Here is a 56,241-nt window from a genome sequence, read left to right on the forward strand (position 1 = left end):
GGCCAGCTCTGGCATGGTGATGTCCGGCCGGCGTTCGACCTCGCCGATCAGGAAGGCCTCAAAGGTTGCCAACTTGCCACTGCCGCGCGGTCGCCCCTGACGCGCCGGGGCCGCGGACCCAGCACGACTCTGGCGCTGCATCAGCTTGATCGCAAAGCTCTCGCTCACTCCGAAATGCTCTGCCGTCGAACGACGCGAATGGCCGCTTGCAATACGAGCCACCACCCGCTCGCGAAGATCCATCGAATAGCATCGGCCCATGATCCACCTCCTCAAACAGTGAATCATGCTTCAGCCAATCCGCAAACCTCCGATTCTCATTTCAGGTCCGATGCTCTAGAAAACCGGAACGACGTTAACCTTTGCCGGCTTTCGAACGCGCCGGTTTTCGAGGGGGGAACGATGACGCGAAGGCTTTTCGATCTGTGCGGGCGAGACCGCAATTTGCGTTTCAGCCCGTATTGCTGGCGGGCGAAGATGGCGCTCGCCCATAAGGGCCTTGAGTTCGAGACCGTGCCGACGCCGTTTCTCGGCGTCGCGGCGATCGAGCCCGATGTCGTACGCACGGTGCCCGTGCTCGACGACCATGGCATCAGGGTGCGCGATTCCTTCGACATCGCAGTCCATCTGGAACATGCCTATCCCGACCGGGCGCCGCTTTTTGCCGCCGCGGACGGGATTGCGGCCGCGCGTTTCATGGAAAGCGCCACGTTCGCCACGCTGCATCCGCCGATCATGCGTATGATCGTGAAGGATATCCACGACCAGCTCGACGATGCCGATCAAGAGTATTTCCGCGAGAGCCGGGAAAGCCGTCTCGGCCTGCCTCTCGAAGAAGCGCAACAGGATGTCGGGCTCGTCAGTCCCGAACTCGACAAGGCGCTGGCGCCGCTCCGCCGCACGCTGGAATTCCATCCCTGGCTTGCCGGCGACGAGCCGGGATTCGTCGATTACATCCCCTTTGGAACACTGATGTGGCTTGCCGTCATCCATGGCGGGCTGCCGATCGATCCCGACGATGCCGTTGCCGACTGGTTCGGCCGCTGTCTCGACCTCCATAACGGCCTGGCGCGCGGCGCACGCTTCGCCGCCTGAGGCAACGCGCGGTCTTGCGGGACGCTCGCCAAGGGCGTTGCATCTCCTGACACGAGGTCGAGCCCCCGCCGCGCGGGGGCGGGGAGGATGAGATGACCGCACCGTTGCAAGTCCCGCCGGGCTATCGCGCCCATGATCCGGAAAGCCTTCGCGGCTATCTCGCCGAGATTTCCGCCGTGCGCGACCGGCTCGGCGGCGATCCCGCCGCCTGGACGATCGAGGAGTTCGGGGATGGCAATCTCAATCTCGTCTTCAAGGTGCGCGGGCCGGAGATGGGTGTCGCGGTCAAGCAGGCGCTTCCCTATCTCCGCCTCGTCGGCGAGGGCTGGCCGCTGCCGCTCGAACGCGCGCATTTCGAACATATGGCTCTCAGCCACGAGGCGCGGCATGCGCCGGGCCTCGTGCCGGAGATCTACCATTACGACGAGACGCTGGCACTCATCGCCATGGAGCTTCTGGAGCCGCATATCATCATGCGGCACGGCATGATCGCCGGCACGGTCTATCCGAGGTTTGCCGACGACCTCTCTACCTTCGCCGCCAATACGCTCTTCTTCACCTCCGACCTCGCGCTCAAGGCCGCAGAGAAGAAGGCGATGGTCGGCGCCTTTGCCGGCAACACCGAGCTCTGCAAGATCACCGAGGACCTCATTTTCACCGAGCCCTATATGGTGGCAGAGCGCAACCGCTGGACGGCGCCATATCTCGATCCGCTCGCTGCCGCGATCCGCGAGGACGGCGACCTCAAGGTCGCGATCTCCCGCCTCAAGGTGAAGTTCATGTGCGATGCGGAGGCGATGCTGCACGGCGATCTCCACACCGGTTCCGTCATGCTGACGCCGGAGGAGACGCGCGTCATCGACCCGGAATTCGCCTTCATGGGGCCGATGGGCTTCGATACCGGCGCGGTGATCGCGAACCTTCTGATCGCCTATTTTTCGCAGGTGGGCTACGAGAGCGCGCCGGGCGGACGCGACGCCTATCGCGCCTGGGTGCTTCGGGCGACCGCCGATTTCTGGAACGGTTTTCGTGCCAAGTTCAAAAAGCTCTGGGAGGAGAACGGTACGGGCGACGCCTATCCTGCGCCGCTCTTCGCCTCGGAGGTGGGCCAGAAGCGGCTTGCGGCAGAGCGCGAAGCCTATCTCGACCGGCTTTTTGCCGACACGCTCGGCTTTGCCGCCGCCAAGATGATCCGCCGCATTCTGGGCCTCGCCCACAACATCGATCTGGAAAAGATTGCGGACGAAAAGGTGCGCGCAACCGCTGAGGCTCGCTGCCTGCGGCTCGCCCGCGACATGATGGTGAACACGGGCGCCTACACTTCGATCGAGGCGGTCTGCGGTCAGGCTGAGCGGCTCAACGGCTGGGAGCCGAAACTCGGGGGATAGGGGAAGAAAGCTGGGAAATCTTTGACTATCCCTGCAAATGTTCCTCGTCGGGCGCCAGGAGCGGCTTTTCGAGAAGGATGACTCGCGACCGAACGTTTTGGCCTAAGTAGGGCTTCACCTCGCCTGTCGGCTCAAAGCCCATTTTCCGCCAGAAGCCCATGACGGGGTTGGCCTCAACCACTGCCAGGCGGATGGTCCGTGCTCGAAGTGTCTGGCGCGCGAGCCGTTCCGCTTCTGTGTAGAGCTGCCGGCCGATGCCTTTACCGTGAAGTCTCTCTTTCACGGCAAGGAGGCCTATGAAGGCGATGCTCGGAGCGGGGTACCCCTCGACGATATCCAGCAGGCCGATGGGCAGGTCGTCTCGATACGCGACGAATGCGTGTTTGTGTCGAGCATCGCGGCCGGGTGGCAGTTCCGTGGCAAAGTCGTAGGCTGCTTCGGGTCTCCGGGGACAGCCGTCGACGTGCATCGAGTAGGTGCCAAGTTCATCAAACACGGCCTCCGCGTCCCCCATGTTGTCGGGATGAACCCGGTGCAGATGCAGAGCCGATCCTGCCATAGCTTTTCCTTGAGCCTTCGATCATTTTTGCGGCTGCGCGGACCATGCGCTCGGTTCCACATCAACGATCTTGCGGCTCTCGCCGTTTAATAGCGTCGCTGAGCCTCAATGCCTTTCGCGATGCCAACAGTGAACCCGGTATCGCCGCTCAAGCCGCCACCCGCACCCTTTCGGGGAACGCTGCGGCGATCGCCTCGGCTGTCGGCTCGATGACGCCGCGCTCGGTCACGAGGCCGGTGATCTTTGCCACCTCCTCGCCGGAGCGCTGTTCGATGGGGATCTCCTTCGCCCCGTCATGGACGCTGAAATCGATCGTGGGAGAGGGCAGGCCGACATAAAACGGCACGGAATTGTCGCGCGCGGCGAGCGCCTTCAAATAGGTGCCGATCTTGTTGCAGACGTCGCCGGAAGCCGTGGTGCGGTCTGTGCCGACGATCACCATGTCAACGATGCCATGCTGCATGAGATGGCCGCCGGTGTTGTCTGCAATCACCGTATGCGGCACGCCGTGATGGCCGAGCTCCCAGGCGGTCAGCGAGGCGCGCAGCCTGACGCTGGCGCGCGACATGATGGTGAACACCGCCGCCTATCCGACCATCGAGGTCGTGAAGGCGCAGGCACAGCGGCTGAATGCGTGGGAGCCGAAGCTCAGGGTAGGTGGACCGCAGGCTGTCTGGAATCGGGTGGATCGATCAGAGAAACAGTCTCTAGCTGGGCACTCCTCAACTGCTTTGCGGGAGTGCCACGATGGATCTTCTTTCAAACAAGGTTGCTGTCATCACCGGGGCCAGTTCCGGTATCGGCAGGGCCGCAGCCAGGCTCTTCGCCAGCGAGGGCGCGCGAGTCGTCGTCTGTGCGCGGCGAAGCGGGCCGCTCGATGAGCTCGCCGCAGAAATCCGGTCGGAAGGGGGCGAAGTCGCTGTCGTCGCAGGCGATGTAGCGCATGAGAGGACGCACCGGGCCTGTATCGAAGTTGCCGAGAAAACGTTCGGTGCGGTCCACGTCGCATTCAACAACGCGGGCGTGGTGGGAGAAATGCGGCCTCTTTCGGAGTTGACGCGCGATGAATGGGAACACGTCCTCCACACCAACCTCACCGCGGCGTTTCTCGGTGCGAAGGTGCAGGTGCCGGCGCTGTTGAGGCATGGCGGCGGATCGCTGGTGTTTACCGGCAGCTTTGTCGGCAACAGCGTCGGCTTGCCCGGCATGGCTGCGTACGGCGCCGCAAAGGCCGGGCTGCTGGGTCTGGTGAAAGGCCTAACCGCCGACTATGGCGCACAAGGCATCCGGGCCAACGCTCTTCTGCCGGGCGGCACGGAGACCGCCATGGCCGGCGATGCCGCGCAGCGTGATTGGGCCGCCAGCCTTCATGCTATGAAGCGGATTGCCCATCCGGACGAGATCGCGCGCGCCGCACTATTTCTGGCAAGCGACCAGTCCAGTTTCGTCACAGGTTCGGCTCTTTGGGCCGATGGCGGCAATTCAGCCGTCAAGTTGTAGCGAGCGCCGACCGCTGCTTGTGGACGATTGGACTTTTTACGCCGCTGCCTGAACGCGCTCGGGAAACGCCGCCGCGATCGCCTCGCGGTTCGCGGCAAGAACCCCGCGCTCGGTCACGAGCCCCGTTACCAGCCGGGCGGGTGTCACGTCGAAGGCGTAGTTCGCCACAGGGGATTTCTCGGGGACGATGGTCACCGTCTCGATGTCTCCCGAAGCGGTGCGGCCGGTGATTTTTGCCACCTCCTCGCCGGAGCGCTGTTCGATGGGGATCTCCTTCACCCCGTCATGGACGCGGAAATCGATCGTGGGCGAGGGCAGGCCGACATAAAATGGCACGGAATTGTCGCGCGCGGCGAGCGCCTTCAAATAGGTGCCGATCTTGTTGCAGACGTCGCCGGAAGCTGTGGTGCGGTCTGTGCCGACGATCACCATGTCGACCATGCCATGCTGCATGAGATGACCGCCGGTGTTGTCTGCGATCACCGTATGCGGCACGCCGTGATGGCCTAGCTCCCAGGCGGTCAGCGAGGCGCCCTGGTTGCGCGGCCGCGTCTCGTCTACCCAGACATGGACCGGAATGCCCGCCTCATGCGCCATATAGATCGGCGCTGTCGCCGGGCCCCAATCGACGGTCGCCAGCCAGCCCGCATTGCAATGGGTGAGGATGTTGACCGTCTCGCCCGGCCGCTTGCCGGCGCAGATCGCCTCGATGATCGGAAGCCCCGCACGGCCGATGCCACGGTTGATCTCCACGTCCTCGTCGGCGATCTCGGCCGCCCGCTCGTAGGCGCGTGCCGGACGCTCGGTCGGCGACAGAGGCGACAATGCCTGCATCATCTCGTCGAGCGCCCAGCGGAGATTGATGGCCGTCGGGCGGGTGGCGTGAAGATGGTCGTAGGCGGCGGACAGGGCTTCGTTGGAGGGATCGCTGCGGGCCGCGAGCGCCATGCCGTAGGCGGCCGTGGCCCCGATCAGGGGGGCTCCGCGCACCAGCATGTCCTTGATGGCGATTGCGGCGTCCTCCATCGTCTCAAGGCGCGCGATCTCGAAACGATGCGGCAGCTTCGTCTGGTCGATGATCTCGACGGTCTCGCCGTCATCATTCAGCCAGATGGTGCGATAGGGCCTGCCATCGACCTGCATCTTGTCCTCCTGCAGTATGCACCGAACATGGTCGGAGCGCCGTGTCGGCCTGTCAATGAGACGCAAAGGCAGGGCGCATTCCTGCGCGCCGCATGGCGGAACGTGCCGCTTCGTGATAGCGCCGAGACAGGAGGAACTGCCATGAGCAAGAGAGAGAAGGCGCTGAGGAAGGCGATCATTGCCGCCTGTCGCGAGATGAATGCCAGCGGCCTCAATCAGGGGACGGCGGGCAATATCTCGGCGCGGTACAAGGACCGGCTTCTGATCACGCCGAGCGGCATTCCCTATGACGAGCTGGAGCCGGAGATGATCGCGGCCCTGCCGCTCAACGGCGAATACGGCGCCTATGAGGGGCCAAACAAGCCATCGAGCGAATGGCGCTTCCATCTCGACATCGCGAAGGCGCGGCCGGAGATCGGCGCCACCGTGCACACGCATGCGCCCTATGCGACGACGCTCGCGATCGCGCGGCGGGAGATCCCCGCCTGCCATTACATGGTGACGGCATTCGGCGGGGCGGAGATCCGCTGTGCCCCCTATCGCAAATTCGGCTCCAAGGAATTGTCCGAGGTCGCGCTTGAAGCCCTTCAGGGCCGAAAAGGCTGCCTCCTCGCCAATCACGGCATGATCGCCATCGGCGCCGATCTGGAGCGGGCGATGTGGCTTGCCGTCGAGCTCGAAGCGCTCGCCCGGCACTACTATCAGGCGCTTCTGATCGGCGGCCCTGTGCTTCTCTCGGAAGAAGAGATCGTCGAAGCCGGCGAGCTCATGTCCGGCTACGGACTTGCCGTGGAGCCGGCGCGCGACGCCTGAGACGCCGCGCGTATTTCACTCAAGGAGCAAGGCCCGGGGGCACCAGCCCGGGGGAGGTGCCAGGGGAGGCGGGGAGGCTCAGGACGCCTCCGCCTCCTTTGCCGAGGCCGCTTCCCGCTCGGCCTCTCTGCGGGCCTCCTGGCTCATGAAGGCCGCGGCCATTAGTTCTTTCGTGTAGTCCTTCTGCGGGCGGGCGAAGACATCTTCCGTCAGCCCTTCTTCCACGACCTTGCCTTCCTTCATGACGATGACCGTGTCGGCCAGCGCCCGCACCACCGACAGATCGTGGCTGATGAAGAGATAGGAGAGGTTGTGCTCGCGCTGCAGTTTGCGCAACAGGTCGACGATCTCCTTCTGCACCGAGCGATCGAGCGCCGAGGTGGGCTCGTCGAGGACGAGCACTTTCGGCTTCAAGATCATGGCGCGGGCAATCGCGATCCTCTGCCGCTGACCGCCGGAGAATTCGTGCGGATAGCGGTTGCGCATCGCCGGATCGAGCTGCACCTCCTTGAGCGCCTCCACGGCACGGCGGTCGCGTTCCTTGCGGCTGAGCTCCGGCTCGTGGACGAGCAACCCTTCGGTGATGATCTGCCCGACCGTGAGGCGCGGGGAGAGCGAGCCGTAGGGGTCCTGGAAGACGATCTGCAATTGCCGGCGCAGAGGGCGATCGCGGCGAAGATCGGCGCCGGTCAGATCCTGACCCTCGAAGATGATCTCGCCGCGGCTTGAAATGAGGCGCAGCAGCGCGCGCCCGAGCGTCGACTTGCCGGAGCCCGATTCGCCGACGATGCCGATCGTCTGGCCCTGTCTCAGCGTCAAAGAGAGGTTGTCGACGGCTTTCAATTCGAAGGAATTCTTGCCGAAGAAGCCCTCTTTGATCTTGAAGGAGACGGAGACGCCGCGCCCCTGCAGCAGCACGGGGGCGGTATCGGGGACCGGCTCCTTGTGTCCCTCCGGCTCCGCGGCCAGGAGCATCTTCGTATAGGGGTGTTGCGGGCGCACGAAGATTTCGCTGACGGCGCCCTGTTCCACAACCTCGCCGGCGCGCATGACATAGACGCGGTCGGCGAAGCGGCGAACGATGCCGAGATCGTGGGTGATGAAGACGATCGCCATCCCGAGACGATTTTGGAGATCCTTCAGGAGCCTGAGGATTTCCGCCTGGATCGTCACGTCGAGAGCGGTCGTCGGTTCATCGGCGATGAGGATGTCGGGATCGTTGGCGAGCGCCATGGCGATCATGACGCGCTGGCGCTGGCCGCCGGACATCTCATGCGGATAGGCGTCGAGACGCCGCTCGGCATTGGGGATGCGCACGAGCTTCAGAAGTTCGAGCGCCTTTGCCCGCGCTGCCTTGGGGCTCAGCCCGCCGTGATGGATCATCGGTTCGGCGATCTGCCGGCCGATCCTATAGAGCGGGTCGAGCGAGGACATCGGCTCCTGGAAGATCATGGTGATCTTGTCGCCGCGGATGCGGTTGAGCTTGCGCGGGGAGAGGCGCAGAAGGTCCTCGCCGCGATAGAGCGCCTCGCCACTGGCCCGGCCATTGGAGGCCAAAAGGCCCATCAGCGACATCACGGTCTGGCTCTTGCCGGAACCGGATTCGCCGACGATGGCGACGGTTTCGCCGGAGGCGACATCGAAATTGACGCCGCGCACGGCATCGACCTGACCGTCGGCGAGCTTGAAGCTCACCTTGAGATCGCGCACGGACAGCACGTTTTCGGTGGTGCTCATGTCAGCGGTCCTTCGGATCGAGCGCGTCGCGCAGGCCATCGCCGATGAAGTTCAGCGAAAACAAGATGAGGGCGAGAGCGATGGAGGGATAAAGCAGGAGCCAGCTGGCCCCCTGCATGTTCTTGGCGCCTTCGGAAATGAGCACGCCGAGGCTCGTCAGGGGCTCCTGGACACCGAGACCGAGGAAGGAGAGGAAACTCTCCAGGAGGATCACCTTCGGTACCAGAAGCGTCATGTAGACGGCCACCGGACCCAGAACATTCGGAATGATGTGACGGCGCACGATCCCGGCATTGGAGACGCCCAGCGCCTCCGCCGCCTCGACGAATTCACGCCGCTTCAAGCTCAAGGTTTGGCCACGCACGATACGCGCCATGTCGAGCCATTCGATGGCTCCTACGGCGATGAACATCAGTACGAAATTGCGGCCGAAGAAGACCACGAGCAGAATGACGAAGAAGATGAACGGCAGAGAATAAAGCACGTCGACGAGGCGCATCATGACGTTGTCGACGCGCCCGCCCAGATAACCGGCGGTGGCGCCGTAGGCGACCCCGATCATCAGGGCGACGACCGTCGCCAGAAGTCCGATGGCGAGAGAGATGCGGATCGCCATGAAGATTCGCGCCAGGAGATCGCGCCCGTTGCCGTCGGTGCCGGCAATGAAATAAAGCCGCGCGACGTCGGCTTCGAGCACGGCGGAACGGCCATCGGCCGACGTCTCGGCGATCTTGGCGTTGGAGAAGAGATCAGAGCGGTCGACATAGCGCGTGATACGCGGATCGACCTCGTCGTCATCGGTGATTTCGGCGCGCACTTTGTCGCCTTCGACCTCGACGGAGGCGACGTCGACACGGGCGCGGGAGAGCGAGCGTTCCATTTCCGGCACGATGCGCTCTTCATGCGGGTAGGCCTCAAGGCTCGCCGGTACGCGCACATATTCCGAATAGACGCGGTCATAAGGATGCGGCCATACGAGAGGCCCGACGAGCGAGGCGACAGCCATGACGACGAGAATGAACAGGCTCGTCATGGCCGCCTTGTTGCGGCGGAGGCGCACCAGCGCGTCCTGCCACAGCGAGCGGCCGGAGATCGTCGGCTCGTCGAGTGTGATGGGTTCTTCAGTGATCGACATGTTCGGGCTCAATCGTAGCGGACGCGCGGATCGAGCCACGCATAGACAAGGTCGACGATCATGTTGAACACGACCACGAAGATGGAGACGACCACGACCGTGCCCATGACGAGCGTGTAGTCGCGGTTGAGCGCCGCCTGGACGAAATAGCGACCGACGCCCGGAATGCCGAAGATCGTTTCAACGACGATCGAGCCGGTCAGAAGCGCGGCTGCAGCAGGTCCAAGATAGGATACGACCGGCAGAATGGCCGCCCGCAGGGCATGCACCATGACGACGACGCGGGTCGGCAAGCCATAGGCACGCACCGTGCGCACATGATCCGAGCGCAAGGCCTCGATCATGGCGCCGCGGATGAGGCGTGCGACGATGGCGATCTGCGGCAGAGCGAGCGTGACGATCGGAAGGATCTTGTTGGGAAGGGCGCCGTTGCCCCAGCCGCCGGCGGGGAGCCAACCGAGCGACACGCCGAAAATCAAGGACAGCACCGGTGCGATGACGAAGGGCGGAATGGTGATGCCGAACGTGGCGACGCCGACGACGAGATAATCGATCGTGGAATTCTGCTTCAGCGCGGCGATCGAGCCCAAAACCGTGCCGATGATGAGGGCGAGCGTCAGCGCCGATGCGCCGAGCTGGATCGACACCGGCAGACCTGCGGCGAACAGATCGCCGACGGAGAAGTCACGGTAGACAAAGCTCGGACCGAGATCTCCATGCAGCAGGTTGCTCAGGTAAAGCAGATATTGTCGCCAGAGCGGCTCGTTGAGGTGATAGATGCGGTTCAAGTTTTCCATCACCTTGGCTTCCAGGGGGCGTTCCAGATTGAACGGTCCGCCCGGTGCCACGCGCATCAGGAAAAACGATATCGTAATGATCACAAAGAGCGTCGGAATGGCTGTCGCCAACCGGCGCAAAACATAGCTCAGCATCGCCGCTCCGTCGGTGGAAGGCGAAGCCTGCCCATCGGTTCAGGCAGCTTCTATGATTGCAGAAAAAAACCGGACGAGGCTCGAGGTTCCCGCACATCCGGTGCACGGGAACCTCTGCGTCAGCCCAATTACTGCTCGAGCGACATCCACCGCGTTCCGTGGACGTTGACGAGGTTGTCCTCCCAGCCCTGCAGCTTGTCGGAAACCAGGCTGAGGGACGAGTAATAGAGGATCGGGATGAAGGGCAGGTCGCGCATGAAGATCGTCTCGGCCTGCTTCAGGACTTCAGCGCGCTCATCGAGGTCGCTGGTCTCTTCGGCCTTCTCCATCAGCGCATCATATTCCGGATTGTCGTAATTTGCATAGTTGAAGCCCGGATTGTTGCTCTCCACCAGGAACAGGAAGTTCTGCGGGTCGGAATAATCGCCGATCCAGCCGGCACGCGCGATGTCGAAGTCGCCCTTGTCGCGCAGATAGGCGTAGTGGGTGGCGCCATCGGCCGTCACGAATGTCGTCTTCACACCGATATTCTTCCACATATCGGCGATCGCGGTCGCCGTGTTCTGGTGGTTCTCTCCGGTGTTGTAACGGATCTCGACACTGAGCGGGTTGTCCTTGCTATAGCCCGCCTCTTCGAGCAGTTCGATGGCTTTGTCTTCGCGATCGAGCGGATCCATGTCCTTGTAATCGGCATAGGCCGGCTCGCCGTAATTGCCGATGCCCGGAGGGACCAGTGAATAGGCGGGCAGCATGGCCCCGGCCCAGATCTCGTCGGCGATGAATTCACGATCGATCGCCATCGACAGAGCCTGGCGAACGCGCACGTCGGAAAGCTTCTCCTTGTCGGCCTTCACCGCATAATAATAGTTGCCGAGATACGGAACGATGTGGACCTCGTCGCCCAGCGTATCCTTCACGTACTTCATCTGCTCGGTCGGAATGTCGGAGCAGGATTGCACCTCGCCGGCCTCGAAACGCCGCAGGCAGGCTGAGCGATCTTCGAAGGGAATGTAGATCACCTTGTCGATCGACACATTGTCGGCGTCGTGGAAATTCTTGTTCTTGACGAGGACGATACGCGAATTCGGCGTGAATTCCTGGAGCGTATAGGCGCCGTTCGACACCATGTTCTCCGGCTGCACGAAATCGGTGCCGAACTCCTTCACCGCCGGCGGATAGACGGGCAGGCTGGTCTGATGGGTGAGAAGCTCGAGGAAGTAAGGCGTCTGGTTTTCCAGGGTGAACTGGAGCGTGTGCTCGTCGAGCGCCTTGACGCCGATCTCTTCGGGCGGAACCTTGCCCGAATTGGCCGCTTCAGCGTTTTTGATCGGATAGAGGATGTTGGCGTATTTGGCGCCGGTCTCCGGGTTGATGATCCTCTGATAGGAGAAGACGAAATCCTCCGCCGTCAGAGGTTCGCCGTTCGACCATTTGGCATCGTCGCGCAGGTGGAACGTCCAGGTCAGACCGTCATCGGATGTTTCCCAGCTCTCTGCGACGCCCGGGACGACTTTGGCTGAAGAGCTATAGACGACGAGGCCTTCATAAAGGTCACGTAGGACATTCGCTTCCGAAATGGTCGACGTTTTGTGCTGATCGAGCGTCTCGGGGTCGGCGTCGTTGCCGCGTGTATAAGTGACCTCGGCACTGGCGCTCGCGGCCATCAATGCTACCGCGGCTGCGCCCAGAACGAACCTGGACAACAATCTGCGCATTCCTGATCCTCCTTGAGAGGGCGGGCTTCAAAAGCCCAGCCTAACGTGCGGGGACACTACGCGGGGAATCGATTGTATGGCAACTTGCCGCCACGGAAGCGTCGAAATCCTGTGCCGCGGTGTCCACAGGCCTGTCGCCGCACGCGCAAAGGAGGCGCCCTTATGACGTCATTGGACGCCCAGTCGAATTTCGTTTTCCCGCCGCCACCGACGCTTGGCGTGCCGGTCGCGACATCCGCGGCGAATTTCCCCGTGCGCCGGATCTTCTGTGTCGGTCGCAATTATGCCGACCATGCGCGGGAAATGGGCGCCGAGGTCGATCGTGAGGCGCCGTTTTATTTCACCAAGCCCGCCGAGGCGGTCGCTTTGTCGGGAACAACGATCGCGTATCCGCCGGGAACGCAGGATTGCCATTACGAAGGGGAGTTTGTGGTGGCGCTCGGCGGTTCTGCGTTTCAGGTCTCGGCGGATGAGGCGATGGGTTGTGTCTTCGGCTATGCCGCCGGCATCGATTTGACGCGGCGCGACCTGCAGGGCGCGGCAAAGGCGAAAGGCCGGCCCTGGGATCTCGGCAAGGCGTTTGAGAATTCCGCCCTTATCGCCACCATCGCGCCCGTGTCCGATTTCGGTGCGATCGGCGAGCAGACGCTGACAACGCGCGTCAATGGCGAGGTGCGGCAGCAGGCGAGGCTTTCCGACATGGTCTGGAGCGTGCCGGAGCTGATCGCCCATCTGTCGCGCTATTATCACCTGAAACCCGGCGATCTTCTCTATACGGGCACACCCGCCGGTGTCGGCGCGGTGAAGCCCGACGACAAATTGTCCGTCAAGATCGAGGGGCTCGATGAGCTCGACATCGCAATCGGGGAGGCGGAGTGACCGCGCCGCTCAGGCTTTCCCGTAAAAATCCCGGTACCAGGCGATGAAGCGCGCGATGCCCTCCTTGATGGGCGTCTTCGGCCGATAGCCGAGATCGTCGGCGAGCGCGTCGATATCGGCATAGGTGGTGGGCACGTCGCCCGGCTGCATCGGCAGGAAGATCTTTTCCGCCTCGCGGCCGAGCGCTTCTTCGATGGCGGCGATGAAATCCATGAGCTCGACCGGCTGGTTGTTGCCGATGTTGTAGAGCCGGTAGGGCGCCGAGGAGGAGGCGGGGTTCGGCGCGGCGCTGTCCCATTGCGCGTCCGGCTCGGGGGCATGATCGAGCACCCGCACCACGCCTTCGACGATGTCGTCGATATAGGTGAAATCGCGGGAATGGTGGCCGTTGTTGAAGACCTCGATCGGTTCGCCGGCGAGAATCTTCCGCGTGAAAAGAAAGAGCGACATGTCCGGGCGGCCCCACGGCCCGTAGACCGTGAAGAAGCGCAAGCCCGTCACCGGCAGGCGGTAGAGATGCGCGTAGGAATGCGCCATCAGCTCGTTTGCCTTCTTCGTCGCCGCATACAGGCTGAGCGGATGATCGACGTTCTGCGCGACGCTGAACGGCATCGCCGTGTTGGCACCATAGACGGAGCTCGACGAGGCGTAGGCGAGGTGGGCGACGCCATTGTGGCGGCAACCTTCGAGGACGTTGAGGAAACCGACGAGATTGGCGTCGGCATAGGCGTGCGGATTGGTGATGCCGTAACGCACGCCCGCCTGTGCCGCGAGATGGATGACGCGGTCCGGCCGCTCCTCGGCGAAGAGAGCGGCACTGCCTTCACGATCGGCAAGATCGAGGCGGCGAAAGTGAAAGTCGGCCATGGATTGAAGGCGGGCAAGCCGCGCTTCTTTCAGGGTCACGTCGTAATAATCGTTGAGATTGTCGACGCCGATCACCGTGTCGCCGCGGGCAAGAAGACGCTGCGCCGTGTGGAAGCCTATGAAGCCGGCGGCCCCTGTGACGAGAACTTTCATCGCGCGCGTCCTCTCGGGACGGTTGGGAGGGGCTGCGGAACTTTGACGGCGCGGCCTTGGGCCGTGGCACAGGAAAACATGGGACGGATCTTCGATCGCGGGTGCCGGAGCTCCGGCTCCTAACACCGGGCGTGCGGCAGGCAAAGGGCTACGGCTCGCGAAGATGTCTCGATCCGCGGCGACTTACCGCAAGGATGCGGCGCTTCTGCCTATCGCGCCGCCGCCGAAACAGTGTCAATTCCGCGCGACAGATACGTGCGACCACGTCCAGGCCGACCTTTAAGTGGGTGCAAGAAAGCCCGCTCTGCGTGTCATTTGATCGACATCAAAGTGAAGTGTCACGCAGACCTTACAATGGAAACTGTCAAGCGACCTCTCCCGGAGACGGAATCGATGCGCATTCTCATGATTCATCCGAACTACCATTCTGGTGGTGCGGAGATCGCAGGTAACTGGCCACCCGCATGGGTTGCTTATCTGGCGGGCGCTCTGAAAACGGCCGGTTTTACCGATGTCCGTTTCATTGATGCGATGACCGACCGCATCGAGGATGAGGAGCTCCGACGTATTATTCGCGAGGAAAAGCCGGATGTCGTCGGCGCCACCTCGATCACGCCGTCCATCTACAAGGCCGAGCGTGTCCTTCAGATCGCGAAGGAAGAGCATCCGAACGCCCTGACCATTATCGGCGGCGTGCATGCGAGCTTCATGTACCGCCAGGTTCTGACCGAGGCGCCGTGGATCGACGCCATCATCCGGGGCGAGGGCGAGGCCGTCATCGTCAATGTGATGAAGGCGCTCGAGAGCGGCAACTGGAACGAAGCGCGGTCGAAGGTCCTCGGTATCGCTTATAGCGAGGGCGATCAGGTCGTCGCCACGCCGGCCGAGCCGCCGATTGCCGATGTCGACACGATCAAGCCGGACTGGAGCGTGCTCGACTGGGAAAAGTATATCTATATCCCGCTCAACACGCGCGTCGCCGTGCCGAATTTCGCGCGCGGCTGCCCCTTCACCTGCTCGTTCTGCTCGCAGTGGAAATTCTGGCGCAACTACCGTGTCCGCGACCCGCTCAAAGTGGTCGACGAGATCGAGGATCTGGTGCGCAACCACGGCGTCGGCTTCTTCATTCTGGCCGACGAAGAGCCCACCATTCACCGCAAGAAGTTCATCCGCTTCTGCGAAGAGATGGTGAAGCGCGATCTGCCGGTTCTCTGGGGTATCAACACCCGCGTCACCGACGTCATTCGTGACGAGAAGCTTTTGCCGCTTTATCGCAAGGCCGGCCTCATTCACGTGTCTCTGGGCACGGAAGCTGCCGCGCAGCTGAAGCTCGATCTGTTCAACAAGGAGACGACGGTCGCTCAGAACAAGCGCGCCGTTCAGCTTCTCAAGAAGAACGGCATCATGGCGGAGGCGCAGTTCATCGTCGGTCTCGACAACGAGACACCGGAGACGCTGGAAGAAACCTATCGCATGGTGATCGACTGGGGCGCGGAGATGGCCAACTGGTCCATGTACACGCCGTGGCCGTTTGCCGATCTCTTCCAGGAGCTCGGTGATAAGGTCGAGATCTTCGACTACGAGAAGTACAACTTCGTTACGCCGATCGTGAAGCCGGCGGCGATGGATCGGGCCACCTTGCTCGATCGCGTCATGCACAATTATCGCCGCTTCTACATGCGCAAGATGCTGTTCCACTATCCGTGGATCCGCGACAAGACCTTGCGGCGTTACATGATGGGCTGCTTGAAGGCCTTCATGCGCTCGGGCATGCGGCGTGAGTTCTACGATCTCGGTCGTGTGAACTACTGGGGCCCGCAATCGAAGAAGAAAGTCGACTTCGGTTTCGACGAGACTCGCACGCTCGATCGGCGCCAGCTTGCCGATCTGAAGAGTGCGCCGCCGCCGCGCAAACTGAAGAAAAAGCGGGTTCCTGCAGAGGTCGCCGCCAACGGTGTGAACGGAGCCAATGGTGCAAACGGTCATGCCGAGGAGATCGACGAGGGCGATCAGTACGATGAGGCGGTGATGACGCCTGCCGCCGTCAGCGCCTGTGGGGCTCCGAAGGGACTGCCGGAAGACGGAGACGATTATGATGAGGCGATCACCTCATCCAATCCCGCTCCGGCCGAGACGGAGAAGCCCCGGGCGACAGTGCATTAGGGCACGGCGATGGCCGTGACCGACGAGCCGACGCGAGTCGGGGGGCGAGAGCGGGACGTGGACGCGGTTTCGGCTGCGGATCACGTCCCGTCTCAACCGGCGGCGCGGATCGGACCCAATGCCATCATCCGCATGGATGAGGCGTTGAACTCAATTGTGGGGCGAGAGGCCTGCCAGAGCGTGTTCGCTCAGGCGGGCCTTTTGCATTATCTCGACGCTCCGCCCAGCGAGATGGTCGATGAGCGGGAGGTGATGCGGCTCCATGATGCGGCGATTGCCGTGCTTGCCCCGCAGGAAGCTGCGGATGCCGCCTTCCGGGCTGGAGAATTGACCGCGACCTATCTCCTGGCGCGCCGCATTCCAAAGCCTTTTCAGCGTATCATGCCGTTTCTGCCGCCCTGGCTCAGGGCGCGCCTGTTCCTGGCGGCGATCCGGCGTCATGCGTGGACCTTCGTCGGCAGCGGCGCCGTCACCTTTGTGCCGAGCCATCCGGTCGTTGTGTCGATCGCCGGGGGGCCGGTGCGGGGCACGCCGACCGACGCCGTGCTCCTTGCCTATTACAGCGGCTGTTTCCAGGAGCTCTTCCGCAGCCTCGTCCACCGCGCGACGCGTGCCGTTGTTCGGCGCGAAGGCGAGGGCTTCCAGCCTCGCGTCGTCTTCGACTTGCGCTGGCGTTAAGCCGCCGAGATCGCCTCGGACGGAAAAACGGATCCGCCGAAATGAAAACGGGCGCCTCTCGAGGCGCCCGTTTCCGTTCAGCTTGAAGCTCCGTTTATGACGGGATCAGCCGCGGGCGCTGCGATCCAACAGACGCTTCCGCCTCTTCTTCTGAGGCGGGGGCCTCGAGATGAATGACGACATGGCGCAGGCCGTCGGCTTCGGGGCTCGAGACGGCCACGAAGCCAAGTTCCCGGCACATCGACAGCATCGTGTGGTTTTCCGGCAGGATGACGCCGTAAAGCCGTTCGATGCCATCGGCCGCCGCATATTCGATGATCTGTTTCATCAACAGCCAGCCGATGCCGCGGCCCTTCATGTCGCTTCGGACGGTCACCGCATATTCGGCCTCGACATGGTCGGGGTCGGCGGCAAGTCGTGAGACGCCGAGAAGCTCGCCCGATTCCGGATCGAGCGCGACGAAGGCCATGTCGCGCGCATAGTCGATCTGGGTCAGACGTGCGACCATCTCCTCCGGCAGGGTCTTGAGCGGCGCGAGGAAGCGCATGCGGATGTCTTCGGGCGACAATCTGCCAAGAAATTCCGGGTAGAGATGCACGTCCGTCGGCATCAGCGGCCGCAGGATCACGCTGGCGCCGCTGGCGAGGTCGGCGGTGCTGTCCCAGCCGCTCGGATAAGGCCTGATCGCCATGTCGCGGTTCGGCCCGGATTTGTGCACCTGCTTCGGATCGAAGGCGACGCGCGCATCGAGCGCCACCACCCCGTCGCTCGAGGCGAGAAGCGGGTTGATATCGAGCGAGGTGATCGACGGCAGGTCGACCGCCATCTGCGAGAGGCGGATGAGGCTCAGCTCCAGCGCGTTCATGTCGGCGGGAGGAATGTCCCGGTAGCCGTCGAGAAGGCGCGAGATGCGGGTCTGCTCGATGAGGTCGCGGGCCAGGTTGCGATCGAGAGGCGGCAGACCCGTGGCGCTGTCGGCGATGACTTCGACTGCCGTGCCGCCGGCCCCGAAGACAATCGTCGGGCCAAACAACGGATCGTTGCCGATGCCGACGATCAGCTCATGGGCCGCAGTGCGCCGGATCATCGGCTGCACGGTGAAGCCTTCGATATGCGCGTCGGGCCGGCTGCGCTCCACCCGCTTGGTGATGATACGCACGGCGTTGACGGCTTCTTCGGGCGTCGAAAGGTTGAGGACGACGCCGCCGACATCGGATTTGTGCGTGATCTCCGCAGACAGGAGCTTCACGACGACCGCCTTGTGGTCGCGCAGGAGCTCGCGTGAGGTCTCTTCGACCTCTTCGATCGTGCGGGCGATCACCGTTTTGACGATCGGAATGCCGAAGGCTGCGAGAACCTCCTTCGCCTCCGGCTCCGTCAGGACGCTGCGTCCTTCTTCGGCCGCCTTCACCATGACGGCACGGGCGCGCTCGGCATCCCAGGTGAAATCCTCGGGCAGGCTCGGCGGCGTGCGCATCAACAGGGCCTGAGCCTTGTGCCAGTCGGTCAGGTAACCGACGCTGCGGATCGCATCCGAGGGGCTGAGGAAGGTCGCGACACCTGCTGCCCGCAGCCTCTCGCGTGCCTTCATCACCGTCTCTCCGCCGAGCCAGCAGGTCAGAACCGGCTTCGGGTAGGGATGGCGGGCACGGTCGGCTTTGACGGTCGAGATGACGGCTTCGGCCGCGCCGTCGGCGGAGGAAAGCGCCGTCGGGCAATTGAGCACGAGAAGCGCATCGACGTTCGGATCGGCGAGTGCCGCTTCCGTCGCTGCCACGTAGCGCTCAGGCGGGGCGTCGCCGATCAGATCCATCGGGTTGGTGCGCGACCAGGTCGGCGGCATCACCTTGTCGAGTTCTTCGATCGTCTCCGGGGACAATTCGGCAAGCACGCCACCCTCATCCATCAGCTGGTCGACGGCGAGCACGCCGACGCCACCGCCATTGGTGACGATGGCGACGCGCCGGCTCTTGGTCGGCTTGAGGCGCGTCAGCGTTTCGGCAGCGTCGAAGAGCTGTTCGATCTGCCCGACCCGCAGAAGACCGGCGCGCCGGAAGGCGGCGTCGGCAACCGCATCGGCGCCAGAGATCGCCCCGGTATGGGTGAGGGCGGCCTTGGCGGCGGCCGCGTGGCGGCCGGCCTTGACGACGACGATCGGCTTGGCGCGCGAGGCGGCGCGGGCGGCGGACATGAATTTCCGTCCGTGCGGGACGGTCTCCAGATACATCAGGATCGCGGTCGTATCGCGGTCCGTCGCGAGCTGGTTGAGGCAGTCGCCGACATCGACGTCGCCCATATTGCCGAGCGTGATGATCTTAGAGAAGCCGATGGCATGATTGCCCGCCCAGTCGATGATGGAAGAGGCGATGGCGCCGGATTGCGACAACAGAGCAAGGCGGCCGGGACGGGGCGAAATGTGGGAGAAGCTGGCGTTGAGCCCGATATGCGGCAGGAAGATGCCGAAGCAGTTCGGGCCGATGATGCGCAGCGTGTAAGGCCGGGCCGCATCGAGCATGGCCTGCATCAGGCCGTTGCCTTCCTCGATGCCGGCCGTCAGCACGACGGCGGCGCGGGTGCCTTTTTCTCCGAGTTCTCCGATCAAGCCGGGCACGGCCTCCGGCGGCGTGGCGATGATGGCGAGATCGGGTGCGTCGGGCAGATCCTTGATCGAGGGGAAGCAGCGTTCGCCGTCGATCGAGGGATATTTTGGATTGACGGTCCAGATCGGGCCCTTGAAGCCAGCGCTGTGGAGATTGGCGAGCACTTTGGCCCCGACGGAGCCGGGGCGGGGCGTTGCACCGATAAGAGCTACGGAAGTCGGTGCGAAGGCCTTGTCCAGGTTGCGGATGGTCATGGAAATGTTCCTTGCGGATGCGCTGCCGTTCTATGCTCCTAACGAGGCGCGGCTTTGACCGGCGTCAAGCCAGAGAGTGGCAACAACGTGAAATTTACCGCGGTGCAGCATTTTCCACCGGATGGCGGAGGGTGATCATGACGGCGACGATGCGCGCGATGGTTCTTGAGCGCCCTGGCGCTCCTCTCCTTTTAAGGGAACTTGCCCGCCCAAGGCCAGGACCCGGCGAGGTGCTGATTGCGATTTCCGCCTGCGGGGTGTGCCGAACCGATCTGCATGTGGTCGATGGGGAGCTCCAAAACCCCAAACTACCGCTCATTCCTGGTCACGAAATCGTTGGCCGTGTGGCGGCGTGCGGCGGGAGTGTCAGCGGATTCAAAGAGGGCGATCGCGTCGGCGTCCCCTGGCTCGGCCACACCTGCGGGACTTGCGTTTATTGCCGTTCGCGGCAGGAAAACCTCTGCGACCGGCCGGGCTTCACCGGCTACACGATCGATGGCGGTTATGCCGAGTTCTGCGTGGCCGATGCACATTTCGTCTTCCCTCTCGGCGAGAGGGGAGCGGATGCGGAGATGGCGCCGCTTCTATGCGCCGGCCTCATCGGTCATCGCTGCCTCAGGATGGCGGGAGAGGCCGAACGTCTCGGCCTATATGGCTTCGGCGCGGCCGCGCATATCGTGGCGCAGGTGGCCCGTCATCAGGGGCGCTCGGTCTATGCCTTCACCCGGCGGGGGGATCTCAAGGCGCAGGCCTTTGCGCGCGAGCTCGGCGCCGTTTGGGCCGGTGAGTCCTCCGACCGGCCGCCGGACGAACTCGATGCGGCCATCATCTTCGCCCCAGTGGGCGCGCTCGTTCCCGCAGCCTTGAAGGCGGTGAAGAAAGGCGGGGTCGTCGTCTGCGGCGGCATCCATATGAGCGACATTCCGGGCTTTCCCTACGAGCTCTTGTGGGGCGAGCGTGTCGTCCGCTCGGTCGCCAATCTCACACGCGCCGACGGCGAGGAATTCCTGGCGCTGGCGCCCAAGGTGCCGGTGCAGACGACGACGGTCTCCTATCCCCTGGACAGAGCCAATGAAGCTCTTGCCGATTTGCGCTCGGGGGCGCTCACCGGCGCTGCCGTCCTGATCCCTTGAGCGGCGTTATCGATCGGAGGAAAAGCCGAGGGTTTTCAGGGCTCGGGCAACGGAATCATCCACGCTTCCCGTTACGGTGATGTGCGGCCAGGCGATCTCGCCGATCTTGTAGCCCGTCTGGCGGCGGACGATTTCGGCCGTGGCGTCGGATGCGTCGTTGCTGCGATGGCGGACGCGGTCGATCAGGGTCTCGATGGGTGCCTCGAGCCAAAGGCCCACGAAATCGGCGCCATTTTCCCGGGCGACGATCTCCACCTGTCGCCGCTCCTCCGGTGTCGCGTGGACGGCATCGACGATGACGCTCGCTCCGGCCTTCAAGGCACGCTCCGCCTTGTGCCAGAGCGTGTCGAAGACACGGGCGGTGAAATCCGACGCATACGCGCTGTCCGGCAGACGTTCCGTCTCGCCCACGCCGGCGAGGCGCTTGCGCTCGATATCGCTTCGAAGATGCACCGCGCCCGGCGCGCGGCCGAATTGCGGCGCGATACGCGCGGCAAGCGTCGTCTTGCCGGAGCCTGAAAGACCGCCGATCGCCACGAGGCGCTGCCGTACCGGCTGAAGGAACGCTTCTGCGGCAGCAAAATACCGGCGGGCTTCGGCTGCCTTTGCCGTTTTTTCCTCCCCGTCGAGGTGAGGAAGCGCGGCGGCGATGACCTTGGAGCGGATGGTGGCACGGATGGAGAGAAACAAGGGCAGGGCCGCGAGCCCGTCGATCTCGGACGCATCGCTGCCCCACAGATAGCGGTTCATGACGATGTTCGCTTCGCGGTGGAGGCCGCGCTCCCACAAATCCATGAGGAGGAAGGCGAGGTCGTAGAGGACGTCGCCTGTTGCGATCGCTTCGTCGAATTCGACCGCGTCGAAGATCGTCGGCTTGTCCGCAATCAGGACAATGTTGCGCAGATGCAGATCGCCGTGACAGCGGCGCACGAAGCCGGCCTCTCCGCGTGCCTGGAGGAGTGGCGTGAGCGCGGCGAGAGCCATTTTCGAGGCCTCGGTCAGAGCGGCGGCGCGGTCCTGCGGATAGAGCCCGGGATTTTCGGCATAGGCCTCGCTGTTCTGCTCGAGATAGGAGGCGAGGGAGGCGATCGCCGGACCGGTGTCGCGCCTGGGCGCGCGCTGATGGGCGGCGAGGATTTCTTTGACGAGAGACTTCAACAGCTCCTGGGGAAGTCCCTCCTTTTCGGCGACGAGATCGAGGGTCTTCGTCTCGTCGAAGCGGCGCATATGGACCGCCCATTCGATGGGCTCACTGTCGCCTCCGAGCGTCAGCTCGTCGCCATCACGGGTGATCGCCACGATGCCGAGATAGATGTCCGGTGCGGCTTCCTTGTTGACGGCGATTTCCCGCTCGCAGGCGGTCTTGCGCAATGCGAGCGTGGAGTAATCCATGAAGGGGAATTTGACGGCGCGCTTCAGCTTGTAGACGTCGTCGCCGGCAAGGAAAACGACCGCGCCATGCGTGTCGATGCGCTTGATTTCGTTTTCAAGGCCGTGGGTCGCGGGATCGGCAAGGAAGGCGAAGACGGCGCTTTGGTCTTCCACGACATGTGCCGGCAAGTCGCTGTTCTTGTTCATTCCGTTCCCGCTCTTTGCGTTCCAGCCGGCGCAGCCCGTCAGGCGCCGATCATCCCGGCCCCTCATATCGCGGGGCTTTCGCAGGGTCATCCTTTTCGCGTCTCAATTTCGTAAGGAAGCTATGGCCGCGCCTTGGACGTGCTGCGGGTGTTGTCCGCTCCGACCATGCGCTATGTCCTTCACGACGATCGCGACGGGGCTCCAAGCCGAAGAGGTTTTTCAGGGGCCCGCGTCGACTGGAGACACGAGGGGAGAGGTGATGACGAGCGCAAGCTACCGGCCCGCGCCGAACCGCTACGAAGACATGACATATAACCGCTGCGGCAAGAGCGGGCTTCTTTTGCCGGCCCTGTCGCTCGGCCTTTGGCACAATTTTGGTGAAGACGCGCGCGAGGACGTGGCGCGGGCGATCTGCCGGACGGCCTTCGATCAGGGCATCACCCATTTCGACCTCGCCAACAATTACGGCCCGCCGCCGGGTGCTGCGGAAGTGTTCTTCGGGCGGATGCTGAAAAGCGATTTCGCTGCGCACCGCCACGAGCTCGTCATCTCCACAAAGGCGGGCTACCGCATGTGGCCGGGGCCCTATGGCGAATGGGGAAGCCGCAAATACCTTCTGTCGAGCCTCGATCAGAGCCTGAAGCGCCTCGGGCTCGACTATGTCGATATCTTCTACTCGCACCGTTTCGATCCGGAAACGCCACTCGAGGAAACGATGGGAGCGCTCGCCTCGGCCGTGCAGCAGGGCAAGGCGCTTTATGTCGGGCTGTCTTCTTACAATTCGGAGCGCACGCGCGAGGCGGTCGCGATCCTGCGCGAGATGCGCGTGCCCTGCCTCATCCATCAGCCGAGCTACTCGCTCATCAACCGCTGGATCGAGGAGGACGGTCTTCTCGACACGCTGCAGGGCGAGGGCATGGGTACGATCGTCTTCTCGCCGCTCGCCCAGGGCATGCTGACCAACAAATATCTCGGCGGCGTGCCGAAGGAGAGCCGTGCCGCACAAGACAAGACCCTCTCTTCCGACTTCTTGAGCGACGACAATCTGAGTCGTATCCGCGGCCTCAACGAGATCGCCCAGCGTCGCGGCCAGAGCCTGGCGCAGATGGCGATCTCCTGGGTTTTGCGCGACCCGCGGGTGACGACGGCGCTGATCGGCGCGAGCCGGCCCGAACAGGTGAGCGAGCTCGTCGACGCGCTCGAAAAACGCAAATTCTCACAGCAGGAGCTCGCCGACATCGACCGCTATGCCGTCGAAGGCGGGGTCAATCTTTGGGCGCGCTCGGCGGAGAGGTGAGCGGCCGCGCTTACGAGCCGGCGACCGCCCGGCCCGAGGCGTTTTCCAGCCAGGCCGGATAATCGGAGACGAGGAGGTGCAACGGCTCCTCGTCCTCCTCGATCGTTGAAAAGCGGCTGACGGGATCGCGAAAAATATTGTCCGTCAGGTCGTCGTTGACGGTCGAGACTTCGCCGATGAGCGTGTCTTTGCCTTCCGCCCAGAAGGCGTGCCACATGCCTGGCCGCAAGGTGACGCTTTCTCCCGGTTGCAGCAGCAATGTGCCGCCCGCCGGCAGGCGTCGCCAGAGCCCGTCGGTGGCGACCAGCACTTCGGCTTCCTGGTCGATGTCGCCGTCCGGATCGGAGGCAAACAGCTCGAGTGCCAGTGTGCCGCCGCCGCGGTTGATGATGTCTTCCGCCTTGATCACGTGGCGATGCATCGGAGAGATCTGATCGCGCCGCGAGATCATGATCTTTTCCGCATAGAGCATGCCGCGGCCGCGGGCGAGATCGGCCGTATCGCCGTTTCTGACGGTGAAGAGGAAAAGCCCGAGCTTGTCGAAATCGCCACCGCCGTAATCGGTGATGTCCCAGCCGAGGCGGCCGGAGACGACGCCTTCGATCTCGCTCAGCCGCGCCTGCATTTCCTTCGGGCGCCAATAGGCAAAGGGCGGAAGCAGAAAGCCGAAAGAGCGGATGAATTCGTCCGACTGCCTGATGATGGCGTTGATGTCTGAGCGTCGCATGGGTGCCTCTGAGGAGTGCTTAGGCTTTGATCAAAGGGTGTGCTTTCCGGCACAGGGCCGGCCGGTGCGCTGGCGGAAGCCCGGAGTGGCAAGCGAGGTGAGGGTGTCCACCGGCGCGCCGCGCATGCGTGCGAGCAGGAAGCTCGCAAGCTCCTTGCCGGCGAGGACCAGGTCTTCGCAAAAGGAATCGATTGGCGGCCAGACGTTGTCGAGGAGATCCGAGGTTTCCTTGGCGACCACATCGACGTCGCGCCCGACGACGCGGCCGGCGTCGTTAAGGCCCGCCATCAGTGCAACCGAGCGGGTTTCGCTGGCGCAGATGAAGCCGTCGAAGGGGTTTTCCGCCTCGCCAAGCCGCATTGCCGCCTTGCGGAACGCCTGCGACCTTGAATCGAGATCGAGCCCCGGCATCAGGTCATGCTGGACCCGGGCGCGGTCTGCCGCTTCCCGGAAGCCTTTCAGCATGAACTCCGCATAGGTGAATTCCGGGCGTGGCGTGACGAGCGCAAGCCGCTTGCGGCCGCGCGCGACGAGGTGCTCCACGGCGAGCCGTGCAAAAGTCTCGTTGTCGAAATCATGGAAGGGATGCGGATGGCCGAGCCGAGTCCTGCCGTGCGTGACGAAAGGCATGCCGCGCTCCAAAAGGAGCTTCACGCGCGGATCCTGCGGCCGCGTATGGGTGAAGATCACGCCATCTGCGGCTGCCGTCTCCGCGATATAGGTGATCGGCTCCATCGGGTCGCTGCCCATCACCTGTGGAAAGACGACGAGATGGTAGGGCGTGTCGCGCAAAATCTCCGAAATGCCGAAGATCATGCGGCGAGCGAACTCGGCGATCGCGTCGCTTTGATCGAGGACGAGAGCGATGACGAGGGTCTTGCCGGTGCGCAGACGGATCCCTGCCCGGTCGGGTCTGTAGCCGATCTCCTCAGCCAGAGCGCGCACTCTGGCCTTGGTCTCAACCGAAAGTTCCGGGGCATCCTTCAAGGCGCGCGAGACCGTCGTGACACCAAGCCCTGTCAGCTCCGCCAAAGTGCGCAAAGTGGGGCGCGCAAAGCTGTCTTGTTTCTTGTTATCGCTGATCTTTCGGAACTCGGGCCGCTTTGGCGGCATGTCTTCGCCTCCTGATGGGGGTGGCATCCTATGCCGCGCATTCCCGCTTCTGCAAACGGCTTGTAGCGTTTGACTTGCGGCGATCTGTAACGTTACAGATTGGACTACCGCCGCGGTCGGTTCGAGCAATCGGCCGGAAGCCACACGACGGTGGATTATTCGGGAGGTTTTCCAACTCATGTACAAGAAATTCGTATCGACGTTCGCTGGCCTTGCCACTGGCGCGGCGTTGTTTGTCGGAAGTGCCGCAGCTCAAGAGACCGTGGAAGTGCTGCATTGGTGGACCGCCGGCGGTGAAGCTGCAGCGCTCAACGTTCTGAAGAAACAGCTCGAAGAGGAAGGCGTCACCTGGGAAGACATGCCGGTGGCCGGTGGCTCGGGCGTCCAGGCGATGACTGTGCTGCGCTCTCGCGTCACTTCGGGCAATGCGCCGACCGCCGTGCAGATGCTTGGCTACGACATCACCGAATGGGCCGACCAGGGCGTGGTCGCGGACCTTTCCGATCTTGCGTCGAAGGAGAACTGGGACAACGTCGTTCCGACTGCTCTGCAGAAATTCTCCAAGAACAGCGAAGGCCAGTGGATCGCCGCCCCGGTCGACGTGCATTCGACGAACTGGATGTGGGCCAACAAGAAGATCTTCGACGAAGTCGGCGTCGAAGGCGACATCAAGGACTGGGATCAGCTGATCGAGGTTCTCGATAAGATCAAGGAAGCCGGCTACACGCCGGTGGCTTATGGCGGTCAGCCCTGGCAGGACGCGACCGTGTTTGAGGCCGTCGTGCTCGCCACCGGCGGTCCGGACTTCTACAAGAAGGCGCTCAACGATTTCGACGAAGAGACGCTCGGCTCCGATACGATGAAGCAGGTCTTCGACCGGATGACGAAGCTTCACGACTATGTCGATCCGAACTTCTCCGGTCGCGACTGGAACCTCGCCACCGCCATGGTCATCAACGGCAAGGCCGCGGTGCAGTTCATGGGCGACTGGGCGAAGGGCGAGTTCCTGCGCGCCGACATGAAGCCGGGCGAGGACTTTGTCTGCCAGCGCTTCCCGGGAACGGAAGGCTCGGTTCTCTTCAATTCCGACCAGTTCGTGATGTTCAAGGTGGGCGAAGACAAGCGCGACGCGCAGCTGAAGCTCGCTTCCGCCGTCATGTCGCCGGAATTCCAGATCGCCTTCAACAAGGTGAAGGGCTCCGTGCCGGCGCGCACCGACGTCGCACCCGACGAGTTCGATGCCTGCGCTCAGAAAGGCATGAAGCAGCTCGCCGAGGCGAATGAGAACAACCATCTCTATGGTTCGCTCGCACATGGCTACGGCGCGCCGTCGGCCGTGAAGAATGCCGTCTTCGACGTCGTCACGGCGCATTTCAACGGCGAGTACACGTCCGAGGAGGCCGTTCAGGCTCTCGTCGACGCCGTTGCGTCGGCCCGCTGACGCTTCTGATGATCTCACCCCGGCCGCCTCAGGCCGGGGTTTCCCATCATCTTCAGCGTTGAGGGCGCCCCAGTGACCGCGACTTCCACCACCGCCACGGAGCCGCTTGTGCGTCCGCGCCGATCGAGCGCGTTCCGGCGCGGCCTGCAGGACTGGCTGCCGCGCATCGTTCTTGCGCCGAGCTTTGCCGTTATCGTCCTCTTCGTCTACGGCTTCATCATCTTCACCGTCTATCTGTCGATGACGAGCTCGACGCTTCTGCCGCGCTTCGACTTCATCGGCCTCGGCAATTACGTCAAACTCTTCGACTTGCCGAACTGGTGGATCGCGCTCAAGAATCTCGCGATCTTCGGGTCTCTCTACATCGTCATTTGCTGCGTGCTCGGCCTGCTGCTCGCCATTCTTCTCGACCAGAAGATCCGCGGCGAGGGCGTTTTGCGGCCGATCTATCTCTATCCGATGGCGCTCTCCTTCATCGTCACCGGCACAGCGTGGAAATGGTTCCTCGATCCCGGCATCGGGCTCGACCACACCATGCATGCGCTCGGCTGGACGAGTTTCCATTTCGGTTGGATCAAAGACCGCGAAATGGCGATCTACACCGTCGTGATTGCGGCCGTCTGGCAATCGTCGGGCTTCGTCATGGCGATGTTCCTGGCGGGCCTTCGGGGGATCGACACGGAAATCATGCGTGCCGCCCAGATCGACGGGGCGGGGCCCTGGCAGCTCTATCGGAGGATCATTATTCCGATGCTGCGGCCGGCCTTTCTGTCGGCCTTCGTCGTCCTCGCCCATATGGCGATCAAATCCTACGACCTCGTCATCGCGCTCACCAATGGCGGGCCGGGGCGTGCGACGGAGCTGCCTGCGACGTTCATGTATTCCTACACCTTCACGCGCAGCCAGATGGCCATCGGTGCGGCCTCCGCGGTGGTGATGCTGATGATGGTCGCGTCCATCATCGTGCCTTATCTCTACAGCGAGCTGTCGACGGAGCGAGAGCAATGAGCACGGCAACCGAAGGCCCGCAGCTGGGGTCGGGCTCTGTCTTCGGACGGGCGATCCTCTACGCGGTGCTGATCGTCTTTGCGGTCTATTATCTCCTGCCGCTCGTCATCATGCTTTTGAATTCGGTCAAGCCGCTCGATGAGATCCGCTCCGGCAATCTCATCGCTCCGCCGCAGCACTGGACGCTTCAACCCTGGCTTTCGGCATGGAGCGAGGCGCAGGTGGGCGTGCAGGCGACCGGGCTCAAACCCTATTTCGTCAACTCGTTCCTGATGGTGATCCCGGCCGTTACCATCTCGATGGTGCTCGGTGCGATCAACGGCTACGTCTTGACCAAGTACCGGTTCAAGGGCGATTCCATCGTCTTCGGGCTGATACTTTTCTCCTGCTTCATCCCGTTCCAGATCGTGCTCATTCCGATGGCGAAGGTGCTCGGCACGCTCGGCATCGCCGGCACGGTTCCGGGTCTCGTCCTCGTGCATGTGGTCTACGGGCTCGGCTTCACGACGCTCTTCTTCCGGAATTATTACGCGGCGTTCCCCACGGAGCTCATCCGCTCCGCTCAGGTCGACGGGGCGGGCTTCTTCCGTATCTTCTGGCGCATTCTCTTGCCGAGTTCCGGGCCGATCATCGTCGTCACGATCATCTGGCAATTCACCAATATCTGGAACGACTTCCTCTTCGGAGCCTCGTTCTCCGACTTCGATTCGCAACCGATGACGGTGGCGCTCAACAACCTCGTCAGCTCGTCCACCGGCGTGAAGGAATACAACGTTCACTTCGCCGGGGCCGTGCTGGCCGCTCTGCCCACGCTCGTGGTCTACATCGTGTCGGGGCGTTATTTCGTGCGCGGGCTGATGGCCGGCGCTGTGAAGGGCTGAACATGGCGTTTCTTGAAATCGACGGTCTCTACAAATCCTTCGGCCAGACCGACGTTCTAAAGGGCATCGATCTTGTCGTGGAGGAGGGGGACTTCCTCGTGCTCGTCGGTCCCTCCGGCTGCGGAAAGTCGACGCTCCTCAATACGATTGCGGGGCTCGAAAGCGTGACGAAGGGCGAGATCCGCATCGCCGGCGAGCGTGTCAACGAGCTCAAACCGTCGGAGCGGGACATCGCCATGGTGTTCCAGTCCTATGCGCTCTACCCGAACATGTCGGTGGCAAAAAATCTTGCCTTCGGCCTGGAAATGCGGGGCGTCCCTAAAGACGAGCGCGACCGGGCGATCCAGGAAGTGGCGGAGATGCTGCAGATCGAGAAGCTTCTCAATCGCCGTCCGGGTCAGCTTTCCGGCGGTCAGCGCCAGCGCGTCGCCATGGGACGGGCGCTGGTGCGCAAACCGCAGGTCTTCCTGTTCGACGAGCCGCTGTCGAACCTCGACGCCAAGCTGCGCGTCGACATGCGCATGGAGATCAAACGGCTTCATGCGACGCTCGGGACCACCATCGTCTACGTGACCCACGATCAGATCGAGGCGATGACGCTCGCAAGCACGATCGCGATCCTGAAGGATGGCGTGCTGCAGCAATTCGGCTCGCCGGAAGATGTCTACAACAATCCGTCCAATCTCTTCGTTGCCGACTTCATGGGTTCGCCGGCGATGAACCTCGTTCCTGCCGAAGTGCAGAAGCAGGACGGGGCGATCGGCGTCGCGTTGAAACAGCGCTCCAACGGGGCGCTTTTCCTGCCTGTGCGGGAAGGCGTGGCCGATCAGCTCGGTGATTGGGTGGGTCGCACCATCACCTTCGGCATCCGTCCCGAAGCTGTCACGGATCCCGATGCGGCCGACCAGAAAGAGGGCCAGCTCGTCGAGGCGACCTGCCGGGCGGAGATGGTGGAGCCGACGGGTGCCGACACCTATGTCGTCACGCATCTCGGCGGCAAGGAATTCACGGCGCGGCTCAGGGCGAACAGTCCGATCGAAGAGGACGGGCATGTGAAGCTCGCCTTCAACATGACGCGTTCTGTGTTTTTCGATCCGCAGGACGGCACGCGCATCGCCTGACACAACGGGTTGCCGGGGCGGAGACCCACCGCCTTCGGCCGCTATTTCTGGCGTCGTGCCGCAGCTCGCTTGTGACTGCGGATCGCACCCATCGCGATGTGGGATGAGTGGCGACGGCGCTCCAGTTCATCGAAGTGGCAGATGCGTCTTGTCTGATCGAGCATTTGCGTCGATCATTGAGACATGACCCTCGATCAATTGCGCGTCTTCGTGGCCGTCGCCGAGCGGCGGCACGTCACCCGGGCGGCAGCCGCACTCGGCCTGACGCAATCGGCCGCCTCGGCGGCGATCGCGGCGTTGGAGAAGCGCTACGGCGCCCGCCTGTTCGACCGGGTCGGGCGCGGCATCGAGCTTACCGATACCGGCGAGCGCTTCCTGCCGGAGGCACGCGCCATCCTCAAACGAGTGGCCTCGGCGCAGAACGTGCTTGAGGAAATCGCGGATCCCGCCCGCGGCAGCGTCGCCATCGCAGCCAGCCAGACGATCGCCAATTACTGGCTGCCGCGTCGGCTCGCCGCCTTTCACGAGGCTTTCCCAAGCGTCAGCCTCGATGTCGTCATCGGCAATACGCGCCAGGTGGAGGATGATGTCGCCGAGGGGCGGGCGGATCTCGGTCTCGTCGAAGGACCCATCCGACACACCGAACTTATCCGTCGTCTCGTCGATCGCGACAGGCTGGTGCTCGTGGTTGCCGCCGGGCGCACCCTGCCCGCGGCGACGGAGGCTGGCGGGATCGATCTCACATCGCTTTCGTGGGTTATTCGGGAGGCCGGTTCGGGAACGCGTGCCGTGCTTGAAGAGCTCGCCTCGCGAGACGGTATCAAAGTCGACGATCTGCCGATCTCGCTGGTTCTGCCCAGCAACGAGGCCGTCCGTGAAGCCGTGGAGGCGGGCGCCGGTGCTACCATCATTTCCGAGCATGTGGTCGCCGCAGCAATCGGCTCCGGCCGGCTTCAATCCGTCCCCGTCGATCTACCGCGCCGGGATTTTTCCCTGCTGCGCCATCCCGACCGTTATGCCAGCAGCGCGGCGCGCACGCTGATCGGTCGATTGACCGATCAGGCCAGGGATGTTCTTTTGTCGCACAGTTGAGCAATTTGAGGTGAAAACGCGCGTCTGCCGCGGCGCTGGAGGAGCAATCTAACCTTAAGGTCAGCCTCGGCCGAGCCAGATTGCATCAATTTCACCATCTGATACTTGAAATTTGATCAGAAGAATGGCTCATTCCTCCTCGACTTTGCTGGTGGCTTGGCTTTGTGGCCGCCTTTGCAAAGGCGAATGTGCGTGCAGTCGACCGTACGAGACTGCATGAACGACGCGATGATTGGCCTATGAGGTGCCGATTTCCTGCGGCACGTGTCGGGATTAAGAAGATGAACGGTGTCACGGTGGATCAACCCAATGGCGACGAAAGCGCAGGAAATGCGCGCGCTTCGTCAGGATCTTCGATCCAGGTGCTGCATCGCTCGCTTGGCATCCTGGAAGTGCTCGCCGCAGCCGAAGGGCCACTTTCCCTAACGGAAATCAGTCGCAGCGTTGGTCTGCATAAAAGTACTGTTTTGCGCATTTTGCGCAGTTTGGCGGATGGCGGCTACGCGTTGTGGCGGCCGAAGACGCGCACCTGGAGCATCGGTCCAAGCCTTGCGCGCCTGCAGCCGGGTGCGCAGTCGCGCGGCGAGCTGACGAGCCTCGCACGTCCCGTCATGCGCGATTTGTGCGCCACCATCGGTCAGACGGTCCAAATCGCGACGCTCGTCGATGGCCAGATCTGCTATCTGGAAAAGGCGGAGCCGCAGGGACGCCTTCCGTCTCACACCGTGAGCCACCGTCCCGCCCATTGCACCGCGCTCGGCAAGGTGCTCCTCGCGGGCCTGTCACCGGCTGCTCTCGACGCGCTTCTGGCGCGTGTGGAAATCCGCTCCTTCACGGACAACACCATCACCGACGAGGCGAGATTGCGCCGCGAGATCGCTGCCGTCGCGGTGCAGGGCTATGCCGTCGACGACCGCGAATTTCGTCCGGCGACAGTGTGCACGGCCGCGCCGATCCGCGACGCGAGCGGCAATGTGCTTGGCGGGCTCGGGGTTTCGGTCGCCGGCATGGATGCGCGCGGGGCCGCTTTCGCCGCCATCATCCAGCGCAACATGGCGGCTGCCCGGCAGATTTCGAGCCAGTTTGGCTGGAATTTGACGAGCGAAGCCGCCTGACGTTTGGGACGTCAATCCGTTTGGCGGTCGGCTCGGATCTTTCGCCTGTCATTGCCTTGCCATGGACGCGTCATATCGCTTCTCATCAATTGAGTGAGGGGCTTCTCCATGGGTATGCGGGCATTTCAGGCGCCGGGCCGTTTCTGGCGCGGCAATCTTCACACACATTCCAATCGCTCGGACGGAGGAACGTCGCCGGAGGCGGTCTGCGCCCATTATCGCGACGCCGGCTACGACTTTCTCTGCCTGTCGGACCATTTTCTCAGCCGCTTCGATTTTCCGGTGACGGACACGCGGCCGTTTCGCCGCGCGGGTTTCACGACGCTTCTCGGTGCCGAGCTTCATGCCGATGCGACCAGCCATGGCGAGCTGTGGCATATTCTGGCTGCCGGGCTGCCTGAAGATTTCGAGCCGACGGGCAAGGATGAGGACGGCCTCGCGCTCGCGCAGCGGGCGCGCGAGGCCGGTGCGTTCGTGGGGATCGCCCATCCGCAATGGTCTGGCCTCACGATCGAGGACGGTCGTGCGATGGCGGCGCATGCCCATTCCGTCGAGATCTACAATTACACCTGCGATCTCGAAACCGCGCGTGCCGACGGGACCTATCTTCTCGATGAGCTCCTGAACGAAGGCTATGCGCTCTCCGCCTTTGCGTCTGACGATACGCACTTCAAATATGAGGAAGGGCTCGCCGCCTGGGTGATGGTGAAGGCGGAGGAGAATGCGCCCGAAGCGCTGTTGGAGGCGCTCAAGGCCGGTCTTTTCTATTCGAGCCAGGGTCCGGTGATCGAAGGATTCTCCATCGCCGACGGCGAGGTCGCGGTGGAATGCTCGCCGGCGGCCAATGTCGCCCTCGTCGGTCGCGGCGCGAAATCGGAGAACCAATGGGGGCCGAATCTGACGCAGGTTCGCCTGTCGAGCGAGCGCTTCGAAGGTGATTGGTTCCGCCTCGTCGTTGCCGATGCGGCCGGGCGTCTTGCCTGGTCGAATCCGGTCAGGCTCGACTGAGCCTCTCTGGGGGCGGGTTCAATCTCCCGTGTAGCCGTTCGGGTTTTGGCTCTGCCACCGCCAGTGATCGCGGCACATGGCGTCGAGATCGAGATCGGCCTGCCAGCCGAGAAGTTCGGCCGCGAGCTTCGGATCGGCGTAGCAGGTGGCGATGTCGCCTGCCCGACGCTCAACGATCTCGTAAGGGATCGGTCGGTTGGTGGCCCGCCGCCACGCCTTCACGGTGTCGAGGACGCTGTAGCCGCGGCCGGTGCCGAGATTGATCGGCCGGTGCGTGCCGGGCGCCACCCCGCCTGAAAGAAGCGCTTCCGTCGCCTTCACATGAGCCCGTGCGAGATCGACGACATGGATGTAGTCGCGCACGCCGGTGCCGTCATGGGTCGGGTAATCGCCGCCGAAGACGCGCAGATGTTCCCGCCGGCCGACCGCGACCTGGGCGATATAGGGAAAGAGATTGTTCGGAATGCCCATCGGGTCTTCGCCGATGAGTGCGCTCTCATGGGCGCCGACGGGATTGAAATAACGCAGGCTGATCGCCTGCCAGGCCATGTCGGCGGCGACCGTATCGGTGATGATCTCCTCGATCATCATCTTGGTCCGACCATAGGGATTGGTGACGCCGCCCACCGGAAAGCTCTCCTCGATCGGCACGGTCTGCGGATCGCCGTAGACGGTGGCGGAGGACGAAAAGACGAGTCGCGTCGCCGCGTGGCGCGCCATCGCCTCAAACAGCGAGACGGCGCCGCCGACATTGACGTCGTAATAGGCGAGCGGCTTCTCGACGGATTCACCCACTGCCTTGAGGCCGGCGAGATGGATGACGACGTCGACCGGGTTCTCGATGAAAACCCGGTCGAGAAAGGCTGCGTCGCGAATGTCGCCGACGAGGAGTGGGATCTCCGCCCCGGCGATCTGACCGACACGGCGCGCGGCCTCGGGATGCGAATTGGCGAGATTGTCGACGATGACGGGTCGGTAGCCCGCCCGCGCCAACTCCACCACGACATGGCTGCCGATATAGCCGTTGCCGCCAGCAACCAGAACGGTGGCCTGCATGCGCTCTCCCTGAGAAGCTTGTTCTTGCGGCGCTTTCTCTAACAGCAAACGCTTAGAATTGTATTTCGTCTCTCAACGCTTGCCGTGCGCGGCGCGGCTGGTGGTCGCGGTCGGGGCCGCGTGTCGAAATCGGGCATAGCCGTTGATCGGCAGGAAACGGTTCTCAGACGGCTCTGTCACCGCCTCGATGACAGCATCCGGCCGATGAACCAGCCAAGCGCACCGGCAGCGGCGATGCCCGCACCTTTGCCGATCGCCTCGCGGTGCTCCGTCGCCCAGAGGGCAGGTGCCGTGTTCTGCGCCTTGACGTCGAAGCGGCCATGCGCGGCATAGGAGCCGGCGACGGGCTCGAAGAGATTGTCAGGCCGTTCGGTCTCCGCCTCGGCGGCCATCTGCCCGCCATAGGCCTTCTCAGCCATCATCCTGTCGAGAAGGCCGGGGGCCACTCTCTGACCGAGGATCGCCTCATAGGAGGAACGTCCGACCCAGAGTTCGCGGCGCGGATGGTGGGCTGCGAAATAGATGCCGTCGGCGGCCACTTCGGGCTGGAAGATCGGTGGAAGCGGTTGCGCCCGACGCGGCATCTTGTTGCGCGCCCAGTCGAATTGCGGCGTGTTCAAGCCCGGCAGATGCACGACGGTGAGCTTGATCGCGGAATTGTCGTGGATGAGCTCGCAGCGCAGCGAATCCGTGAAGCCGACGATCGCGTGCTTGGCTGCGCAATAAGGCGCCTGCAACGGAATCGAGCGGTAGGCGAGGGCTGAGCCCGTCTGGACGATGGTGCCGTAATTGCGGGGCTGCATGCGCTTCAAGGCCGCGAGCGTTCCGTGCACGCAGCCGAGATAGGTGACTTCGGTCACGCGGCGGAATTCTTCGGGTGTCGTCTTTGCGACCGGTGCCATAACCGTCACCATTGCGACGTTGATCCAGATGTCGATTGGACCAAAGCGCTGCTCGACCTCTTCGGCGGCGATGTCGACCTTCTCGGCATCCGCTACGTCGATTGGAAAGATCATCGCCTCGCCTCCGAGGACGCGAACTTCTTCCGCCGTCTCTTCCAGCCGACGACGATCGCGCGCGATGAGCCCGAGCCGCGCGCCATCTCGTGCAAAACGCCGCGTCACGGCGCGGCCGACACCGGCCGAGGCGCCCGTGATGACGACAGTCTTCTCGGTTCTGGCCAACTTGCTTTCCTCGTTGTCGTGATTGGTCCCGCATCTTCAACACGGTGCGGGAAAAAAGGTTCGACGCGGGAACTGGTCCGCGTCCGGGGTGATCTTCGTGATGGGGCGTGTCCGCAGCGAAGAAATGCTCTTCTCGGCGCCCACCAGAGGTGATGGCGGGACAGATCACCGCGCAACGCGAGACGGGACCGGCGTCGTGGTCAAATAAAATGAGGCTGCTCTCTCATGCAGTCTGGGGGATCTTCCATGACTTTCTTCAGTCCCTGCAGTTGCAATGTGTCTGCAGCCCGGGTCAGTCTGAGTTGATCCATGGCTCAGATTTTCCGCCGTCGCAGCAACGCCATCGTCAAGGTTGCGCTTGTCGCTGTCGTGTTCGTGCCTGTCGCCGCTCTTGTCTTCGCGGGAGTGATGGCACGCTCGCGCTATGCCGATGGCATCGGCCTCACCGTCGATCAGCCGGTTCCCTTCAGCCATCAGCACCATGTCGGCGGTCTCGGTCTTGATTGCCGCTACTGCCATACGGGCGTGGAAGAGGCGGCCTTCGCCGGTGTGCCGCCAACGCACACCTGCATGACCTGCCATTCGCAGCTCTGGACCAATGCCGAGATGCTCCGCCCCGTCCGCGAGAGCCTCGCCAAGGATGAGCCGATCGCCTGGAACCGCGTCACCAACCTGCCCGACTACGTCTATTTCAACCATTCCGTTCATGTCGAAAACGGCGTTGGCTGCACCACCTGCCACGGGCCGGTCGACAAGATGCCGCTCATGCAGAAGGCCGAGCCGATGACCATGCAATGGTGCCTCGACTGCCACCGCGATCCGGCAAAGAACCTGCGCGCACCCGAAGATGTCTTCGCCACGAATTGGAACTCTGCCGACGGCAAGATTCATGGCCATGAGCGGCTGAAGCGATACGGCATCGATCCTGCAAAACTGACCGATTGCTCGACATGTCATCGCTGAAACCGCCTCAAGATCCAGGATGTTGCGGCGGCAGCTGTGAAAACGGCAGCGGGCCACAGGAATTGTGGCGCTCGCTTGCCTCTCGCGCCCGACCTTCGAACGGCGGAGCAGCCGAAGAGGGGGCCGCGAAAACCGCAAAAGAGTTTCCCGACGGCATCCGTATGGGCCCGGTCAATCGGCGCACCGCCTTGAAGCTGATGGCGGCGAGCGCGGCTGTCTCGGCTGGCGCCTGCGGACGCCAGCCGGAGGCTATCGTTCCCTATGTGAACATGCCGGAGCGGCTGGTACCGGGCGAGCCGCTCGCCTTCGCGACCGCCGTGACACTCTCCGGCGTCGCGCAGCCGGTGATTGGCCAGACATTTGACGGGAGGCCGACCAAGCTTGAGCCGAATGGCGACCATCCGGCCGCCTCCGGCAGCGACGCCTTCACCCAGGCGGCGATCCTGTCGCTTTACGATCCGGACCGCTCGAAGGCCGTGCGAAAGGGGGCGGATACGGCGTCGTGGGATGGATTTGCCGGCGAATTTCTGCCGCGCATCGAGGCCCATCGCGCCAAGCGCGGAGAGGGGCTGAGGATTCTGACCGGTCCGAGCACCTCGCCGACCTTCTTCGACCAGATCTCGACGCTTCTCGACCGTTTTCCAGAGGCGCGCTGGCATCAATGGGATCCGCTCGGCGAGGAGAATGTTCTGGCGGGAGCCGAGCTTGCCTTCGGCCGGCGCTTGAAACCCGTCTATCGCTTCGATCGCGCCCGATGCGTCGTCTCGCTCGATGCCGATTTTCTCGGGGCCGGGCCGGAGCAGACCCTCAATGCGGCGCGCTTCGGTGCGGGACGGCGCGTCTGGGGGGCGAAGGCGGAGGGCTTCCTTCGGCTCCATGTCATCGAGCCTGTCCTGAGCCTCACCGGCTCCAATGCGGATCATCGGCTCGCGGCAAGGCGCGGGCGGGTGGCAGAGCTCGCGCAGATGATCGCCGCCCGTTTTGGCGCTGAAAACCTGCCGGAAGGCGGGATCGAGGAAGACGCGCGGATCTTCCTCGAACGCCTGGTTCAGGAGCTCTCGGCGCATCGCGGCCAGGCGCTCGTCGTCGCTGGTGCCGCACAGCCGCCGGAGGTGCATGCGCTCGCCCATTGGCTCAACGAAACACTCGGTGGTCTCGGCGAAACGGTGGAGTTTTTGCCTGCCGACGATGAGGCGCCGCCGGCGGCCGGTTTGCGGGAGCTCGTCGATGACATCGATGCGGGTCACGTCGAAACCCTCCTCATCTCCGGCACCAATCCCGTCTACAGCGCGCCCGGGGATTTCGATCTCGCCGAGCTCCTCGGCAAGGTGCCGTTCACGGTGCATCACGGGCTTTACCGCAACGAGACGGCGGCGCGTACGACATGGCATCTGCCGGCGTTGCACGACCTCGAAGCCTGGAGCGATGCGCGCGCCGGAGACGGCACCGTTACTTTGATCCAGCCGTTGATCACACCGCTCTTCCGCGGTCGCTCGCTGTTTTCCGTGCTCGGGGCTTTCTTCGGCACGCTCGATGCCGATGATCGCGAGGTTCTGCGGGCGCATTGGCGACGTGCAAGCGGCGCCGGCGATTTCGAGACCTGGTGGCGAAAGAGCCTGCGCGCCGGATTCGTGGAGGGCTCGGCGCCGCAGAGCGTGCGGCCGAGCGCTGCTGCTGTGCCCAAACCTGTTGCGCCGGCGGTGGAGGACGAGGGCTATGAGCTCGTCTTCCGACCCGACACGAAACTCTGGGACGGCGATTTCGCCAACAATGCCTGGCTGCAGGAATTGCCCGATCCCGTGACCAAGCTCGTCTGGGGCAATGCGGCGCTCGTTTCGCCCAGCGATGCGCTCAATCTCGGGATTGAAGACGGAAATCTTCTGGAAATCAGCCTCGGCGAGAACCGGCTGATGCTGCCGGCGATGGTGGCCGTCGGGCAGGCGGAGGGCGCGATCGGGCTCGCGCTCGGCTACGGGCGGCCGGAGGCCGGGGTCATCGGTTCCGCGGTCGGCGTCGACGTCAATCCGCTGCGTCGCCTCGATGCGTTGTGGCATGCGACCGGGGCCGAGCTTCGCGCGACGAGCGACAGGGGCCGCCTCATCCGTACGCAGGAGCATTCCGACATGGAGGGGCGCGAGATCATCCGCGATCTCAGCTTTGCCGATTTCCTGCATGGCACGGAGGAGAAAGACGAGGAGGTGCCGCCCTCGCTTTATCCCGACTGGGACTATCCCGATGCGGCCTGGGGCATGGTGATCGACCAGTCGGTCTGTATCGGCTGCAGCGCCTGCGTCACCGCCTGCCAGTCGGAAAACAACATTCCCGTCGTCGGGCCGGAGGAGGTGGAGCGCGGCCGCGAGATGCACTGGATCAGGATCGATCGCTATTTCCGTGGCGAGCCGGACGCGGCGGAGGTGCTGTTCCAGCCGGTGCCGTGCATGCATTGCGAGAAAGCGCCCTGCGAGCCGGTCTGTCCGGTCGAGGCCTCGGTTCATGATCGCGAAGGCCTCAATGTCCAGGTCTACAACCGCTGCATCGGTACGCGCTTCTGCCAGGCCAACTGCCCCTACAAGGTGCGCCGCTTCAACTTCTATGGTTATGGCGACGAGCAGGCCTACGAGAACCTCGACGATCCGCTCTATCAGGCCGCCGCCAATCCGGACGTGTCGGTCAGGAGCCGCGGCGTCATGGAGAAATGCACCTATTGCGTGCAGCGCATCAGCCGGGCGCAGCAGCGCGCCGATCGCGAGGGGCGGGAGCTCGATGAGGGCGAGGTGCGCACGGCCTGCCAGAACGCCTGCCCGACGCAGGCGATCGTTTTCGGCGACACCAACCGCAAGGACAGTCTCGTTTCGAAGCTGAAGCGCGCACGCCACGAATACGATCTTCTCGGCGAGCTCGGGACGAGGCCTCGCACCTCCTATCTGGCGCGCATCCGCGCCGTGGCGGCAAGTGCCGGATCCGAGCCCGGGGAGGGTGCATGAGCGGCCGCCCGACCACGACGCCTGATCAGGCGGCGGATCAGACCGAAGCACGGCAAGGGCCGTTGCGCGGTCCGGCGGAATATCTGCCGGAGCCGATGAGCTATGAGGCGATCACCAGCGAGGTCATGAACCCGCTCCTGATGACGCGGGTCGGGCGTATCTGGTGGATCTCACTCCTCGTCAGTCTGGCGCTGACGGTGATGATGGTCGTCTCGATCCTCTGGCTCTTCGCCAACGGCATCGGCGTCTGGGGTCTCAACCAGTCAAATATCTGGGGCTTCGCGATCGCCAATTACGTCTGGTGGATCGGCATCGGCAATGCCGGCACGCTCATCTCTTCGATGCTGCTTTTGACGCGGCAGCGATGGCGCGCCTCCGTCAACCGTTTCGCCGAGGCGATGACCTTGTTCGCCGCCGCCATCGCCGGGCTCTACCCGATCCTGCATCTCGGACGGCCGTGGTTCTTCTACTGGCTCATGCCCTATCCCAATACGATGGGCGTCTGGCCGCAATGGCGCAGCCCGCTCGTCTGGGACTTCTTCGCCATTGCGAGCTACCTGATCTTTTCGCTGCTCTTCTGGTACACCGGCCTCATCCCCGATCTTGCGACCGCGCGCGACAGGGCGGCTCCGGGGCTCCGGCGGGCGCTTTACGGCTTCATGTCCTTCGGCTGGACGGGGTCGGCCTCCGACTGGCTCCGGCTTGAGAGCTTTTACAAGACGGCGGCCGCGATGGCCGTGCCGCTCGTCTTTTCCGTGCATTCCGTCGTCGGGCTCGATTTTGCCGCCGGTCTCGCGCCCGGCTGGGCGGAGACGATCTTCCCGCCTTATTTCGTTATCGGCGCGGCCTATTCCGGCTTTGCCATGGTGGTGACGCTCGCCATTCCAATCCGCTGGGCCTTCAATCTGCAGGGGCTCGTCACCCGCAGCCATCTCAACGTGATGGGCAAGATGCTGCTCTTCCTGTCGCTCATCATGACTATCTCCTATGCCACGGAATGGTTCATGGCCTGGTATGCGGGCTCTGAGGCGGAGCGCGATCTCGTGCTCTTCAAGTTCTTCGGCGCCTACGCGCCCTATTACTGGCTGATGCTCGCCTGCAATTGCGTCATCCCGCTTGCCCTTTGGCTGCCGGTGGTGCGGCGCACGCCGAAGCTCATCCTGGGGGTGGCGCTCGCCATCAATCTCGGCATGTGGCTTGAGCGCATTCTGATCACCACGACGACGCCCTCGCACGGCCATCTGCCGTCGAGCTGGCAGATTTACACCCCGACCATCTGGGATTGGACCTTGTGGTTCGGCACGCTCGGCTTCTTCACGCTTCTCTTCCTCATCTTCGTGCGGCTCGTCCCCTTCATCTCGCTGCATGAGGTGAAGCAGTTCGACTGGCAGAGGAGGCGCGGATGAGTGGGCATCACCTCCTGGCCGGTTTCGCCGAGCCTGAAAAGCTCATCGCTGCGATCGAGAAGGCGCGGGAGGCGGGGTTTTATGACCTTGAAGCCTATTCGCCCTTTGCGATCGAGGGCGTGGCCGAGGCGATCGGCCATCGTCCGACGCGTATCCGTCTCGTCATGGCGGTTGCCGGAGCGATCGGCGCTGCCTGTGGCTTCGGCCTGCAGGCGTGGAGCGCCATCATCGCTTATCCGATCAATTCCGGTGGCCGGCCGCTTTTCTCCTGGCCGGCCTTCATGCTTGTGACTTTCGAACTCACGATTCTGTTCGCGGTCGTTGCCGGCTTCGTCGCCTTCATCCTGCGATCCGGGCTGACACAGCTCCATCAGCCGCTCTTTGCCGCGCCTAATTTCCATCGGGCCTCGCACGATCTCTTCTTTCTGCGCGTGACGGTCGATGGCGACGCCAATGCCGCGCGTGACCTCCTTCAAGGGCTCTCACCGATCGTCATCGACGAGGTGCCGGCATGAGGTGGGTCGTCCTCGTCCCCGCTCTTCTTTTGCTCGCCGGCTGTCAGGAACAGGAGATGGCGAAGCAACCGAAGCTGAAGACCTATGCCTTTGCCGAGGCCTTTGCGGGTCACAGTGCCGCCAGGCCGCTGCCGGAGGGCGTCGTGGCGCGCTCCGATTCGATCGAGCCGCAGCGGGCGCTGGCCCCGCCGAAGCCGACGCTGTCACTCGTTCAGCGGGGGCGCGAGCGTTTCGAGATCTTCTGCGCGCCCTGCCACGGCTATGCCGGCTATGGCGACGGCATGATCGTCGCACGCGGTTTCCCGCAGCCGCCATCATTTCATTCGGATCGGCTCCGGGCGACGTCGGCGCAGCACATCTTCGATGTCATCACCAATGGCTATGGCGTCATGTATTCCTATGGCGACCGCGTGCCGCCCAAGGATCGCTGGGCGATCGCGCTTTATCTGCGCGCCTTGCAGGTCTCGCAGATGCAGGAAGGAGGCGGGCAATGACAGCTCCCGCGCTCGCTCTGCGCCCGCAGGGTCGGCGGATGCCGCTCCTTCTTCTCGCGATGATCGTGCTCTTGGCGATCGTCGTCGCCGCTATTTTCTTGACGCCTTCCGGGCTCGCGGGTGCCTGGCTGATCGCCTGGCTCTTCCTGATCGGCTTTCCGGCGGGCAGTCTCGTGCTTCTCCTCGCGCATGGTCTGACGGGCGGCGATTGGGGCTTTGTCGCGCGGCCCTTCCTTGCCGCGATGGCGCTTACGATGCCGCTCCTTGCCGTGGCCTTCCTGCCGATCGCGCTGTCCCTGCCCGATATCTATGTGTGGGCCGGCCATGCGGGGGCTGTACGGCACGAAGGCGTGGCGGAGGTCTATCTCAATTCCCCCGCTTTCCTTCTGCGCAGCGTCGTCATTCTGGTGCTCTGGTCGGCGCTCGCCGTCCTCGCCGCGCTCGTCCCGCTCGGGCCTGTCATTTCAGGGCTCGGCATCCTCGCTTATGGGCTCAGCATCAGTTTCGGCAGCGTCGACTGGCTGATGTCGCTCGACCCGAAATGGTTCTCCACCGCCTATCCGGCGCTTCTCGGGATTTCGCAGGTGGGATCGGCGCTTGCGCTTCTTTCCGTCCTGCGGGGCGTCTTTGGCCAGGAGGCGCGGAACGGCGATTTTGCCGGTCTCCTCATCGCCGCCATTCTCGGCGTCACCTACCTTGCCTTCATCCAGTATCTCGTCATGTGGTCCGGCAATCTGCCGGAGAAGGTCGGATGGTATGTGGGACGGCTTACGCCCTCCGCCACCGCGCTTGTCTCCACCACCTTCATCGTCGGCTCGGTTCTGCCCTTTTCGATGCTTCTCTTCTCCGCGGTGCGAAAGAGCGCGCGCTGGACGGGGCTTGCCGGCCTTTTCTGCCTCGTCGGCCTTTATCTGCACCTGACCTGGCTCGTCGGGCTTGCGCCGGCAGCGGCGTGGCTTGCGCTTTTGCTGACCATTGTTCTCGGCGGCGCCTGGCTCGCCATCGTCGTGTCACTCCTCGGCGCACGTCACGAAGGGGAGGGGCGCCATGCCTGAACAAAGCTGGCGTGCCCACGAAGCAGCCGAGGTCCCGGGGACGAAAGTGTTTCTGGCGGGCGCGGCTCTTCTCGGTCTCATGGTCTTCACGCTCGGGCTCGTGGCGTTCCTTTTTACCTTCGTCGGGCAGCCGATCGAGCGGACCCTGCCGCGGCCGATGCGGCCGGCGGGGCCTGCTCTCCAGGTCGATCCGGTCCGTGACCTCCAGGCCTACCGATTGCGCGAAGATGAGCGCCTCAGCGACACGGCGGCCATGCCGATCGAGGAGGCAATGAAGATCGTTGGCACCCGCGCCGACCCCTACGCACCGCTCCTGCCGCCGCAATCGGAGGAGATCCGATGAGATCGTTCGCCCTTGCCCTTTCCATCTGTCTCGCCGCCCTGCCGGGCATCGCTCTTGCGGGGCTCGCGAAATCCGAGATCGACACGGTCGGCGTCACCAAGCGCATCGGTGCGCCGCTCAAAGCCGATCATCTCGTCGATATTCAAGGTGAGCCCGCGCCGCTGCCTGCCTCCGGCGACAAGCCGGACCTCATCCTCTTCGTCGATTTCACCTGCGAAACCTCCTGCGGTGTCTCGGCGGATGCACTCCTGTCTCGGCTGTCGGGACTGACGCTGAAGCCAGGGGATGATTTCGATCTTTCCATCATCGGTCTCGACCCGAAGGACGGGCAGGCGGAGGCGAAGACCTTTGCCGAGGAGCATATCCCGAAGACGGAGCGCTGGCAGGCGGTGCGCGTCCTGCGCGGCGACAAGAGCGAGATCGCCCATCTTCTCGACACGGCCGGGATCCGTATTTCCTACGACAAGGAGCGCGATCAGTTCGCGCATCCGACGGCCGCCGTCCTGCTCGACAAGGCCGGCGAGATCCGCCGTTATGTCGATCCATTCGCCTCGGAGCCGCTCGACTTCCGCCTCGCCCTGACGGATGCCGGCGACGGCAGTGTCGGCTCGCTCGGCGATCGTCTCTTCCTGCTGTGCTATGGCTGGAATCCGGCGACGGGGACCTATTCGCCGCTGATTGCCCGCATCCTGACGATTTCTTCCTCCCTGAGCGTGGCTGCGATCGCCGCTCTCGTCCTGACGCTTCTGTGGCGCGAACGGCGCGGCAAGGGGCGGGAGAGTGCAGGCCGGGAGAGCTCGGGCCGGGAGAGCGCGGCATGAGCGGTCTCTCCAGTTTCATCTCCGCGGCGTCGGAACGGGCGCGTCAGACCGATCTCCTGTTCTTCTCGGCGACCGCGCTCTCCGGATTTATCGTGCTGCTGGTGGCTGGTCTCATCATCGGCTTTTCGATCCGTTACCGGAAAAACTCCAATGCCAGCCGCGCCGAACTGCCACCGCCGTTGCTGCGGGAGTTCGAGACCGGCTGGACGCTCGCCACCGTGCTTCTCTTCGTGACGATCTTTGGCTGGGCGTCGGCGCAGGGTTTTGGGGCCATGACGCCGGCGGGCGAGCCGCTGCAGATCAACGTCGTCGCCAAGCAATGGATGTGGAAGAGCGAACATCCAGGCGGCGAGCGCGAGATCAACGAGCTGCATGTGCCGGCGGACCGGGCGATCCTCCTGTCGATGAATTCGCAGGACGTGATCCATTCGTTCTTCGTGCCGGCTTTGCGCATCAAGCAGGACGTGGTGCCGGGCCATACGGAAGCCCTGTCCTTCATCGCCGACAAACCCGGAACGTATGCGCTTCTGTGCGCGGAATATTGCGGCACGCAGCATTCCAAGATGACCGGCAAGGTCATCGTCATGGAAGAAGAGGATTACGCCGACTGGCTTTCTCACCAGGAGGCCGACAATTCGCTCGCGGCCCAGGGCGAGCGGCTGTTCACGACGCTCGGATGTTCCGGGTGTCACGGCCACAGCGCCAATGTTCGCGCCCCGCCGCTGGAGAATGTCTACGGCTCTCCCGTGGCACTCGCCGATGGGCGGATCGTGGAGGCGGATGACGCTTATCTGCGTGATTCCATCCTGCAGCCGAAGCGCGATGTCGTCGCCGGTTTCAAGCCGATCATGCCGAGTTTTGCCGGACGGGTCTCGGAAGCGAACCTTCTGGCGCTCCTCGCCTATCTGAAGAAGAAGCCACAGCAGGAGGCCCGCGATGACTGACACGACCGCAGACAGCGGAGCCGTGGAGACCGCCGAAACGACGGATGAGGCGCTCGGTCGCTCCTATCTCAGCGCATCCGGCTCGACGCTTTCCTCGTGGCTTTTCACCATCGATCACAAGCGGATCGCCATCCTCTATGCGATCTCGACGACCGTCTTCTTCTTCATCGGCGGGGCCGCAGCGACGCTTATCCGCTTGGAGCTTCTGACGCCGGCCGGCGATCTCGTCGCCGACGACACCTACAACAAGCTCTTTACCCTGCACGGGATCACCATGATCTGGTTCTTCCTCGTGCCGGTGATCCCGACGACGCTCGGCAATTTCCTCGTGCCCTTGATGCTCGGCGCGCGCGATCTCGCCTTTCCGCGCCTCAATCTCTTTTCCTGGTATCTCAATATCGGCGGCGGCCTTCTGGCGCTCGCCGCGATCATCCTCGGCGGCGTCGATACGGGCTGGACCTTCTACACGCCGTTCTCGAGCTTCTATTCCAATTCCTACGTCTCGATCGCCGCCCTCGGCGTCTTCCTGACGGGCTTTTCCTCGATCGCGACAGGGCTCAATTTCATCGTCACCACGCACACGATGCGCTGCCCGGGGCTCACCTGGTTCCGTCTGCCGCTCTTCATCTGGGCGAATTATGCGACGAGCCTGATCATGCTGTTGGCGACGCCGGTGCTCGCCATGGCGCTTCTGCTGATCGTGGCGGAACGCTGGTTCGGGCTTGCCATCTTCGATCCGACGCGGGGTGGCGATCCTCTGCTCTTCCAGCATCTCTTCTGGTTCTACTCGCATCCGGCCGTCTACATCATGATCCTGCCGGGCATGGGCGTTGTCTCGGAGATCATCACCTGCTTCGCGCGGCGCCGCGTCTTCGGCTACACGGCGATGGTCTTCGCGATCCTGGCGATCGCCGTCATCGGCTTCTTCGTCTGGGGCCACCACATGTTCGTCTCGGGTCAGTCGTCCTATGCGAACCTCGTCTTCTCCTTCCTCTCCTTCATGGTGGCGGTGCCCTCGGCGATCAAAGTCTTCAACTGGACGGCGACGCTGTTTCGCGGCCGCATCACCTTCGAGGCGCCGATGCTCTATGCGCTCGGCTTCGTGGGGCTTTTCACCATGGGCGGTCTGACGGGGCTCTTTCTCGCCTCCGTGCCGATCGATCTCCATGTGCACGACACCTACTTCGTCGTGGCCCACTTCCACTACATCATGGTGGGGGGGATGGTTTCGGCCTTCTTTGGGGGCTTGCATTTCTGGTGGCCGAAGATCACCGGCCGGCTTTATCCGGAACGCTGGGCGCAGGCGGCGGCGATCATGATGTTCGTCGGCTTCAACACCACTTTCTTTCCGCAGTACATTCTCGGCTATCTCGGCATGCCGCGGCGCTACCATGCCTATGCGCCGGAGTTTCAGATGTTCCACGTCGCCTCGACGCTCGGCGCCGTGCTTCTGGCCGTCGCCTATCTGATGCCTCTCTTCTATCTCGGCTGGTCGCTGTTCTTCGGACGCGCCGCATCGGCCAATCCCTGGGAAGCGACCGGGCTTGAATGGACGACGGCCTCACCGCCGCCCCAGCACAATTTCTTCTCCACGCCGGTCGTCCGCGAGGAACCCTACAATTACCACCCGGAGGGGACACCGAAAGATGCGTGAGATCAGCCCCTTGGCTGGCATCGTTGCCGAACAGTTCGATGACCGCGGCCAGCAGCGACAGGCGGCCGAGTTCGGCATGTGGATCTTCCTCGGCACCGAGGTCTTGTTCTTCGGTGCGATCTTTCTCGGCTACACGCTTTATCGCATGGCCTATCCGGCCGCCTTCGCGGAGGCCGGACGCGAGACCCTCGTCCTCATCGGCAGCGCCAACACGGCCATTCTCCTGACCTCCAGCCTGACGGCCGCACTTGCCGTGAAGGCCGCTGAATTCGGCCGCTCGCGCCTTGTCGTCAGGCTGATCGCGGTGACGATCGCGCTCGGTCTCGTCTTCCTGGCGCTCAAGGGCTACGAATACCACCACGACATCAAGAGCCATTTCGTGCCCGGCGATCCGCTCTTCGGCCTGTCGGAACACGCGGTGATCTTCGTGTCGTTTTACTGGGCAATGACCGGCATCCACGCCATCCATATGGCGATCGGGCTTGGTGCCTGGGTGGTTGTCGCAATCCTCGTCCGTCGCGGGCGCGTCGTGCCAGACAAGACCAACACAGTCGAGGTCGTGGGTCTCTACTGGCACTTCGTCGATACGATCTGGATCTTTCTCTACCCACTTCTCTATCTCGTGGGACGGTCATGACGGCGTCGGAGCGGAACGAGCGGCGTGAGCCTGATCTTCGGGAGCTTCTCTTCCCGGAGGTTTTTGTTTGGGCGGCGCTGATGGTGCTCTTCCTCGCTTCCTGGTGGGTCGCCTATTGGCCGATCGGCATCTGGAAGGTGGCCGTCAATCTTGCCGTCGCTATCGTGATGGCCGGCCTTTCCTCCGTGGTCTTCATGCATCTGGCACGATCCGGTGCGCTGTTGCGCCTTGCGGCGGGCGCGTCGGGGCTGTGGCTCACGGCGCTCTTCGTTCTGACGTTCAGCGATTATCTCACGCGCTGAGGTCGGGACGGTTCTTCCTTCGATGCTTCATCTTTCCGTCATCCTCACGACATTCCGTGTTTGCGCCCTGCGTCTATGCGAGGCTTCGGCCCTGGGCCCCGCTTGCCGTCGCGTTCTGCCATCGAGGAAGGTTTAGCCCATGAAGCATGTTCCCGTTCGTTCGGTCTTTGCCGCCGGCGCCCTTTTGGGTGCGGCCTTCGGTTTTGCGGCCGATGCGCTCGCTCAGGATTCCCGCCCGCAGGATGAGCGGCCCCAGGCGCAGCTCGGCCCGCGGCCTTTCTATCTCGTCAACGACATGAACGATGGTGAGCTCAAAGACGCGCTCAAGGCCTGCGAGACCGGGCCCTTCTATCGCACGACGTTTTCCATCGGCCATCGGGGTGCGCCGATGCAGTTCCCCGAACACACCCGCCAGTCCTATCAGGCGGCGGCCGTGATGGGGGCGGGTGTCATCGAATGCGACGTCGCCTTCACCAAGGATCGCGAGCTGGTCTGCCGGCATTCACAATGCGATCTCGCCACGACCACCGACATTCTCGCCCATGACGATCTTGCCGCGAAATGCACGACGCCGTTCAGCCCGGCCTCCGGCGATAAGAAGGCGGAGGTGAAGTGCTGCACGTCTGATCTGACACTTGCGGAGTTCAAGTCGCTCAAGGGCAAGATGGATGCTGGCAATCCGGATGCGACGACGGTCGAGGAATTCATGGATGCGACGCCATCCTGGCGCACGGACCTCTACGCCACGAATGGCGAGTTGATGTCGCACAAGGAATCGATCGCGCTGTTCAAGGATCTCGGGGTCAAGTTCACCCCCGAGCTCAAGGCGCCGAGCGTCGAGATGCCGTTCGAGGGCGATTACACCCAGGACGATTACGCCCAGCAGCTGATCGACGAATATAAAGAGGCGGGCGTCGATGCGAGCGACGTCTATCCGCAATCCTTTCAGCTCCGCGACATTCTCTATTGGATCAAGAACGATCCGGAGTTCGGCAAGCAGGGCGTCTTCCTCGACGATCGCGACGAGACGCTCGAAGGTTTCGACGCCAACAATCCGGAGACGTTCAAGCCGTCCATGCAGGAGCTTGCCGAGGATGGCGTGAAGATCATCGCGCCGCCGAGCCATATGCTTCTTACGCTCAACGAAGCGGGGGAGATCGTGCCCTCCGCCTATGCGAAGGAGGCGAAAAAAGCCGGGCTAAAGATCATCACCTGGTCGCTCGAACGCTCCGGTACGCTCACCGATGGCGGCGGCTATTACTATCAGTCGGTCAAGGACGCGATCTCGCATCCGGGTGACGAATATGAGGTGATCGACGTTCTGGCCAAAGATGTCGGCGTCATCGGCATGTTCTCCGACTGGCCGGCGACGGTCACCTATTACGCCAATTGCATGGGCCTGGAGTGATCCGACCTAGCCGCGCCGCGGCAGCCAGCTTCGGGCCACCCGACGAAGGCTGCTGCGGTGTGTTCCTGTGCTGCTGGCGGCACGTTGGGACGAGGATTTCCGCACGACGCATCCGTCTAATCGCCCGGCTGTAGCCGCTGGCGTGAAGCGCACGAGCTCCAGGCCGGGAGGGAGAATGTGCTGCTGCAGGTACTCGGTCGTCATGAACATGAGCCCCCAATCCTCCGTGGTGGCACCTTCGAGCTTCCCGAGGTCGCCCTGCGTGCGCACCGTGGTGTAGGGCCGGAAGAAATGCCCGTCTCCGCGCAGGCCGGCGATGACGGCTTCCAGGAAAGACACCTTGTCCGGAAACTCGCCGTTGGCGATGTTCGGGTATCGTGGCCTTGGAAAGTCGAAGACGAGCCTGTTTGCCACGTCGTGCGGGCCATGGATCGTGAAGAAGAAATGGCCGCCGGGCTTCAAGATCCGCGTGATCTCTTCCATCCATGCGCGTGCCGCCCTCGGTGAAAAGTGCGTCCAGATGCTCTTGGCATAGGCGAGATCGAAGCTCTCCTCGTCATAGGGAAGGGGCGGCTCCTGCTGCGAGACGGCAAACTCGGCGCCCGGGACGTTCGCTTTCGCCCATTCGATCGATGAGGGGATCGGATCGGCTCCGAAGACCTTCAGGCGGTCCAGGCCTGCGCGCGTGATGACGGCAATATTGCGTCCGCTGCTGCAGCCGAAATCGAGGATGCTGCCTTGCAGTTCGGCGCCGGCAAGCTCCAATTCGGTGAGCGTTCTGTCGGTGTTGACGAAATCATAGAACAGATTGTCCCCGCCATCGACGAAGTGGACGCCTTGCGGGGGCGTGAGGCCGAGATTCGCGGCCCGCAGTTGACCCGTCTCCGCCGTCTCAACGAAGGTTTTGAGGCGGGTATAGGCGTCGAGAGCGCTTGTGACGTCCGTCTCGGGCTGGAGCGAGCGGAGAATGGGCAACGTCGCGATCGGCTTCCAATCCGGCCCGTCCATCGTCAGATGACCGTTGCCGTCCAGTTGGATGTGATCGGTGAATTTCGAGATCAGCGCGACGAGCAATTGTCGCTCGACATCAACTGCTTTCATTTATTTTCTCGGACGGTGCTCGTGCAGTATCAACGGTGATCGACCGGCTCGATGCGAATGCGTCGGCAGTGCCGTGATTTCTAGATGATGCCCCAGCCTGGCACATTCTTCCAGTGCGACCACGGGTCCGAGCCATCTCCTCGTTCATGTCGCCTGAGAGGCTCCCTAGTGCCTCCTAGATATCGCCAGCTTCGATGACAATCTCCATACGCTCGGCCGCGAAACTCGTCAGCGACAGATGCAGGGGCGTGCCGTCCGGTTCGACATTGAGCGATTCCGTTACGAGGACTGTCGCCCCGCGCGGCAGAGCGAGTTTCTCGTTTTCGGTGCCCTCTGCAGGTCGTGCACGCACTTTGGTCCAGAGGCGCACATAGTCTTCGACCCCGTGACGGGCGAGTGCCCGGGTGATCGATCCGGTTTCGGCATAGACCGCCACAAGGTCGGGAAACCGCTCGGCAGAAAACCAGCTCCTTGCCGTTGAGATCGGCACCCCGTCGGCCACGCTCAGGGTTTCGAGTGCGATGAGGGGTGCGCCTTGCGCCAGCTCCAAATGGTCGGCGAGCCAGACGGGCGCGGGCTCGATGCGGCTTGCGATCAGGCGGCCGCCGGGCGCGCGCGCCTGACGGCTGACGATTTCCGAAAAGCGCGTACGCCGCGAGATCGGATAGGCGAGGCGCTCCGACGTGACGAAGGTGCCGCGGCCCTGGTCGGAGCGCACCAGCCCTTCCGCGGCAAGAGCCGCGAGTGCACGGCGCAGCGTGTGGCGGTTGACGCCAAAACGCTCCGACAAAGCGCTTTCGGAGGGCAGGGCTGTATCGGCCGGCCAACGGCCCGACAGCACCTCGCCGCGCAACAGATCGGCGATCTGGCGCCACAATGAGACGCCGGCTCCGCGATGCACATTCTCCATCGTCGTTTTCGTCTCCGGCGTCCGACCGTCATCGTTGTGTCAAGCTTGTCTGAGTATTGTATGCTTGTATATAACATTAGACAAGCTGAAGCTCGAGGTTCCGGAATGGCAGAGATCGCCGGCGCAACTCGCGACCGAGACGCGGCCGCTTCCGCGGACGCGGACCCTGCGAGGGAAAAACACAAACGTCGGCGGGACGTGCTTTCGGTCCTTGTGCGTGCCCGCGCCGAAGAGCTGGACGGGGCTTTGAGAGCGCTTGATCTTGCGCCCGAGTTCGAGGTGCTGCGGGCTCCGGAATTCGGTCTTGCCATGACGCGCGGGCGGATCGGCGGTGGTGGTGCTCCCTTCAATCTCGGCGAGGTGACGGTGACGCGGACGGTCGTTCGGCTTGCAAGTGGCGAGGTGGGCTACGGCCATATCCTCGGACGCGATCGCAAGCGGGCGCATCTCGTCGCCCTCTTCGACGCACTTTGGCAAAGCGAGGCGACACGCGCCGTCGTGGAAGACCGGCTTTTGGCTTCGGTCGCTGCACGAACCGCCGAAGAGGATCGTCATGTGCGGGTGAAAACGGCAGCGACCCGGGTGAACTTCTTCACCATGGTGCGAGGAGAAGATTGATGGCAGACGCGCTTGGCGGTGGTTTCAAGGATCCGGTCTTCGCTTCGCAGGCGGTGTTTCGGCGGCTACTCGATGCTTTGTCGCGACCCGGCCGGGTCGTCGAGATGCCTCAGCTCGTGGCGCCTCCGCCTCCCTTAAAGCCGGCGGCGGCCGCCGTTCTCGCAGCGCTTGCCGATGCGGATACGCCAGTCTTTCTCGATAAGGTGCTGAACGCGAGCGGCGAGGTGCGTGGATGGGTCGGTTTCCACATCGGCGCACCGATCGTGGTGGTCCCGGCGCGGGCATTGTTTGCCGTGATTGCCGACCCGGCGGTGATGCCGCCGCTTTCCGAATTCGGCCTCGGCACAGAGCAATATCCCGACCGTTCTACGACGCTTGTCGTGCAGGTCGCGGGTTTCTCCCGCGGGCGTAGTCTCTGGCTCTCCGGCCCCGGCATCGAAGATGTGGCGGGTGTGCAGGTCGAGGGCCTTCCGGAAAGGCTCGTCGAAGAATTCCGGGCCAACCGGGCGCTCTTTCCTCGCGGCGTCGATCTCGTGCTTGCAGCCCCCTCGGCGATCCTTGGGCTGCCGCGCTCCACCCGCATCATGGGAGAGGCCTGATGTATGTCGCGGTAAAGGGCGGCGAGGCGGCGATCGCCAATGCGCATCGCCTCCTCGCCGAGAAGCGGCGCGGCGACAAGAACGTCCCGTCGCTGACCGTCACGCAGATCCTGGAACAGCTGTCGCTCGCCGTGGACCGGGTGATGAGCGAGGGCTCGCTCTATGATCGCCGGCTTGCGGCGCTTGCGATCAAGCAGGCACGTGGCGATCTCGTCGAGGCGATCTTCCTGGTGCGCGCCTATCGCACGACGCTGCCGCGCTTCGGCACCTCCCGGCCGATCGAGACGGGTGGAATGCTCGTCGAGCGGCGCATCTCGGCGACCTTCAAGGATTTGCCGGGCGGGCAGCTTCTCGGGCCGACCTTCGACTACACGCATCGGCTTCTCGATCCCGCCCTAGAGGAGGACGACGCGGTTGAGGAGGCGGCGCGCGCCGAGGATCCAGGATCGGAGGCGATGCCGCGCGTCACCGACCTTCTCGGGCAGGCCGGGCTGATCGAGCCCGATCCGGAGGGTGAAGATGAGCCTTCCGATCTCACGCGCGAGCCCCTGTCGTTTCCGGCCGACCGCGATCTTCGCCTGCAGGCCCTTGCGCGCGGTGATGAAGGCTTTCTCCTGGCTCTCGGCTATTCCACCCAGCGCGGCTTTGCCCGCTCGCATCCCTTCGCGGCCGAAATTCGCATGGGTGAGGTCGATGTCGAGATCGACGTGCCGGGCCTCGATTTTCCGGTGCCTCTCGGGCGCATCAAGGTGACGGAGTGCCAGATGGTCAATCAGTTCAAAGGCAGTGCCGAGGCGCCGCCGCAATTTACGCGCGGCTATGGCCTCATCTTCGGCCATGCGGAGCGCAAGGCGATGGCGATGGCGCTCTGCGACCGGGCACTTCGGGCGCGCGAACTCGGCGAAGATCAGACGGCGGCGGCGCAGGACGAGGAATTCGTGCTGTCGCATGCCGACAACGTGCAGGCGACGGGCTTCGTGGAACATCTGAAGCTGCCGCATTACGTCGACTTCCAGGCCGAACTGGAACTCTTGCGCCGGTTGCGAGCGGAGTTTGAAGCCGGCCGCGGCCCGGCCAAAGACGGGCAGGAAGATCGGGAGGCAGCGGAATGAGAACGCTGTCGCAAGCCATTTCTCAGGCGGTTGCCGCCGCAAATTCGTCCTTAGGTGCTCAAGCGTTGCAGCGGCCTCCCTTTCTTCTCCCCAGTGGGGAGAAGGTGGCGCCGAAGGCGTCGGATGAGGGGTGGCGGAAACATCCCGCGAATCCGCTTGCGGCACGCTCCACCCCTCACCGCCCGCAGCGCGGGCACCTCTCCCCAGAGGGGAGAGGAAGGGGGCAAGCGGCCGGAGCCGTGCCCCTTCGGCAACTGCCACGCAGGCGGGTGAGGGCGCGCCCGCCGTACCGAAGCGCTCATTCGGAGGTCCGGCGATGAATACCTCGCAAGAAGAGACCGACGCTCCCTACAACTTCGCCTATCTCGACGAGCAGACGAAACGGATGATCCGCCGCGCCATCCTGAAAGCCGTGGCGATCCCGGGCTATCAGGTGCCGTTTGCGAGCCGCGAAATGCCGATGCCCTATGGCTGGGGCACCGGCGGCGTGCAGGTGACGGCCTCAGTTCTCGGGCCCGACGACGTCCTGAAAGTCATCGACCAGGGCGCCGACGACACCACCAATGCCGTCTCCATCCGCGCCTTCTTCGCCAAGGTCGCGGGCGTCGCAACCACCACGCACACAGCCGATGCGAGCATCATCCAGACGCGCCACCGTGTTCCGGAAACGCCGCTCGAGGCCGGGCAGATCCTCGTCTTCCAGGTGCCGATCCCGGAGCCTTTGCGCTTTCTCGAACCGCGCGAGACGGAAACCCGCGTCATGCATGCGCTGGAAGAATATGGTCTCATGCATGTGAAACTCTACGAGGACATCGCCCGCCACGGCCATATCGCCACGACCTACGCCTATCCGGTGAAGGTGGAGGACCGCTACGTCATGGACCCGTCGCCCATTCCGAAATTCGACAATCCCAAGCTGACGAATTCGCCGGCCCTGCAGCTCTACGGCGCTGGGCGGGAGAAGCGTATTTATGCGATTCCGCCCTTCACCCGCGTCGAAAGCCTCGATTTCGAGGACCATCCCTTCGAAGTGCAGCATTTTTCAGAGCCCTGTGGGCTCTGCGGTGCCGAGGGCGTCTATCTCGACGAGGTGATTTTGGACGATCGGGGCGGGCGCATGTTCGTCTGCTCCGACACCGATTTCTGTGAGGGACGGCGGGAGGCCGGGCATCGCGGCCATCTCGCGGCCGCCATGGAGGAGGGCGCATGAGCGTGCTGTTGGATGATGCGCCGCTTCTTTCCGTCGATGGGCTGACGCGCTTTTATGGGCCGCGCATCGGCTGCCGCGACGTCTCGTTTGACCTCTATCCGGGCGAAGTTCTCGCCGTCGTTGGCGAATCCGGTTCCGGCAAGACGACGTTGTTGAACTGTCTCGCCGGCCGGCTGCCGCTTTCTTCGGGCAACGTCTCCTACCGTATGCGCGACGGCGTCGTGTGCGACCTCGCTTTGCTCGGCGAGGCGGAGCGGCGCTTTCTGATGCGCACCGATTGGGGCTTCGTGCACCAGAATCCGGCCGATGGGCTCAGGATGAACGTTTCCGCCGGCGCCAATGTCGGCGAGCGGCTGATGGCGATCGGTGACCGGCATTACTGCAATATCCGCGGTTCGGCGCTCTCCTGGCTGGAGCGTGTGGAAGTGCCCGCCGACCGCATCGACGACGATCCGCGCGGCTTTTCCGGCGGCATGCGCCAGCGCCTGCAGATCGCCCGCAACCTCGTCACCGCGCCACGGCTCGTCTTCATGGATGAGCCGACGGGCGGGCTCGACGTTTCCGTGCAGGCGCGGCTGCTTGATCTCATCCGCGCGCTCGTCGCCGATCTCGGCATGGCGGCGCTCGTCGTCACGCACGACCTCGCCGTTGCGCGCCTTCTGTCCCACCGCATCATGGTGATGAAGGCGGGCGAGGTGGTGGAGGAGGGGCTGACCGATCGCGTCCTCGACGATCCGCATGCACCCTATACGCAGCTTCTCGTCTCTTCGATTTTGCAGGTGTGAGCGATGCAACCCCGTCTTGAAGTCTCCGACGTCGCCAAAAGCTTCACCATGCATTTGCGCGGCGGCATCCATATTCCGGTCGTCGCGAACGTCTCCTTCACGCTCATGCCCGGCGAATGCGTCGTGCTCGGCGGACCATCCGGCGCTGGCAAGAGCTCCATCCTCAAGATGATCTACGGCAATTATGCCGTCGATCGTGGCGCGATCCGTGTCGCGGGCGAGGGGGATGTGATCGATATCGCCATTGCCGGTCCACGGCGTGTCCTGGCGCTTCGTCGTGACACGCTCGGCTATGTCAGCCAATTCCTGCGGGTCGTGCCCCGTGTCGCCTCGCGCGATCTCGTCGCTGAGCCGCTTGTGGAACGTGGGGCCTCCCGCGAGGAGGCGCTCGCCAAGGCCGACGCGCTCCTTTGTCGCCTCAACCTGCCGGAGCGGCTTTGGCACCTGCCGCCCGCCACCTTTTCCGGCGGAGAGCAGCAGCGCGTGAACATCGCCCGCGGTTTCATCGCCGGCCATCCGCTCCTGCTTCTCGATGAGCCGACGGCTTCGCTCGACGCCAAAAACCGCGATGTGGTGATTGCCTTGATCGAGGAGGGAAAAGCCGCTGGGCGCAGCTTCCTCGGCATTTTCCATGACGCAGAGATGCGCGCCGCCGTGGCCGATCGCGAGATCGACGTGACCGCGTTTGCCCCCGGGGTCGCCGCATGACGAAGCTCTCGGAAACGCCGTTGATCGCGCCGGACGCGGTGGTGAAGGACAGTCGGCTCGGGCGCTTTACGGCGATCGGGGCGCGCACCCAGTTCCAGAACGCAACGCTCGGTGACTATTCCTACATCACCGAGGACGGAAACGTGGCACGCGCGACGATCGGGAAATTCTGCTCGATTGCCCAGAATGTGCGGATCAATGCCTCCAACCATCCGATGTGGCGGGCGGGACAGCACCATTTCACCTATCGCTCCGACGACTATTTCGAGGATGCCGAACCGGATGAGGGCTTTTTCGCCTGGCGAGG

Annotated in this window: 51 protein-coding genes and 2 pseudogenes (1 of these 53 only partly in view); 36 read left to right on the forward strand and 17 right to left on the reverse strand. The window is 63.4% G+C overall.

Features of this window, described 5'->3' with window-relative positions; all coding sequences use genetic code 11:
- A pseudogene (locus BLP76_RS18750) lies at nucleotides 1-261 on the reverse strand (IS630 family transposase); the annotation flags it as partial.
- Between the two features lie 141 nt (nucleotides 262-402).
- On the opposite strand from BLP76_RS18750, the gene BLP76_RS04765 reads away from it, so the two are divergent.
- Nucleotides 403-1,095, forward strand: a complete 693-nt coding sequence (locus BLP76_RS04765; RefSeq protein WP_111328836.1) for a glutathione S-transferase N-terminal domain-containing protein — start codon at nucleotides 403-405, stop codon at nucleotides 1,093-1,095.
- 92 nt (nucleotides 1,096-1,187) lie between these two features.
- Complete coding sequence (mtnK, locus tag BLP76_RS04770; protein ID WP_092810175.1) at nucleotides 1,188-2,483, forward strand: S-methyl-5-thioribose kinase; 1,296 nt, start codon at nucleotides 1,188-1,190, stop codon at nucleotides 2,481-2,483.
- Between the two features lie 25 nt (nucleotides 2,484-2,508).
- Here the strand turns inward: mtnK and BLP76_RS04775 are convergent, their stop codons facing one another.
- Both BLP76_RS04775 and BLP76_RS04780 read right to left on the reverse strand, forming a co-directional pair.
- A complete protein-coding gene (locus BLP76_RS04775; RefSeq protein WP_092810177.1) occupies nucleotides 2,509-3,042 on the reverse strand; it encodes a GNAT family N-acetyltransferase in 534 nt (177 codons plus the stop codon).
- A 148-nt stretch (nucleotides 3,043-3,190) separates the two neighbouring features.
- Nucleotides 3,191-3,583 (reverse strand): annotated as a pseudogene (locus tag BLP76_RS04780) (translation initiation factor eIF-2B alpha/beta/delta subunit family protein); the annotation flags it as partial.
- Between the two features lie 206 nt (nucleotides 3,584-3,789).
- On the opposite strand from BLP76_RS04780, the gene BLP76_RS04785 reads away from it, so the two are divergent.
- On the forward strand, nucleotides 3,790-4,542 hold the full coding sequence (locus tag BLP76_RS04785) for an SDR family oxidoreductase (protein WP_092810179.1): 753 nt from the start codon (nucleotides 3,790-3,792) through the stop codon (nucleotides 4,540-4,542).
- Nucleotides 4,543-4,578: 36 nt separating this feature from the next.
- On the opposite strand, the gene mtnA is transcribed toward BLP76_RS04785, so the two are convergent.
- The gene (mtnA, locus tag BLP76_RS04790) at nucleotides 4,579-5,685 is read right to left on the reverse strand and encodes an S-methyl-5-thioribose-1-phosphate isomerase (protein ID WP_092810181.1); all 1,107 of its coding nucleotides are present in this window, start codon (nucleotides 5,683-5,685) and stop codon (nucleotides 4,579-4,581) included.
- A gap of 141 nt (nucleotides 5,686-5,826) precedes the next feature.
- Here mtnA and BLP76_RS04795 point away from each other — a divergent pair, with 141 nt between their 5' ends.
- On the forward strand, nucleotides 5,827-6,498 hold the full coding sequence (locus BLP76_RS04795) for a class II aldolase/adducin family protein (protein WP_092810182.1): 672 nt from the start codon (nucleotides 5,827-5,829) through the stop codon (nucleotides 6,496-6,498).
- Nucleotides 6,499-6,576: 78 nt separating this feature from the next.
- Here the strand turns inward: BLP76_RS04795 and BLP76_RS04800 are convergent, their stop codons facing one another.
- The 4 genes from BLP76_RS04800 to BLP76_RS04815 form a co-directional block, all read right to left on the reverse strand.
- Nucleotides 6,577-8,235: an ABC transporter ATP-binding protein gene (locus BLP76_RS04800; protein ID WP_092810184.1), complete on the reverse strand. Its 1,659-nt coding sequence runs from the start codon at nucleotides 8,233-8,235 to the stop codon at nucleotides 6,577-6,579.
- 1 nt (nucleotide 8,236) lies between these two features.
- Complete coding sequence (locus tag BLP76_RS04805; protein ID WP_092810186.1) at nucleotides 8,237-9,370, reverse strand: ABC transporter permease; 1,134 nt, start codon at nucleotides 9,368-9,370, stop codon at nucleotides 8,237-8,239.
- A gap of 8 nt (nucleotides 9,371-9,378) precedes the next feature.
- On the reverse strand, nucleotides 9,379-10,302 hold the full coding sequence (gene oppB, locus BLP76_RS04810; protein ID WP_092810188.1) for an oligopeptide ABC transporter permease OppB: 924 nt from the start codon (nucleotides 10,300-10,302) through the stop codon (nucleotides 9,379-9,381).
- A 128-nt stretch (nucleotides 10,303-10,430) separates the two neighbouring features.
- Nucleotides 10,431-12,017 (reverse strand): peptide ABC transporter substrate-binding protein, encoded by a 1,587-nt coding sequence (locus tag BLP76_RS04815; protein ID WP_092810190.1) that lies wholly within the window; start codon nucleotides 12,015-12,017, stop codon nucleotides 10,431-10,433.
- Nucleotides 12,018-12,179: 162 nt separating this feature from the next.
- Between BLP76_RS04815 and BLP76_RS04820 the strand changes: the two genes are divergently transcribed.
- The gene (locus BLP76_RS04820; RefSeq protein WP_092810192.1) at nucleotides 12,180-12,896 is read left to right on the forward strand and encodes a fumarylacetoacetate hydrolase family protein; all 717 of its coding nucleotides are present in this window, start codon (nucleotides 12,180-12,182) and stop codon (nucleotides 12,894-12,896) included.
- A 9-nt stretch (nucleotides 12,897-12,905) separates the two neighbouring features.
- On the opposite strand, the gene BLP76_RS04825 is transcribed toward BLP76_RS04820, so the two are convergent.
- Nucleotides 12,906-13,916, reverse strand: a complete 1,011-nt coding sequence (locus BLP76_RS04825; RefSeq protein ID WP_092810195.1) for an NAD-dependent epimerase — start codon at nucleotides 13,914-13,916, stop codon at nucleotides 12,906-12,908.
- A 393-nt stretch (nucleotides 13,917-14,309) separates the two neighbouring features.
- On the opposite strand from BLP76_RS04825, the gene bchE reads away from it, so the two are divergent.
- Nucleotides 14,310-16,079, forward strand: coding sequence for a magnesium-protoporphyrin IX monomethyl ester anaerobic oxidative cyclase (gene bchE / locus BLP76_RS04830; protein WP_092811285.1), 1,770 nt, complete (start codon nucleotides 14,310-14,312; stop codon nucleotides 16,077-16,079).
- 57 nt (nucleotides 16,080-16,136) lie between these two features.
- Complete coding sequence (bchJ, locus tag BLP76_RS04835) at nucleotides 16,137-16,757, forward strand: bacteriochlorophyll 4-vinyl reductase (RefSeq protein ID WP_170130502.1); 621 nt, start codon at nucleotides 16,137-16,139, stop codon at nucleotides 16,755-16,757.
- A 94-nt stretch (nucleotides 16,758-16,851) separates the two neighbouring features.
- Here the strand turns inward: bchJ and BLP76_RS04840 are convergent, their stop codons facing one another.
- The gene (locus BLP76_RS04840; protein WP_092810199.1) at nucleotides 16,852-19,611 is read right to left on the reverse strand and encodes a bifunctional acetate--CoA ligase family protein/GNAT family N-acetyltransferase; all 2,760 of its coding nucleotides are present in this window, start codon (nucleotides 19,609-19,611) and stop codon (nucleotides 16,852-16,854) included.
- Between the two features lie 149 nt (nucleotides 19,612-19,760).
- On the opposite strand from BLP76_RS04840, the gene BLP76_RS04845 reads away from it, so the two are divergent.
- A complete protein-coding gene (locus BLP76_RS04845) occupies nucleotides 19,761-20,744 on the forward strand; it encodes a zinc-dependent alcohol dehydrogenase family protein (RefSeq protein WP_092811287.1) in 984 nt (327 codons plus the stop codon).
- Between the two features lie 6 nt (nucleotides 20,745-20,750).
- Here BLP76_RS04845 and BLP76_RS04850 read toward each other — a convergent pair whose 3' ends face one another.
- Nucleotides 20,751-22,322 carry a bifunctional aminoglycoside phosphotransferase/ATP-binding protein gene (locus BLP76_RS04850; protein WP_092811289.1) on the reverse strand — a complete coding sequence of 524 codons (1,572 nt, stop codon included), beginning with the start codon at nucleotides 22,320-22,322 and terminating at the stop codon, nucleotides 20,751-20,753.
- A gap of 259 nt (nucleotides 22,323-22,581) precedes the next feature.
- On the opposite strand from BLP76_RS04850, the gene mgrA reads away from it, so the two are divergent.
- Complete coding sequence (gene mgrA / locus BLP76_RS04855) at nucleotides 22,582-23,619, forward strand: L-glyceraldehyde 3-phosphate reductase (RefSeq protein ID WP_092811291.1); 1,038 nt, start codon at nucleotides 22,582-22,584, stop codon at nucleotides 23,617-23,619.
- Nucleotides 23,620-23,629: 10 nt separating this feature from the next.
- On the opposite strand, the gene BLP76_RS04860 is transcribed toward mgrA, so the two are convergent.
- Complete coding sequence (locus BLP76_RS04860) at nucleotides 23,630-24,346, reverse strand: D-lyxose/D-mannose family sugar isomerase (protein WP_092810201.1); 717 nt, start codon at nucleotides 24,344-24,346, stop codon at nucleotides 23,630-23,632.
- Between the two features lie 30 nt (nucleotides 24,347-24,376).
- Entirely contained in the window at nucleotides 24,377-25,459 is a 1,083-nt protein-coding gene (locus BLP76_RS04865; protein WP_170130501.1) for a LacI family transcriptional regulator, read from the reverse strand.
- Nucleotides 25,460-25,637: 178 nt separating this feature from the next.
- Between BLP76_RS04865 and BLP76_RS04870 the strand changes: the two genes are divergently transcribed.
- The 7 genes from BLP76_RS04870 (at nucleotide 25,638) to BLP76_RS04900 (ending at nucleotide 33,125) form a co-directional block, all read left to right on the forward strand.
- Nucleotides 25,638-26,900, forward strand: a complete 1,263-nt coding sequence (locus BLP76_RS04870) for an ABC transporter substrate-binding protein (protein ID WP_092810205.1) — start codon at nucleotides 25,638-25,640, stop codon at nucleotides 26,898-26,900.
- A 108-nt stretch (nucleotides 26,901-27,008) separates the two neighbouring features.
- Nucleotides 27,009-27,908: a carbohydrate ABC transporter permease gene (locus BLP76_RS04875; RefSeq protein WP_092811293.1), complete on the forward strand. Its 900-nt coding sequence runs from the start codon at nucleotides 27,009-27,011 to the stop codon at nucleotides 27,906-27,908.
- A complete protein-coding gene (locus BLP76_RS04880) occupies nucleotides 27,905-28,789 on the forward strand; it encodes a carbohydrate ABC transporter permease (RefSeq protein WP_092810207.1) in 885 nt (294 codons plus the stop codon). The genes BLP76_RS04875 and BLP76_RS04880 overlap by 4 nt, the downstream gene beginning before the upstream one ends.
- 2 nt (nucleotides 28,790-28,791) lie before the next feature.
- Nucleotides 28,792-29,910 carry an ABC transporter ATP-binding protein gene (locus tag BLP76_RS04885; RefSeq protein ID WP_092810209.1) on the forward strand — a complete coding sequence of 373 codons (1,119 nt, stop codon included), beginning with the start codon at nucleotides 28,792-28,794 and terminating at the stop codon, nucleotides 29,908-29,910.
- 183 nt (nucleotides 29,911-30,093) lie between these two features.
- A complete protein-coding gene (locus BLP76_RS04890) occupies nucleotides 30,094-31,002 on the forward strand; it encodes a LysR family transcriptional regulator (RefSeq protein WP_092810211.1) in 909 nt (302 codons plus the stop codon).
- Nucleotides 31,003-31,283: 281 nt separating this feature from the next.
- On the forward strand, nucleotides 31,284-32,117 hold the full coding sequence (locus BLP76_RS04895; protein ID WP_170130500.1) for an IclR family transcriptional regulator: 834 nt from the start codon (nucleotides 31,284-31,286) through the stop codon (nucleotides 32,115-32,117).
- A gap of 108 nt (nucleotides 32,118-32,225) precedes the next feature.
- Nucleotides 32,226-33,125 (forward strand): CehA/McbA family metallohydrolase, encoded by a 900-nt coding sequence (locus BLP76_RS04900; RefSeq protein WP_092810215.1) that lies wholly within the window; start codon nucleotides 32,226-32,228, stop codon nucleotides 33,123-33,125.
- 18 nt (nucleotides 33,126-33,143) lie between these two features.
- Here the strand turns inward: BLP76_RS04900 and galE are convergent, their stop codons facing one another.
- Together galE and BLP76_RS04910 are read right to left on the reverse strand one after the other, a co-directional pair.
- Complete coding sequence (gene galE / locus BLP76_RS04905; RefSeq protein WP_092810217.1) at nucleotides 33,144-34,181, reverse strand: UDP-glucose 4-epimerase GalE; 1,038 nt, start codon at nucleotides 34,179-34,181, stop codon at nucleotides 33,144-33,146.
- Nucleotides 34,182-34,357: 176 nt separating this feature from the next.
- Entirely contained in the window at nucleotides 34,358-35,365 is a 1,008-nt protein-coding gene (locus tag BLP76_RS04910; protein WP_092810219.1) for an SDR family oxidoreductase, read from the reverse strand.
- 309 nt (nucleotides 35,366-35,674) lie between these two features.
- Here BLP76_RS04910 and BLP76_RS04915 point away from each other — a divergent pair, with 309 nt between their 5' ends.
- From BLP76_RS04915 to BLP76_RS04975, 13 genes are all read left to right on the forward strand, one after another.
- Nucleotides 35,675-36,328, forward strand: coding sequence for a cytochrome c3 family protein (locus BLP76_RS04915; protein ID WP_092810221.1), 654 nt, complete (start codon nucleotides 35,675-35,677; stop codon nucleotides 36,326-36,328).
- Nucleotides 36,329-36,489: 161 nt separating this feature from the next.
- Nucleotides 36,490-39,312, forward strand: coding sequence for a 4Fe-4S dicluster domain-containing protein (locus BLP76_RS04920; RefSeq protein WP_092811295.1), 2,823 nt, complete (start codon nucleotides 36,490-36,492; stop codon nucleotides 39,310-39,312).
- A gap of 95 nt (nucleotides 39,313-39,407) precedes the next feature.
- On the forward strand, nucleotides 39,408-40,718 hold the full coding sequence (gene nrfD, locus BLP76_RS04925) for an NrfD/PsrC family molybdoenzyme membrane anchor subunit (RefSeq protein WP_092811297.1): 1,311 nt from the start codon (nucleotides 39,408-39,410) through the stop codon (nucleotides 40,716-40,718).
- On the forward strand, nucleotides 40,715-41,233 hold the full coding sequence (locus BLP76_RS04930; protein WP_092810223.1) for a DUF3341 domain-containing protein: 519 nt from the start codon (nucleotides 40,715-40,717) through the stop codon (nucleotides 41,231-41,233). The genes nrfD and BLP76_RS04930 overlap by 4 nt, the downstream gene beginning before the upstream one ends.
- A complete protein-coding gene (locus tag BLP76_RS04935; RefSeq protein ID WP_092810225.1) occupies nucleotides 41,230-41,727 on the forward strand; it encodes a c-type cytochrome in 498 nt (165 codons plus the stop codon). Before BLP76_RS04930 ends, BLP76_RS04935 begins: the two co-directional genes overlap by 4 nt.
- Nucleotides 41,724-42,782, forward strand: a complete 1,059-nt coding sequence (locus tag BLP76_RS04940; RefSeq protein WP_092810227.1) for a hypothetical protein — start codon at nucleotides 41,724-41,726, stop codon at nucleotides 42,780-42,782. The genes BLP76_RS04935 and BLP76_RS04940 overlap by 4 nt, the downstream gene beginning before the upstream one ends.
- Complete coding sequence (locus BLP76_RS04945; RefSeq protein ID WP_092810229.1) at nucleotides 42,775-43,125, forward strand: hypothetical protein; 351 nt, start codon at nucleotides 42,775-42,777, stop codon at nucleotides 43,123-43,125. The genes BLP76_RS04940 and BLP76_RS04945 overlap by 8 nt, the downstream gene beginning before the upstream one ends.
- On the forward strand, nucleotides 43,122-43,946 hold the full coding sequence (locus BLP76_RS04950) for a thioredoxin domain-containing protein (protein WP_092810231.1): 825 nt from the start codon (nucleotides 43,122-43,124) through the stop codon (nucleotides 43,944-43,946). Before BLP76_RS04945 ends, BLP76_RS04950 begins: the two co-directional genes overlap by 4 nt.
- On the forward strand, nucleotides 43,943-44,890 hold the full coding sequence (coxB, locus tag BLP76_RS04955) for a cytochrome c oxidase subunit II (protein ID WP_092810233.1): 948 nt from the start codon (nucleotides 43,943-43,945) through the stop codon (nucleotides 44,888-44,890). The genes BLP76_RS04950 and coxB overlap by 4 nt, the downstream gene beginning before the upstream one ends.
- Nucleotides 44,883-46,544, forward strand: coding sequence for a cytochrome c oxidase subunit I (gene ctaD / locus BLP76_RS04960; RefSeq protein ID WP_092810235.1), 1,662 nt, complete (start codon nucleotides 44,883-44,885; stop codon nucleotides 46,542-46,544). The genes coxB and ctaD overlap by 8 nt, the downstream gene beginning before the upstream one ends.
- On the forward strand, nucleotides 46,537-47,181 hold the full coding sequence (locus BLP76_RS04965; RefSeq protein ID WP_092810237.1) for a cytochrome c oxidase subunit 3 family protein: 645 nt from the start codon (nucleotides 46,537-46,539) through the stop codon (nucleotides 47,179-47,181). The genes ctaD and BLP76_RS04965 overlap by 8 nt, the downstream gene beginning before the upstream one ends.
- Nucleotides 47,178-47,483: a cytochrome C oxidase subunit IV family protein gene (locus BLP76_RS04970; protein ID WP_092810239.1), complete on the forward strand. Its 306-nt coding sequence runs from the start codon at nucleotides 47,178-47,180 to the stop codon at nucleotides 47,481-47,483. The genes BLP76_RS04965 and BLP76_RS04970 overlap by 4 nt, the downstream gene beginning before the upstream one ends.
- Before the next feature lie 139 nt (nucleotides 47,484-47,622).
- The gene (locus tag BLP76_RS04975; protein WP_092810241.1) at nucleotides 47,623-48,891 is read left to right on the forward strand and encodes a glycerophosphodiester phosphodiesterase family protein; all 1,269 of its coding nucleotides are present in this window, start codon (nucleotides 47,623-47,625) and stop codon (nucleotides 48,889-48,891) included.
- 6 nt (nucleotides 48,892-48,897) lie between these two features.
- On the opposite strand, the gene BLP76_RS04980 is transcribed toward BLP76_RS04975, so the two are convergent.
- A complete protein-coding gene (locus BLP76_RS04980) occupies nucleotides 48,898-49,992 on the reverse strand; it encodes a class I SAM-dependent methyltransferase (RefSeq protein WP_092810243.1) in 1,095 nt (364 codons plus the stop codon).
- Between the two features lie 175 nt (nucleotides 49,993-50,167).
- Complete coding sequence (gene phnF / locus BLP76_RS04985) at nucleotides 50,168-50,902, reverse strand: phosphonate metabolism transcriptional regulator PhnF (protein ID WP_092810245.1); 735 nt, start codon at nucleotides 50,900-50,902, stop codon at nucleotides 50,168-50,170.
- Between the two features lie 105 nt (nucleotides 50,903-51,007).
- Between phnF and phnG the strand changes: the two genes are divergently transcribed.
- The 7 genes from phnG to BLP76_RS05020 all read left to right on the forward strand — a co-directional run.
- Entirely contained in the window at nucleotides 51,008-51,520 is a 513-nt protein-coding gene (phnG, locus tag BLP76_RS04990; protein ID WP_092810247.1) for a phosphonate C-P lyase system protein PhnG, read from the forward strand.
- The gene (phnH, locus tag BLP76_RS04995; RefSeq protein ID WP_092810249.1) at nucleotides 51,520-52,119 is read left to right on the forward strand and encodes a phosphonate C-P lyase system protein PhnH; all 600 of its coding nucleotides are present in this window, start codon (nucleotides 51,520-51,522) and stop codon (nucleotides 52,117-52,119) included. The genes phnG and phnH overlap by 1 nt, the downstream gene beginning before the upstream one ends.
- A complete protein-coding gene (locus BLP76_RS05000) occupies nucleotides 52,119-53,231 on the forward strand; it encodes a carbon-phosphorus lyase complex subunit (protein ID WP_092810251.1) in 1,113 nt (370 codons plus the stop codon). The genes phnH and BLP76_RS05000 overlap by 1 nt, the downstream gene beginning before the upstream one ends.
- Before the next feature lie 316 nt (nucleotides 53,232-53,547).
- Nucleotides 53,548-54,441, forward strand: a complete 894-nt coding sequence (locus BLP76_RS05005) for an alpha-D-ribose 1-methylphosphonate 5-phosphate C-P-lyase PhnJ (RefSeq protein WP_092810253.1) — start codon at nucleotides 53,548-53,550, stop codon at nucleotides 54,439-54,441.
- Nucleotides 54,442-54,449: 8 nt separating this feature from the next.
- The gene (gene phnK / locus BLP76_RS05010) at nucleotides 54,450-55,226 is read left to right on the forward strand and encodes a phosphonate C-P lyase system protein PhnK (protein ID WP_092811299.1); all 777 of its coding nucleotides are present in this window, start codon (nucleotides 54,450-54,452) and stop codon (nucleotides 55,224-55,226) included.
- Nucleotides 55,227-55,229: 3 nt separating this feature from the next.
- Nucleotides 55,230-55,934 (forward strand): phosphonate C-P lyase system protein PhnL, encoded by a 705-nt coding sequence (gene phnL / locus BLP76_RS05015; RefSeq protein ID WP_092810255.1) that lies wholly within the window; start codon nucleotides 55,230-55,232, stop codon nucleotides 55,932-55,934.
- Nucleotides 55,931-56,241 carry the beginning of a DapH/DapD/GlmU-related protein gene (locus tag BLP76_RS05020; protein ID WP_092810257.1) on the forward strand. 313 nt of this gene lie beyond the right edge of the window, so only the first 311 of its 624 coding nucleotides appear in the window; the start codon lies at nucleotides 55,931-55,933; its stop codon lies beyond the right edge, outside the window. Before phnL ends, BLP76_RS05020 begins: the two co-directional genes overlap by 4 nt.

This window comes from Afifella marina DSM 2698 (assembly GCF_900102695.1).
In the GTDB taxonomy this organism is placed as follows: domain Bacteria; phylum Pseudomonadota; class Alphaproteobacteria; order Rhizobiales; family Afifellaceae; genus Afifella; species Afifella marina.

Coding starts and splice junctions, on each gene's coding strand:
- BLP76_RS04765 (WP_111328836.1), top strand. CDS start 403: ATGACGCGAAGGCTTTTCGATCTGTGCGGGCGAGACCGCAATTTGCGT.
- mtnK (WP_092810175.1), top strand. CDS start 1,188: ATGACCGCACCGTTGCAAGTCCCGCCGGGCTATCGCGCCCATGATCCG.
- BLP76_RS04775 (WP_092810177.1), bottom strand. CDS start 3,042: ATGGCAGGATCGGCTCTGCATCTGCACCGGGTTCATCCCGACAACATG.
- BLP76_RS04785 (WP_092810179.1), top strand. CDS start 3,790: ATGGATCTTCTTTCAAACAAGGTTGCTGTCATCACCGGGGCCAGTTCC.
- mtnA (WP_092810181.1), bottom strand. CDS start 5,685: ATGCAGGTCGATGGCAGGCCCTATCGCACCATCTGGCTGAATGATGAC.
- BLP76_RS04795 (WP_092810182.1), top strand. CDS start 5,827: ATGAGCAAGAGAGAGAAGGCGCTGAGGAAGGCGATCATTGCCGCCTGT.
- BLP76_RS04800 (WP_092810184.1), bottom strand. CDS start 8,235: ATGAGCACCACCGAAAACGTGCTGTCCGTGCGCGATCTCAAGGTGAGC.
- BLP76_RS04805 (WP_092810186.1), bottom strand. CDS start 9,370: ATGTCGATCACTGAAGAACCCATCACACTCGACGAGCCGACGATCTCC.
- oppB (WP_092810188.1), bottom strand. CDS start 10,302: ATGCTGAGCTATGTTTTGCGCCGGTTGGCGACAGCCATTCCGACGCTC.
- BLP76_RS04815 (WP_092810190.1), bottom strand. CDS start 12,017: ATGCGCAGATTGTTGTCCAGGTTCGTTCTGGGCGCAGCCGCGGTAGCA.
- BLP76_RS04820 (WP_092810192.1), top strand. CDS start 12,180: ATGACGTCATTGGACGCCCAGTCGAATTTCGTTTTCCCGCCGCCACCG.
- BLP76_RS04825 (WP_092810195.1), bottom strand. CDS start 13,916: ATGAAAGTTCTCGTCACAGGGGCCGCCGGCTTCATAGGCTTCCACACG.
- bchE (WP_092811285.1), top strand. CDS start 14,310: ATGCGCATTCTCATGATTCATCCGAACTACCATTCTGGTGGTGCGGAG.
- BLP76_RS04840 (WP_092810199.1), bottom strand. CDS start 19,611: ATGACCATCCGCAACCTGGACAAGGCCTTCGCACCGACTTCCGTAGCT.
- BLP76_RS04845 (WP_092811287.1), top strand. CDS start 19,761: ATGCGCGCGATGGTTCTTGAGCGCCCTGGCGCTCCTCTCCTTTTAAGG.
- BLP76_RS04850 (WP_092811289.1), bottom strand. CDS start 22,322: ATGAACAAGAACAGCGACTTGCCGGCACATGTCGTGGAAGACCAAAGC.
- mgrA (WP_092811291.1), top strand. CDS start 22,582: ATGACGAGCGCAAGCTACCGGCCCGCGCCGAACCGCTACGAAGACATG.
- BLP76_RS04860 (WP_092810201.1), bottom strand. CDS start 24,346: ATGCGACGCTCAGACATCAACGCCATCATCAGGCAGTCGGACGAATTC.
- BLP76_RS04865 (WP_170130501.1), bottom strand. CDS start 25,459: ATGCCGCCAAAGCGGCCCGAGTTCCGAAAGATCAGCGATAACAAGAAA.
- BLP76_RS04870 (WP_092810205.1), top strand. CDS start 25,638: ATGTACAAGAAATTCGTATCGACGTTCGCTGGCCTTGCCACTGGCGCG.
- BLP76_RS04880 (WP_092810207.1), top strand. CDS start 27,905: ATGAGCACGGCAACCGAAGGCCCGCAGCTGGGGTCGGGCTCTGTCTTC.
- BLP76_RS04885 (WP_092810209.1), top strand. CDS start 28,792: ATGGCGTTTCTTGAAATCGACGGTCTCTACAAATCCTTCGGCCAGACC.
- BLP76_RS04890 (WP_092810211.1), top strand. CDS start 30,094: ATGACCCTCGATCAATTGCGCGTCTTCGTGGCCGTCGCCGAGCGGCGG.
- BLP76_RS04895 (WP_170130500.1), top strand. CDS start 31,284: ATGAACGGTGTCACGGTGGATCAACCCAATGGCGACGAAAGCGCAGGA.
- BLP76_RS04900 (WP_092810215.1), top strand. CDS start 32,226: ATGGGTATGCGGGCATTTCAGGCGCCGGGCCGTTTCTGGCGCGGCAAT.
- galE (WP_092810217.1), bottom strand. CDS start 34,181: ATGCAGGCCACCGTTCTGGTTGCTGGCGGCAACGGCTATATCGGCAGC.
- BLP76_RS04915 (WP_092810221.1), top strand. CDS start 35,675: ATGGCTCAGATTTTCCGCCGTCGCAGCAACGCCATCGTCAAGGTTGCG.
- BLP76_RS04920 (WP_092811295.1), top strand. CDS start 36,490: ATGGGCCCGGTCAATCGGCGCACCGCCTTGAAGCTGATGGCGGCGAGC.
- nrfD (WP_092811297.1), top strand. CDS start 39,408: ATGAGCTATGAGGCGATCACCAGCGAGGTCATGAACCCGCTCCTGATG.
- BLP76_RS04930 (WP_092810223.1), top strand. CDS start 40,715: ATGAGTGGGCATCACCTCCTGGCCGGTTTCGCCGAGCCTGAAAAGCTC.
- BLP76_RS04935 (WP_092810225.1), top strand. CDS start 41,230: ATGAGGTGGGTCGTCCTCGTCCCCGCTCTTCTTTTGCTCGCCGGCTGT.
- BLP76_RS04940 (WP_092810227.1), top strand. CDS start 41,724: ATGACAGCTCCCGCGCTCGCTCTGCGCCCGCAGGGTCGGCGGATGCCG.
- BLP76_RS04945 (WP_092810229.1), top strand. CDS start 42,775: ATGCCTGAACAAAGCTGGCGTGCCCACGAAGCAGCCGAGGTCCCGGGG.
- BLP76_RS04950 (WP_092810231.1), top strand. CDS start 43,122: ATGAGATCGTTCGCCCTTGCCCTTTCCATCTGTCTCGCCGCCCTGCCG.
- coxB (WP_092810233.1), top strand. CDS start 43,943: ATGAGCGGTCTCTCCAGTTTCATCTCCGCGGCGTCGGAACGGGCGCGT.
- ctaD (WP_092810235.1), top strand. CDS start 44,883: ATGACTGACACGACCGCAGACAGCGGAGCCGTGGAGACCGCCGAAACG.
- BLP76_RS04965 (WP_092810237.1), top strand. CDS start 46,537: ATGCGTGAGATCAGCCCCTTGGCTGGCATCGTTGCCGAACAGTTCGAT.
- BLP76_RS04970 (WP_092810239.1), top strand. CDS start 47,178: ATGACGGCGTCGGAGCGGAACGAGCGGCGTGAGCCTGATCTTCGGGAG.
- BLP76_RS04975 (WP_092810241.1), top strand. CDS start 47,623: ATGAAGCATGTTCCCGTTCGTTCGGTCTTTGCCGCCGGCGCCCTTTTG.
- BLP76_RS04980 (WP_092810243.1), bottom strand. CDS start 49,992: ATGAAAGCAGTTGATGTCGAGCGACAATTGCTCGTCGCGCTGATCTCG.
- phnF (WP_092810245.1), bottom strand. CDS start 50,902: ATGGAGAATGTGCATCGCGGAGCCGGCGTCTCATTGTGGCGCCAGATC.
- phnG (WP_092810247.1), top strand. CDS start 51,008: ATGGCAGAGATCGCCGGCGCAACTCGCGACCGAGACGCGGCCGCTTCC.
- phnH (WP_092810249.1), top strand. CDS start 51,520: ATGGCAGACGCGCTTGGCGGTGGTTTCAAGGATCCGGTCTTCGCTTCG.
- BLP76_RS05000 (WP_092810251.1), top strand. CDS start 52,119: ATGTATGTCGCGGTAAAGGGCGGCGAGGCGGCGATCGCCAATGCGCAT.
- BLP76_RS05005 (WP_092810253.1), top strand. CDS start 53,548: ATGAATACCTCGCAAGAAGAGACCGACGCTCCCTACAACTTCGCCTAT.
- phnL (WP_092810255.1), top strand. CDS start 55,230: ATGCAACCCCGTCTTGAAGTCTCCGACGTCGCCAAAAGCTTCACCATG.